Origin of the sequence: Paraburkholderia sp. BR10872 (assembly GCF_040965835.1) — a bacterium.
GTDB lineage: Bacteria > Pseudomonadota > Gammaproteobacteria > Burkholderiales > Burkholderiaceae > Paraburkholderia > Paraburkholderia nodosa_A.
Genome location: NZ_JBFRCN010000008.1, coordinates 1 through 55,873 on the forward strand (window position 1 = coordinate 1; position 55,873 = coordinate 55,873).

Sequence of the window (55,873 nt, forward strand, 5' to 3'; positions counted from 1 at the left end):
GCCCAACTGACGAACCGTCGCGGTGAGGCGCTTTCCAAGCTTCAAGTAGAGTTTGACCGCTCGGATGCGTTCTTCGTATGAATACATGGGCCAGCTCCTAATAGTCCAAGAATTCCGCCGCACCCCCAAAGCGGACACTACAACTTAGCCCGTACAACCACTGAATGCGATCATTTCTTTTATGTAAAATTCGATAGACCGAACAAAGCCGGCCACAAGCGCAAACCCGCCCGCCCGAAACATCCTCCTTCCCAGCCCCGACGTCCGTCAGGTGTGCACACAGCATTTGCGGCACCCCCAACGGAAATTCACGACCCCTCAGGCGCGCTTGCCACTTGTAGTTCGATGTGCAGATCCTTCGCGGCAACACGATCGCCTGCCTGGACATGCACGGTGGCGATCACGCAATCGCGGTCAGCCGCGAAATGCGTCTCCATTTTCATCGCCTCGAGGGCGATCAGCGTGCAACCCGCGGACCCGCGTTGCCCGGTTTGGACCGTCATGGCCACCACCGAGTGGTATCGGCGCGGCGACATGCAGCGGATTTTCCGGATCGGTCACCGCGCGGCCCCTGCGCACCGCCTATGCCAGCGCGGTGCTGCGCTGCTCGACAGTGGCCGTGCGCGATTGGCCGCCGGACACGATCTGATCTACGTCGCGCTAACCGGGAAACAACGCCATAAATCGGCCGGAATCCTTCGGCGTCGCGAACCCTCACGCATCAAATGAGCCGCTCACCACGTCGCCAACGTTTATCGCACCGTATTTCGCAACCAGTATGGGTCACTACCCTTCGACGGGTTCAAGCTAGCATCTTCGACCGGAAACAGATCAGCACGGACCTGCCCATCGGTGACGGCTTGGTTCTCCTGTGAGAACACAGCCACTAGAGCAGTTGCAAACACAACTGCCGCAACAATGGCTGGTATCACAACTCTCATGGTAGCCGTCTCCAGATATGGCACTGTTGCTTTACGAACAGACCTGTCCGAAATCAGCGCCTCAAGTTTATGTATGCATGGAGGTTACGACTAAGGAGAGTTTCAAGAAGTGTCCGTTGCGAAAATGGCAAGCCGTCGTGCAGCATAGCGTCGCCAGAATGGCAGAGCCGCTTCGCAAGCGCTCGCACGTGAATCAGCTGCACTGAAGTTCGACATCCACGCCTGCCAAGACCTTCACATGCGCGGCAGCGCTTCGCGCTAGAGACGACAGTTCATATCCGCCTTCGAGGCACGAAACGACTCGCCCGGCGGCGTGTTGCCGGGCAACTTCGACAATACGTTGCGTGACCCACGCGTAGTCGCGTTCCGTAAGGCACAGGTTTCCCATCTCGTCCTCGCGGTGCCCGTCGAACCCTGCCGAAATGAAGATCATCTCCGGCTTGAACGCGTTCAGCGCGGGCAGCCACTTGTCGACGACGGCCGCCTGAAGCGCTTCACCGCCGGAGCGTGGCGGCAGCGGCACGTTCACCATGTTGCTGCCCCGAGCGACGTGCCCCGAATACGGATAAAGCTGATCCCCGAAGATCGAGCACATGAGGACGCGCTCGTCGGCATAAAAAATCTCTTCGCTGCCGTTCGCGTGGTGGACGTCGAAATCGATCAACGCTACGCGCGAGAGTCCGTGCACATTCAACGCATGGCGTATACCCACAGCAACATTGTTGAAGAAGCAGAACCCTCCGGCCGCGGCGCTCTCAGCGTGGTGCCCCGGGGGCCGCACGTTGCAGAATGCCGAGTCGCACTTACCGCCGATCACCAGATCGGCTGCGAGCACTGCGGCCCCGGCTGCACGCAATGCAGCGATATAGGTGCAGGGATTCATGCTGGTGTCGGGGTCCACGTGCACATACCCTTCGATCGGCGTCATGCCTACCAGGTTACGGATTTACGCGATGGAATGCACCTGGGCGAGTTGCTGCTCGGTGGCGAGCGGCGCATCGTAGCTCCACATGCAGCCCAGGAGCCCTTTCATCAGCAGCATGTCGTGGATGGCGCTAATGCGGTCCGGCGACTCGGGATGCATGGATCCCATTTCGTGCCGCTCGCAATCGGGGTGGGAGATGTAGGCTGCAAACATAACGCTGCTCCGAACGAGAACTTGCTGCGAGACGAATGCGAGACGGTAGACTGACCGGAAGTCTCGGGCTTACCCCAGTGCCTCGAAGATGCGCGCGCGAATGTCTTCGACGGCGCCGAGGCCAGAGACGCGCCGGTACTGCGGCGCCTTCAGACCGTGCTGTGCGTCGCGTCGCGCCCATGCGTTGTAGTAGTCGACCAGCATCTGACATCTCCCGCCTGTCAAGGCAATGCATTGATTGCCATTGAATTTGCAACGCCTCCGCAAGCGCACGCTTGATGTGTATCAATCGAGGTCGGCGCGAAGGCGAATGCGGGGCTTCGAATGGGACTGTCTTGCGTTGCGGCAGCGCCGGATCTTCTGCGCTTTCCGTCGCTTCAGCGCGGCGGCGTGTAGGGGAATCCCTACAGCCTCGCTCGTACGACTACGGCACTTTCAGTCCGCGCTGATTTCACTTCCCTGGCTCGCAAACAATAATGGGTTCACGGACTTGAGGTGTGGCTCTTCGACGCAGTCCGTCCGGAACCAGGAGCAAGCGATGAACGGCAACGAGGTTACCCTTCGATCACTCGTCGACAAGTGGCTTGCACCCACCTTTTCGGCGCCCGCACGTGTCGCGCAGGTGGGACGCCTTTTTGCCACCCATTGCCGTTTTGTGCGGATCGAAGGCGGCACTTCGAGCGGCCCGCTCTCGATAGTCTTCTTCCGGCACGACGACGGCTCCTGGTGTGTGTTTCCGCCCGCACGGACAGCGCCCGCAATGTGCCATCGGCTCATTGCTCATTAACCCGCCGTCGCGAGCGCGAACGCCTGGTTGCCTGGACCACAGCGTCAACATCTCGTCTCGAAGCCCCCCTTCGACGCCGCATCCGTCCCGGACGTAGCGCTGGATTTTGACATTGATCAACAGTTTCAGCGCGCATCCGACGTAGCTTCCGAGTTACTGGCTTGAGAGCCCGCGGTACACCTTGCCAACGGCTCGGAAGCGGAGGTGAACATGTCATCAGACCCCAATCGCTTCGACGCGATCGTGATTGGCTCGGGCATCGGCGGCCTGGCTTGTGCCGCCGCTCTCGCGAAATACGGCAAAGCCGTGCTCGTGCTCGAGCGGCAGCATGTCGCCGGCGGTCTCACGCAGTCGTTCAGCCGCGACGGCTTCCGCTGGGACGTAGGTCTCCACTATCTCGGGGAGATGGGGCCGCAAGGCGAGGCCCGCGGCGTCATCGACTGGCTGACTGGCCGTGCCATCGAGTTCGCGCCGCTGGGCGATGCCTACGATATCGTCCACTTCCCCGGGAACTTCACCGTCCCCTTCAGACGCCCGCGCGCGGCGCTCGAGCAGGAGCTGAAATCGCGCTTCCCCGATTCCGCAGCGCAGATCGATGCGTTTTTCGACGCACTCGGCGAGGCCGTCCACGCAGGCAAGGCGCTGTTCACGCGCAGAGCATTATCGGGATTTCTAGGCGATGTTTATGGCCTTTGGCACAAGCGCGATATTCTCAAGTGGTGGGGCCGCACCACCGTCGACGTACTCGACGCTCTCGTTAGCGACGCGCGACTTCGTGCGGTGCTCCTTGCGCAACAGGGTGACTACGGTGGCATGGAGCCGTCCGTTACGAGCTTCGGATTGCATGCAGTGGTCATGAACCATTACCTGAATGGCGCCTGGTACCCCGTGGGCGGAGCAAAAGTTTTCGCCGAGACCCTCATCCCCGCTATCGAAGAGGCCGGCGGCGCAGTCCGGGTCGATACCCGAGTCCAAGCGTTGGAGATCGAAGACGGAGCGGCAACGGGCGTGCGGATCGAAGATGGAACGGTGCTACAGGCACCGACGATCTTCTCTGATATCGGCGCCCGCAATACCGTCGGCTTACTGCCGGAAGAACTTCGGCGCAGCGCATGGGCGCAAGAAATACTGTCCTTCGAGCCCTCGGTCTGCCACGTAACGCTGTACCTTGGACTCGACGGCGACATCGGCGTGCATGGGGCATCGGCGTCGAACCACTGGTTTCACGAAAGTTGGGAGATCAATCATGGCACGTGGCGCGCGCCGAATGAGCTGACGCCTGCTCCCGCTCTGTTCGTCTCTTTTCCCTCGATGAAGGATCCCGCGCAGGCTCGCAATGACTCCCGCCGGCACACCGCCGAAGTCGTGGTGATAATCGATTGGGAGCCGTTCATGCGCTGGTCTCACTCCACGCTGAAAGAGAGGCCGGAGGAATACACGGCATTCAAGTCAGCCATCGGGCAGCGACTGCTCGCACAGTTCGCACGCCATTTCCCGGAACTGGCGCCGATGGTGGTGTTTCACGAAGTCTCCACACCGTTGACGATGGCGGCATATTCGGGAGCGCACCGTGGCGCGAGCTACGGGCTCGAAGTCAGTCCGCGCAGATTTCTTTCGGAGAGCCTGAATGTCCGGACACCCGTTCCGCGCCTCTTCCTCACAGGTCAAGACGTCACGAGCCCCGGCGTGACAGGAGCGATGATGGGAGGTGTGCTTGCGGCTGCCTCGATTGCACACCAGATCTATACACACCTCCGATAAACACGCCTTCACCAGGAGGAAGGGGCGTCGATTTCTTCATCGCGGACTACAGCATCGCATCGTCGCGGTGCAGCCTCGCCCTATTTCGCCTCGATCAAGACTTCCTTGCATGCCGGCGATCCCACGCGCCTAGGGGACGGAAAGCGCCATTCGCCCAGGCTGCGGCTCAATTGCCGAATTCCCTTGCAACCATTCATTCACCTTTGCCGCCCTGTGTTCTGCTTGCTGAATGCGGGCTTTCAGGGCGACGCAGAGGTTCCCTGTCTGCGCGAGGGGGGAATCCAGAAGGAGCCGCGCCAAGGCCACCTCCTCTGAAAGATCACCCAACAACGCGCCAAGCTTGCTCTCCCTCGATTCCAGTTGTGCGCAAAGAAGCGACTGCGCCGAAAATGCATGCCCTGCCCGACATCTGAAACGAATCACACGCCGGTCACGCAGCATGAAGAGCGCGCTCTGGCAATCGGGACAGTTCAGGCCACCCGGCATAGCCATGGTTTCGAACTTCGACCAGACATCCGGGGCGAGGTTACCCTCCGCCAGGCTGACCTCGGCACCGACAAGCTCATCACGAGAACCCGCAGCGACCATGGCGGGATCATCATTGGCAAGCATGATGAGAAGTGCTCCCATTTCGGCCAGGTTGCAGCGGTGATCAACGGACACACTGGCCAGCGCGCTGTTGGGCATCGACGGTGCAATCGCTTCCAGTGGGTTCTGCACGACAGCAGTCCCGTGCTGGTCCTTAATGGCCATCAACCCCGCTGTGCCGTCATCGAGGTACCCAGTCAATACCACACCGACCACAGCAGGCCCATAGGCCAGAGCTGCAGAGCGAAACAGGGGATCGACAGCCGGACGAAACCGGTTTTCACGAGGGCCGTTGCACAGCGCGACATAGCCTCGATGGACCAGCATATGTCGGTCTGGAGGTGCGACGTAGATCCTGCCTGGCTGAATCAGCTCGCAGTGCTGGGGATGAGCAACCGGCAACGAACTGGCCCGAGCGAGGATGCGCGGCAGAACTCCCGTACTTCCGGCACCGAGATGCTGGACGATAAACACAGGCGCCGGAAAGGTGGGGGGCAGCTGCCCGATCAGCAATGAGAGCGCCTCGATGCCACCATACGATGCACCAATGACAATGATTCGCCCGTTCATGATTGGCTCGTTTCCCTGATGACCCCCAGACAATGGCCTTGGAACTCGCGCTTATATTTGACTTGGGTCAGTTGTTCGTGGTGGCAACGACGACTAATAACCTTGCGGCAATTGAGCCACATCAATTGTCGGGATATCTACAGTGGGAAAATTCGGCGCGTAACCACCCTTCGCTCGAAGTGAGCCGACATGAAAACCGACCGAGATATTCAGCACAGGATCGAACAGGAATTACTCTGGGATACATCCGTCGATGGAAGGTACATAGAGGTAACTGTTAACCAGAACGTTGCGACGCTGCATGGATCGGTCAAAAGCTGCGCGCAAAGGCTTGCTGCGCAGCGAGTGGCGCAGCGTTTGCTGGGCGGTGGGTCGGTAGTCGTGCAGCTTGTCGTTCGGTCGCCTGCGCCGATGCCTGACAACGACGAGGAACTCGCGAGTGCAGTGTCGTTAGCGCTGAACTGGCAGGCTGATCTGCCGCGCGATGCAGTGCGTGCAGTGGTCGAACGCAGCTGCGTAACGCTCGACGGTGAAGTGGAGTGCGCGAGTCAACGCGATGCTGCCGAAGCAACCGTAAGCCAAATGCGCGGCGTGGCTGACGTGATTAACCGTGTGACGGTGCGCAATCATCCGCTGGAGAGCAATGTGCACGCACAGATCGCAGCCGCCCTTTCAAGCCGTGGAGAGTCGACGGCAGCCGCAATCCGCGTCCAGGATCGAGATGGTGTCGTGCGCCTGACTGGCACGGTCAGCGGCATCGCGGAAAAGGAGGAAGCTTGCAACGCCGCGTGGACGACTAGTGGGGTGAGATGGGTGGTCGAACAGCTCGACGTTGCGTGATTGCGGGCGTGGGATTTCGGCTCAGAAGACCGGCAGCATTGACCTGCATCAACTGAAGGGACACAGGTTGGCAGTGTCATACGGGCAAGGGTCAACGTTCATCAAGCGGTAAACCTGCCCGCTTTCGCTACCGAGGTTGCACAGATGACGCTCTTCGCCGCATTCGTCGCGCTCGTCTTCATCTACAGTCTCGCGTCCCGGCGATTCGAGCGCACCGTAATCACCGCACCTATCCTGTTCACGGCGCTTGGCGCGCTCATGTCGTTCTCGCATGAAGCACTGGCCGAACTTGCACTGGACCGGAAAGATCTGCTCCTGATCGCCGAAGTGGGCCTCGTGATGACGTTGTTCACGGACGCTTCCCGCGTGCGGCCGCAAATGCTCAAAGGTGAGGCCAATCTGCCGGTTCGCCTGCTAAGCGGTGGCATGCTCCTGACCATTGCGCTTGGCATTCTGGGCGCGATGGTGGTGGTGCGGTCGCTGACCTGGTGGGAAGCGGGCATTCTCGCCGCCATTTTGGCGCCGACCGACGCCGGGCTCGGTCAGGCCGTCGTCAGCAGCCCGCGCGTGCCGCGGCGCATTCGTCAGGCGCTGAACGTGGAGGCAGGCCTGAACGACGGCCTCTCGGTTCCTTTCCTCATGTTCTTCATCGCGTTGGCCGAGGCTCGCGAGCGTGGCGCGGGCGGGTCGGTGCTGGCGCGTTTCCTGATGGAGCAGCTCGGTTATGGAGCGCTCGTGGGGCTGGGCGTCGGCCTGATTGGCGGCTGGCTGCTCGGTCTTGCACGCCGCAAGGAATGGATGGCCATACCGCTCACGCAGCTTGGTGTCGTCGCTCTTCCCTTCGCCTGCGTTCTCATCTCCGAGGCCACCGGCGCGAGCATGTTCATTGCCGCCTTCGTCGCCGGGCTGGCGACCCAGGCAGGCTTCAGCGAAATCGGCAAACACAGCATCGAATTCACGGAGGATTGGGGGCAACTGTTCAACTACTTCGTCTTCTTCCTCTTCGGACTGCTCATCACGCGCGTCTGGAGGCAGTTCGATTTCGCTATCGCCGCGTATGCGGTTCTGAGTCTCACGCTGATCCGCATGATTCCCGTGGCGCTCGCGTTGAAGGGTACGCACCTCAGTTCGCCCACGGTGTGGTTCATGGGCTGGTTCGGCCCACGGGGGCTCGCGTCGATCGTTCTTGGACTCGTCTATCTGGAGGGCGAAACTACCCTGCCGGGAGAGCAGACCATCAAGCTGGTCGTCATGGCAACGGTGCTGCTGAGCATCTTCGCTCACGGACTCACCGCACTGCCCGCCATCAACCGGTACAGTCGTGCTGTAGCCGCTCTGGGCGAAGATGCGCCCGAACGCGAGACGGTCGGCGCCGAGCGCGCGAGCGCCGCGAATATCGAATAGGCGATGGCCTGGTTCGCCGCGTCAACGCGACAAAGCTAGCCACGCACGAGCAGCACCGGACAGGTCGAGATTCGAAGGAACTCTTCGGCCACGCTGCCCAGCACTGCCCTGCTCACGCCGCGCCTGCCGTGTGTGCCCATCGCCACCAGATCGGCTTCCTGCATTTTTGCGCAGCGTTCCAGACACTGCGCGATCGAGTCGGATTTTCCAGACGTCTCGCAGATTTCGACTGAGCATGGGACTTGCCCGGCGGTCATCGCCCGCCGTACCTCGTCGAGCGCGAGACGACCGTCCTCATGCAGTACCTTGCCTAGCGCTTCCGGGTCGTAATAGCCGGCGTATGGCGCAAGCCCCCATTTGTGCACGACGTACACGGCATGCACGCGTGCGTGAGCAAGCGCCGCAAGCGCCACGGCTTCCCGTGTGGCGCGCCGGGCGCAATCGCTACCGTCCACGGCCAGCAGAATCTTCCGACAAACAGGCTTTGTCATTTGGCGATCTCCCTGCGTCCTTCATGTCATGACGACTCAGTCAACATACGCAGCGGTCCTCAATATCGACTGATCTTCATCAATTGGTTGCGCAGACAAAGCGAGGCAATGCCCGCTTTCGCGTACCCCATATTTTGGTTGATCTGAGTCAATCGTCATCCGATGCCTGGGCATGAGACTGAAGCCGCACGAGACGTGACGTTACGTCGTGACGGCAATCGATTTGCGCATGCGAGGAGACTATGACCCAACCCGAAGCAACGCCCACTGGCACCGCCCCATCTCAGATCCCGCTGTTAAAGGGCGCCGCCATCGACGGCATGGCCGCCTATCGCGCGCTCGTCGAAGAAGCGCGACGCGACCCCGATTCGTACTGGGCCCGTCTCGCGCGCGAGTACCTGGACTGGAAGCGCCCGTTCACACGCGCGCTCGACGCGTCGAACGCACCGTTCTTCAAGTGGTTCGACGACGGACTGATCAACGCCTCGTACAACTGCCTCGACCGCCATCTCGCGAACGGTGGCGGCGAGCGCACCGCGCTGATTTTCGAGGCGGACGACGGCCAGGTCACGACGCTCACGTATGCGCAACTGCATGCGCGCGTGTGCCGCGTCGCGAACGCGCTACGCGCTCGCGGCGTACGGCGTGGCGACCGCGTGATGATCTATCTGCCCATGTCGATTGAGGGCGTGGTCGCCATGCAGGCGTGCGCGCGCATCGGTGCGCCGCATTCGGTCGTGTTCGGCGGGTTCTCCGCCAAGTCGCTGCATGAACGCATGGCCGACGTCGGCGCGTGTGTGCTCATCACCGCCGACGAGCAGGTGCGCGGCGGCCGCCATCTGCCGCTCAAGAGCATTGCGGACGAAGCCCTCGCAATGGGCGGTGCCGAAAACGTCCATACCGTGATCGTCTATCGCCGCACAGGCGGCTCGATTCTGTGGAATTCGCTGCGTGACGTCTGGCTCCATGAACTGGAAGAAGCGCAGCCCGCCGAGTGCGAGCCCGAGTGGGTCGACGCGGAGCATCCGCTCTTCATCCTTTACACATCCGGCTCGACGGGCACTCCCAAGGGCGTGCAGCACAGCACGGGCGGGTATCTGCTGTGGGCGGCCCTCACCATGAAGTGGACGTTCGATATCCGGGCGTCCGACGTATTCTGGTGCACGGCCGACATCGGCTGGATCACGGGGCATAGCTACATCTGCTATGGCCCAACGGCCGCCGGCGCGACGCAGGTGATTTTCGAGGGCATACCGACCTGGCCGGACGCCGGCCGCTTCTGGCAGATGATCGAGCGCCACAAGGTTTCGATCTTCTACACCGCGCCGACTGCCATTCGCTCGCTTATCAAGGCCGCGGACAACGAGCCCGCCGTCCACCCGTCACGGTATGACTTGAGTTCGTTGCGCCTGCTCGGCACCGTGGGCGAGCCGATCAACCCTGAGGCCTGGCGCTGGTTCGCGGCGCAAGTGGGCGGCGGCCACTGCCCCGTTCTCGACACGTTCTGGCAAACCGAAACGGGCGGTCACATGATCGCACCACTTCCGGGCGTCACGCCGCTCGTCGCCGGTTCATGCACGCTGCCGCTACCGGGCATCGAAGCGGCCATCGTCGACGAGTCCGGGCATGACGTGCCGAACGGCAATGGCGGCCTGCTCGTCATCAAGCGGCCCTGGCCCTCCATGCTGCGCACGATCTGGGGCAACCCCGCGCGCTATCGCGCCGGTTACTTCCCGGAAGAACTCGGCGGCAAGCTCTATCTCGCCGGCGACGGCGCGATTCGCGACGCGCAAACTGGTTATTTCACGATCACGGGCCGCGTGGACGATGTGCTCAATGTCTCCGGCCACCGCATGGGCACGATGGAAATCGAATCCGCGCTCGCTGCTCACCCGCAGGTTGCCGAAGCTGCCGTGGTTGGCCGTCCCGACGCAACCACGGGCGAGGCGATTGTTGCCTTCGTTGTGCTCAAAGGCGAACGCCCCATCGGCGAAGAGGCTAAACACATTGCCGAAGCACTGCGCACGTGGATCGGTCACGAAATCGGCCCGATCGCCAAGCCGCGGGAAATCCGCTTCGGCGACGCCATGCCGAAGACGCGTTCCGGCAAGGTCGTGCGCCGCCTGCTGCGCTCGGTCGCAAAGGGCGAGGAGATCACGCAGGATACCTCGACTGTCGAAAACCCCGGCGTCATCACACAGTTCAGCAAGGCTGCTTGATCAGGAGACGTTCATCATGAAAACTTCCGCACCCAACCCCGCATCGCTCGGCCTTGCCGGATTCGCCCTCACCACGTGGCTGCTCAGCATGATCAACGCCGGATGGTTCGGCGGCGACGCGCTAGGGCTCGTGCTCGCCTGCGCCCTGGCGTTCGGCGGCAGCGCGCAGGCGATAGCCGGACTCATCGAAATTCCGCGCGGCAACACATTCGGTGCCACGGCATTCATCGCTTATGGCGCCTTCTGGTGGTCGCTGGCGCTCTATCTCATGTACCTGCACGAGCATGTCGTGCCCGCTTTCGTCGGCTGGTATCTGCTGCTCTGGGGCGTTTTCACGTTTTACATGTGGATCGCCACCTGGCGCGCCTCGCGGGCCCTGCAACTCTTGTTCGTCGCTCTGTGGATCACATTCTTCCTGCTGGCTGCGAGCGAATGGACCGGATCGGCTCTGATCCACCACGCGGGCGGCTACGCCGGGCTGTTCACAGCGCTCGTCGCGTTCTACCTCTCTGCGGCGGAAATCATCAACGAAACCCACGGCCGCAGCGTGCTGCCGACCGGCGCGCCCACCAGCGCGAATGCCGACGATCTTGCCGGTGCCCGCACCGCCTGACCTTGAGTGTCTGGAGAACATCATGACAGAGCTTCAACGTATCGACTACGAACCGGCACCGTTGCTGCCGCTCGCCCCGGCGAGCGCCGAGTCGGCCGAATTCATCGCCCTGCCGCGCGCTCGCTCCGACGCGGGCGCGCCGCTGATGACGGCTCTCGCGCGACGCAAGAGCACACGCATCTATGCGGATACGCCGATCGCGCTCGATACGCTCGGCGAACTGCTCTGGGCTGCCAACGGCGTCAACCGCCCCGAGACCGGCGGCCACACCGCGCCGTCCGCGCATGGCTTTCACGACATCGACATTTACGTCGCGCTTGCCCACGGTGTCTATCGCTACGAGCCGGCGCTTCACCATCTCGTGCTCAAGCATCGCGCCGATGCACGCAACATGACCGGCTACCAGGACTTCGTGAGCAAGGCGCCGCTCGACCTCGTGTACGTGCTGCGCGGATCGCAGGTGCTCGATACACCGCCGCAACAGCGCGAGCTTTTCGCTGCCATTGCCGCCGGGGCGATTTGCCAGAACGTTTCGCTCTACTGCGCATCCGAAGGACTCGCTACCGTCGTGCGAGGCTGGATCAACCACAGGCTGCTCGCCGACGCGCTGCGCCTGAACGAGGACGAGACGCCCCTGCTCGCACAGACAGTCGGCATGCCAGCAGCGCATTGATCCGCCGTCTGGACCAGGTGGTAGCGGCGCAAGCCGGTAAAGGAAGCAACGATGTTCACACGCGTCGATTTGAGCGCCGTGCAAAGCGCTTACCGGCTTTGTTACGTCCGCAAGCCATGGGCGTGGTTCACGCGCATCCCGCTCGATCACCAATGGGGCGAGCACTGGGAACGCGCGCCCTATATGCGCGAGTCCGGCTTGCCCTACTCAGATGAACCCGACCAGATTCTCAAGGTCGGATTCGACGGTCCGCTCCTTGGCCCTGAAGAGGGAGAGCACGGCCATCCGTACAGCGTGCAGGAGATCAATTCGAAGCTGGCGTCGTGGCTACGTACCGAGAGCTACCTTGGCGGCCCCACTATTCACATCATGGCCGGCGTAACGCTGCAGCGGTTCACGGAGCTAGTCGAGCTATCAGGGGGAATGGTCTACGCGCCGCTTGGATGGGGCGAACTGCCCACGCTCCAGCTCGTCTCCAGCGCCGGGCGTTGAACGACTGGCGACGCAAAAAACCCTTGCGTGGCCGGTTGAATCGCAGGCGTTCGCCCCAAGATCGCCATCGCAAGGCGGTCCGTAGCGAAAGGTATTCGTGCAATGAAGCCCGCCGGAATGCGCGGGCAGCCGGTGCTCGCGTTTCACCCATGCGGATGGACCCGCCAGCGCCATGAAGACGAAACGCCATCAGTCACCACCCCGCGCCCGCAAGGGGCGGGGCGAGCCTATGCTCGAAATCGATGCGGGCCCGCAGGATATTCGCGTGGCCGACGACACGCTCGGCCTCTTCCGTGCGCGGATGACGGCGGTGCCGCTATTGTCGCGAGAACAGGAAATCGACCTCGCGCGTGAAATCGAATCAAGCCGCCAGGACTTGCTGCACGTGCTCGAATCCTGCCCTGAGGCTATTGGCGTTCTCGCAACCGGCGAGCGCGCAGAGGCAGCGGCGCTGCAGGAGATCCATGAATGGCCCGCGGGCGCCATCGAGGCTGCCTGCGATGCGTTCGTCGCACACGCCGGCAAGGCAACGGTGGATGTCGAAGCGAGCGAACGCCTTTGCGAAATGAGCGCAGACTTGCGCCGGTTACGGTCGGCAACGCGCAAGATGTTCGAGGCCAATATGCGGCTCGTGTATTCCATCGCGCGCCGCTACGAGAATCGCGGCATGGACCTTGCCGATCTCGTTCAGGAAGGCAGTCTCGGCTTGATGCGCGCAATCGAGAAGTTCGAGTACCGGCGCGGATTCAAATTTTCCACTTATGCGACGTGGTGGATGCGTCAGGCCGTGGCGCGCGCCATAGCCGAGCGCTCGCGCACGATCCGCCTGCCCGTCCACGTGAGCGACGAGTTCGTGCGCGTCTGGCGTACGCGCGAGCGTATCCGCGAACAGACAGGGCGCGACGCCTCCCCAGAAGAAGTGGCTGCCACCCTCGGTATGGCCGAGCCTAAGGTGCGCAGCCTGCTGGCGCTTCCCGTCGAGCCAGCTTCGCTGGATATCGTGCTGCCGGACGGGGAAACCGGACTGATCGATCTCATTCCCGACAACGCGCCGACGCTGATGGAAGCGCTCGCACGCGCGCGTATGTGTGAGTTCGTGAAGACGCTCATCGAAGCGATGCCTCCCGCTGAGGCAAACATCGTGCGTCTGCGTTTCGGCATCGGCGATGGCGAGCCGCAAACGTACGAGGAAATCGCCCAAAGCACAGGCATCTCGCGCGAGCAGGTGCGACGTATTGAAAAGCGGGCGCTAGACGCATTGCGCGCGTCAGAGCGCATGCGCGCCGCGCACGACTATCTCGAAGCCGAACACTGACTCGGATGCGCTTCTCGTGACGGCTTCGCAGCGAGTTCGGTCGCGGCCGATGTGCTGCTGGGTTCAAGCTGCAATTGCGCTGTCGCCGCGGGCTGTACAACCGTCCGCCTCGTGTCCGCAGACTCGGAGTCCGCGATCAGCGCAAGCAGTTCGTCGTGCTCGATCACTTCCCGCTCGAGCAGGCGCTTCGCGATCCGGTCGAGCGCGGCGCGCTGGTCGGCTAGCGTGCGCGTCACGCGCTCATGGGATTGCGCCAGCAGCCTACGCACTTCATCGTCGATGAGCTGAGCCGTGCGCGCGCCCGGATGCGGCCCTTCGGCTGCCAGCCGTGAAGGCGGCATCGAGCCGTCGTCGGCGCAGTTGACGAGGCCGACGCGTTCACTCATGCCATAGCGGGCCACCATGTGCCACGCCATCGTCGTTGCCCGTTCCAGGTCGTTTTCCGCGCCGGTGGAAACGTCACCGAACACGAGTTCCTCCGACACCCTGCCGCCGATCAGCACGTCAAGCCGATCCAGCAGTTCGCTGCGCCTGAGCACATAGCGGTCCTCGGTGGGTACCTGCTGCGTGTAGCCGAGCGCCGCCACCCCACGCGGGATCATCGAGACCTTCTTCACCGGGTCACAATGCGTTCGGCTCTGGGCGACGAGGGCGTGGCCTGCCTCGTGGTACGCAATGGTCACTTTCTCCTGCGCGTTCATGACGCGGCTCTTGCGCTCGGAGCCCGCCAGCGCACGGTCGATGGCTTCCTCAAAGTCCGCCATACCCACGTTCGCACGATCCGCTTCCGCGGCATGGAGCGCCGCTTCGTTCACGATGTTGGTGAGATCGGCGCCCACGCAACCGGGTGTGCGCGCGGCGAGTTCTTCTAGATCGACGTCGGGCGCCAGTGGCACGCCGCGAGCATGGACCGAAAGAATCTGTCGCCGGCCGTTCAGGTCTGGCCGATCGATGGCGATATGGCGATCGAACCGCCCCGGCCGCAGCAACGCGGGATCGAGCGTCTCAGGCCGGTTGGTCGCGGCAAGCAGGATGACGCCCGCATTGGGCTGGAAGCCGTCCATCTCCACGAGCAGTTGATTGAGCGTCTGTTCGCGCTCGTCGTTGCCCGAAACGGGATTCGCACCGCGCACCTTGCCGAGCGCGTCGAGTTCGTCGATGAAGACGATGCACGGCGCCTGCTGCTGCGCCTGCTCGAACAGATCGCGCACGCGCGCCGCGCCCACGCCCACGAACATTTCCACGAACGACGAACCGCTGATCGAAAAGAACGGCACTCCGGCCTCGCCTGCGAGCGCCTTGGCAAGCAAGGTCTTGCCCGTTCCCGGCGCGCCGACGATCAGGATGCCTTTGGGAATCTTTCCCCCCAGGCGGCGATAACGCTCCGGGTGACAAAGGAACGAAACGATCTGCTGAAGTTCCTTCTTGGCTTCGTCGATACCCGCAATGTCGTTGAAGGTCGCGCCAGTTGCCTGCTGCACGTATATCCGCGCGCGGCTTCTGCCGATTCCCATGAAATCCCGCGCGCCGCCGCCGCGCCGCATGAGAAATTGCCACGCGAATACACAGACCACCAGCGGTGCAATCCAGGCGAGCAGCAGGTCACTCCAGTTGCTGTCGAGCGCGCCGCGAAAACGTACGCCCGAGGCAACGAGAAGCGCGGGCAGCGACTCGTCGGCAACGCGTATCGTCGCGAACGGCCAGGGAGGCTTGTCGGCGGTGAAAGCCGCGGCGTCGGAGGCGGGAAGGCTCGCCTTCGCGTGCTCCGAGCGCAATTCGCCGCTAATGCGCGTGGGGGTGACCACGAGGTTGTCGATCTCGTGCGCGGCGAGCAGGCGCTGAAAATCGCTATAGGCGATGGCCGGCGCCGCCGGCGCAAACCAAAGCACTTGCGCGGCGAGCAGCACCAGTACGCCGATGAATATTGCGATGCTGGCAATGTCCGACTTCTTCTCCATGCGCCGGTCGCTCCCGTTTGCTATACGTCGCGCGTCATTCGCCCGTACCCCGAACGAGGAGCACCGGGCATGGCGCCACGCGCACGAACTGCTCCGCCACGCTGCCGAGCAATGCGCGTTTGAAACCGCGCCTGCCGTGCGTGCCGAGCACCACCAACTGCGCGCCGTGGCTCGACGCGCAGCGCTGCAGGCATTGCGCCACGGTGTCGTTGATGTCCCGCACTTCGATCAACTCTGTCTCGCAGCGCACTCCAGCCGCGACCGCTTCGGCGCCGGCCTCGTCGAGCTGCTGGATGGCGGCCTCGCGGTACGTTTCCATGATGTCAGCCGGCACGTAGGCCATGCCCATGCCAATGCCGACGGGCGCCAGGATATCGAGCGCATGCACGATGTGCAGTTGCGCGCCGGCCAGGGCCGCGAGCTTCAACGCCTCGGCGAGCGCCAGTCTGGATGTTTCGCTGCCGTCGTACGCGACCAGGATCTTTTCGTACATAGGGATCTCCTTTTGAGCCAATGCCCTGCGGATCTGATTTGTGCGCCTCTATCTTCGAATCGATCAGCGCTATGCGCTTGATTTGCATCAAGTAACGCGGGCGCGGCGTGCGTCGCCGTCAGTTCGCGGCCGCAGCGTCCTCGCCGCGGGCTGGCTCGTCGTGCCAGCCGCCGCCCAATGCCGCATACAACGCCACGGTGTCCTGCAAACGCTGTGCAGCTGCTTCGAGCCATGCGATCTGCGCCTGATGCAATTGGCCGTCGGCGACCAGAATCTGCAGATAGTCCACCGTCCCGGCGCGATAGTCGGCTCGCAGCAGGCGTAGCGCCTCCTGCGCCGCCGTGAGCGCGCGCGACTGCGCGTCGAGTGCGCCCGCGTCGTATTCGAGCGCGTAGAGGACGTCCGCGACCTGGGCGAAGGCCGACAGCACCGTTTGGCGATACTGCGCGCGCGAGGCGGCATAGGCTTCCTGCGCGGCCTTGCGGCCGTACCACAGCGTCCCTCCCTGAAAAAGCGGTGCCGCGACATCCGCCGCGAGACTCCACGTTTGCCCTGCACGCTCCGCAATCGCCGCGGGCGACGCGCCCGTGAGCCCGCCAGTGGCTGAAAGCGTGATGTTCGGCAACATCGCCGCCGTCGCCACGCCAATCTGCGCGCTGGCCGCATGCAGCAGCGCTTCGGCCTGCAGCACATCGGGCCGCTGACGCACGAGATGCGACGGCACGGTTTGCGGCAGATCCGCGGGTAGCGTGACGTCGCTCAGCGAAAGATCGGGCGCAGTCCATTGGGCCGGCAACGCACCCGTGAGCGAAGCCAGCAGGTCGCCGGCCTGTGCGCGCTTTTGCTCCAGTACCGGCAATGTGGCCTCTAGCGTGGCCTGCTCGTTTTGCAGTGTGAGCACCGCCGCGTAAGCAGCGGTACCGGCTCGCGCGCGTACCTCGGCAATGTGGACCTGCTCGTGGACGAGGCCGATCATTTCCTGCGTGGCGTCGATCTCGTCGCGCCACGCCGCACGCGCGATCATGGCGTTGACCACGTTCGACTCGATGGTCAGCCACGCCGCCTCCAGCGCGTAGCGCTGCGCATCGCGCTCGGCCGCGAGCCCCTCGACGTAGCGGCGGTTGCCGCCCCACAGGTCGATGGCATAGCTGATCGACGCGGAAAACGTGAACAGATTGAAGATGGAGGGCGCCGCCTGCGAACCCATGTGCAGCGGGGAATAGCGCTCGCGTGACGCGCCCGCCTCGGCATTGACCTGAGGATAGAAAACGCCCGCCCCCGCGCGCACCTGATCCTCGGCGCGGCGCAGCGAGGCTTGCGCCTGCACGAGCGTGGCGTTGTCGGTGAGCGCGTCATCCACTGCGCTGTCGATGGCGACACTGCCGAATTGCGTCCACCAGTCGTCGCGCACGCTGACATTCGCGCGAAGCGTCTGCGAGGCTCCAGCAGCGGTGAACGCAGCCGGGCTGCCGCTGGGGAGGAAGGCATCGACTTTCGGCAGAGGCGGCCGGGAGAAGTCCGGCCCCACCGCGCAGCCCGCGAGCAACGCTACGCAAAGCAAGCCGCAGCGGCCGGCCGCGAGGCGCGGGCGGCCACGCAGCTGCGCAGTCGCCGTATCAGCGGGCGGATATGTAGACATCGACGATCTGCCCGGGATAGAGATGGAGCCCCGCGTTCGGTTTGACGCGAAAGATGACCGGCAGCACACGCAGGTCCACGCGCTCGGTGCGCTGGTCGGAGAGTTCGATCTTCGGCGTGACGTACGGCTGAATGCGCTCGAATTCGAGATCGGCATCGATGCTCGCCCCGCGCACCGACATGCGCGCCTTGAGCCGCGCCGGCTCCGGCAGCCGTGCAATCAGGATTTCGTCCACGTAGCAGCGCACCGCCAGGCGCTCCGGCGCGGTGCCGAGCACAATCGCCGGGACCATGCCCTGGGTGTAGGTGTCGTAGACGCCCTGTTGTGAAAGGTACGAGCCCTGCGCCGTGTTCACCGCGAGCACCACGCCGTCGGCCGGCGCGCGCAGCGTATAGTGAGCGAGCAGCGCTTCGGCGGAGACGGCGGCCTTGCGCAGCGCCTCAACCTGCCCCTCCTGGTTGCGCACGTCATAGACCCACGCGCCCGCGCGCGTGAGGCGGTCCTGGCGCGTGACGACACCCAGGTTCGCGCTCGCCACCCGCACGCCGTTTTCCGCGTTGTCGAGCACATCGCGGCTCACGGCCTTCGGGTCGATGTCCCATGCCCGTTTCTGCTTTTCGTAGGTGTCCTCGGCCATCTTCAGGTTCGCCTGCGCCGCGCTCACCTGGGCATCGGCGACGTCGCGCATTTCCGGCCGCGGCTGCGCCTTCAGTTCTTCGAGCAACGCCTGCGCGGCGTCAGCCTGGGCAGCAAGCTGTTGGGCATTGGCGCGCTGCACCGAATCATCGATGGTCAGCAGTACGTCGCCGGCTTTGACACGGTCGCCGTCGTGCACGTCGAGGCGCGTGACAGCCCCTCCCACGTCGGGATAGATATTGACGTTCGCGCCGGCCGGCTGGTCGCTCTCCACGATGCCCGTTGCGTACACGCCGTGCTCGTAAGGGTTGGCCGCCGGCTGGAAAACCGGCGGCTGCGGCGGCTGCTGGATGCCGAACACCCACGCGGCAATCGCGCTGGCAACGAAGCCCGCAATCGCGGCGGCGAACAAAATGCGATGCTTCATCGCGCACCTCCCGCGTCGATGCCTTTGAGCTTGCCGTCCTCCATGTGCAGGATGCGGTCGGCGTATTCGAAGATGCGGGCGTCGTGCGTGACGATCACGATGCAGCGGCGCTCATTGAGCACCTGATGCTTGACGAATTCGATGATGTTGCGCCCCGTGTCGCCGTCGAGCGACGCAGTAGGCTCGTCGAGCACGAGAATGTCGGGCTGACTCACGATCGCGCGCGCGATTGCCACGCGCTGCTGCTCGCCACCGGAGAGCTTCACGGGCGGCAGCGCCGCACGGCCGGCCAGACCCACCACCTCGAGATAGCGTGCGGCTTCGGCCAGCGCGTCTTCCCACGGCCGGCGCTTGAGGATCAGGGGAATCGCCACATTCTCCGCCGTGGTGAGGCGCGGGAACAGGTGATAGTCCTGAAACACGAAGCCGATGCGGTTGAGCCGGAAATCGGCAAGGCTATCGTCCGGTTGCGCCCACAGATCCACGCCGTCGATCGAAACCGTTCCGGCATCGGGCCGCAGAATGCCCGAGATGACGCTGAGCAGCGTGGTCTTGCCGCTGCCCGACGGCCCGACGATCAGAACCATTTCGCCGAAGTGCGCCTGCATCGAAACGCCTTGCAGCGCCTGCGTGCGTGCGGCGCCTTCGCCGAACCATTTGTCGAGTGCGCGTGCTTCGATAGCGATCGAATCCGTCATCGCTTCAGCCCCGGAAGATGTCGAACGGCTCGATGCGCAGCACGCGGCGCACACCGAGATAACTCGAAAGCGCGGCGATCACCACGACCATCGCGAAAGCCAGCGCGAGATTGCCGTACGTGATCATCGCCGCGTAATCGCGGATGCGCAGCCGCGCGAGCGAGATGGAAGCGGCACACAGCCCCACGCCCAGACCATAGCCCGTGAGCGCCGTAAAGGCGGCCTGGAAAAGGATCATCGCCACGAGCTCCCGGCGTTTCGCGCCGATCGCCTTGAGTGCGCCGAATTTTTCGAGGTTTTCGAGAATGAAGGTGTAGAACGTCTGCCCTGAAATCGACAGCCCGACGACGAAGCTGATCGCCGTCATCAGGAGAATGTTGGTGCCGAGACTCGTCTCGTACTTGTAGAAGTTGGCGATCCGGCGCATGAACTCATCTTTCGTGTAGGCGATGTAGCCAAGCGACGCCACCACGGCCTTGATGTGCGGGATGTCGCGCTCCGACTTCGGCTCGACGAGGATGTACGACGTGGTGTAGCGCGTGGACGGGATGTACTGGATGGCGCGGCTGTACGTCGTGTAAAGCGTAGGGGTGCCAAAGAGTCCGCTGCTCGCCACCGTCGCGGTTCCGACAATGACGGCGCGGTGGTCGTTCAGTTCGAAGTCGGTACCGGGCGCGGGGTTGCCGAGCTTGTAGAACTCGGCGTCCTGTACGGCGATGAAGCCGTTCTCCGCGTAGATGTCCTCGATGCGCCCGCGCTTCATGCGCGGCCAGCCATAGAGCGTGGTGTCGTCCAGTCCGATGACCGTCGTAGCCTGGTATGTGCCGTCGCGCAGCTTGACGAGCGCGACGCCTGAGTAAAGCGGCACAGCGTACTTCACGCCGTCGATGCTGCGCACGGCGTCGAGCACGTAGTCGGGCATGCCGATGCTGCTGGCAATCGTCTGCACCGCGGGATCCATGACCCAGATCTTCGCGCCCACGTTGATGACGGTAGACGACGAGCGATTCAGAATGCCGGCGAACATCGACATCATCTCGACCATCAGGAACACGGCGAACGTAGTGCCGATCAGCAGCGCCGTGAATTTGGCGCTGTCGTTCACAAGCAGCTTGAATGCGAGGCGCAGGATACCCGGCAAGACGAGCCGTTTAGCCATGATTGAGCGGTCCTGGGTCGAGAAGGAGGTCAAACCTGCCACGCCGAATGTCAGCATGAGCGTGAGCCGATTCTCGGGCAGCCGGCCCGCATCCTGTTGACGTGCGTCAAATGAACGAGGCCTGCCGGGGGGACTAATAGCCGTATTCGACGGGTTCAAGCCACTCGGAGGAGACGTTGCCATGCCATACAAGACCGTACTCACCAATCTCGACCCGAGCGACCGCGCCCAGCAGCGGCTACGCTTTTCGCTGGACCTCGCAAAGGCGTTCGACGCGCATCTCATCGGGCTCTACACGACCTTCATGCCCGAGGCGCGGGAATACTTTTCGATCGCGGGCTGCGCGCACTATTACGGCGACTGGATCGATGTGCGGCGCGGCCAGCGCGATGCGGCCGAGGAAGCTTTTCGTCAAGCGCTGCGCGGCGCCGGGCTTGGCGGCGAGTGGGTTTCGTTCGACGACTATGCCGAGCAGCCCATGATCCGGCACAGCCGCCGCGCGGACCTCGTGATCGCTGGTCAGACCGGCCCCGACGACGATTCGCGGCCGTTGCGCAAGTGCTTTCTGGAATCCGTGGTGCTCACTTCGGGCAGGCCGGTGCTGGTTCTGCCATACGCCGGTGCTTTGAGGCCAGCAGGCCAATCGGTAGCGATCGCGTGGGACGGCAGCCGCGAGGCGGCCCGCGCCGTGCACGACGCCATGCCTTTTCTGAAGCGCGCCGGGCGTGTGACGGTGCTGCGCATCCGCACCTCCGGCTCGCTGCGGCCCGCTGCACTGGGCGCCCAAGGCAAGGAAATCGACATCATGCTGGCAAGACACGCGGTGAACGTCGATTTTGCGGAAGCTGTGAGCGATTCTGACGAGTCCGCCGGCGACGCCCTGCTCTCGTGGGTTGCCACGAGCGGCTGCGACCTCGTCGTGGCCGGCGCCTACAGTCATCCGCAATGGAAGGAGCAATGGCTCGGCGGCGTGACACGCGCACTGCTCGAGTCGGCGACGGTCCCTGTGCTGTTCTCACATTGACACGCAGCCGCGCCTTCGCAAAAGGCGGCTGATCGCAGCGCTCACGCGGCGCTGCAACGTTGCCGCGTCACGCCACCTCTTGCGTGCCGACGTAGAGCCGCGTCACCTCGTCCGCGTCACACAGCGCCGTGCCGCTCGACAGCAAGGTCGCGGAGGCCGCCGCCTGTGCGAGGCGCGCGGCGTCCCGCAAAGTCTCGCCGCGGCGCAGCGCGACGAGCAGCCCTGCAAGAAAGCTGTCGCCGGCGCCGGTTGCGCTCGATACGGTCACGGACAGCGCTGGCACGCGAATCGTTTCGTCCGATGTGACGAGCAGCGCGCCGCGTTTCCCTAGCGTCAACGCAACGATCTGCGCGCGATGCGCCTCGACGAGTTGCCGCGCAGCGGACAGCCACGCCGCCTCATCGGCCAGCGGTTGCCCCGCCAGTGCTGCCAGTTCGGCAAGGCTAGGCTTCACGAGATAGACGCCCGCTTCGAGTGCGAGCCTGAGCGGCAGGCCCGATGTGTCGAGCACCACGCGCGTGCCGCGCAGCTGCGCCCAGCGAGTCAGGTCGGCGTAGGCTTTGGCGGGCAATCCGGGCGGCAAGCTGCCGCTCAGCACGAGATAGCGCGGCGCGGGCATGAGCGCTTCGAGCACGGCGAGCGTGGCCGACCACTCATCGGCGCTGACTTGCGGCCCGGGGAGGACGAACCGGAATTCGTGGCCGGTCGAGCGCTCTGTGACCGAGAAGTTTTCGCGCGTCTCGCCCGCAATGCGCAGCCGGCGGCCAGGCACGCGCTCGGCCGTGAGCATCTGTTCGAGCAGATTCCCCGACGCGCCACCCGCCAGGTAGAGCGCCAGGCAATTCGCCTCCCGGCCGTCGAGCCGCTGAATCACGCGAGCCACATTGAGGCCGCCGCCGCCCGGATAGCGGCGCGCGGCGTCGCAACGCAGCTTGTGCGTATCGACAACCCGCTCCACTGCCGTCGAGACGTCGACGGCAGGGTTCAGCGTAAGCGTCACGATTTCGACCACCTTCGCCCCCTTTTCGTAGGCATTGGCCTACACGCCAAGAAAAATGCTTACGCCAATTTCAGCGCACGCTCATTGGAACGCGGCCGGCGGCGTCACATACTGAAGACCTACCACCGCACCGCTGTACCCCATCCGATGCAAGGAGCGCTGAGATGTCCACCGTCGAAATCCGCTCGCTGACCGACGCTTCGCTCCTGAACGGCAGCGTCGCCGACGATCCCGAAACCCTGCTCGCGCTCGCCCGTATCGCCGGCTTGCTCGTCACCCTCGACGGTCAGATAGGCCGCGAAAAATATCAGAGCGTGGCGGGCTCGCTGCATGCGTTCCAGCGCTTCGCTGCCGCACTGCGCGACGCCCTTGTCGCAGCCGGCGCGCCCTGAGCGAAGCGGGCACAGCGCGCCGCCTCGCGATTCAGGGAGCGCAGATGGCGCGCGCCTACTCCATGTGCATGCCACCGTTGACGGCAAAATTGGCCCCGGTCACGAATGCGCCATCGTCTGAGCACAGGTACGCAACCAGCGAAGCCACCTCCTCCGGCCGCCCAAGACGCCCAACGGGAATCTGCGGCAGGATGCGCGTATCCATGATGTCCTGCGGCACGGATTCCACCATCGCAGTGGCAAGGTAGCCCGGCGATACCGTATTCACCGTCACGCCACGTTTCGCAACTTCGAGCGCGAGCGACATCGTAAAACCATGAATGCCGGCCTTTGCGGCCGCGTAGTTCGTCTGCCCGAAGGCCCCACGCGAACCGTTCACGGAACCAATGTTGACGATGCGGCCAAACCGACGTTCGTACATGCCCGGCAAGAATGGCTTCGTGAGATTGAACATGCTGTCGAGATCCGTGTGCATCACCGCATCCCACTCGGGCTTCGAGAGCTTCATGAAGCTCGCATCGCGCGTGATGCCGGCGTTGTTGACGAGCACATCGACGCCGCCGAACTCCGCGATCACGCTTCGCGCGCACTCCTCACACGAGTCGTAGCTGGCCACGTCGAGTTCGAACGCATGAAACGTGCGCCCCGCTTCGCGTTCGCCGTGCAGCCATGTCGCCACGTGATCGTTCTGCTCCGAATGGGAAACCACCACAGTCATGCCCGCGTCGTACAGCTTCCGGCTGATGGCGGCGCCGAGCCCCCCCATTCCGCCGCTCACAAAGGCAATCCGTTCCTTGCGCATCATGCTTCTCCTCGCAGATGGGTGATCGGCCGCGGATCGGCGCGATCGAACTGTCGCACCACTATAAAAACGCCCGTTCACCCGCGATTGATATGCATCAATCGGATGCTTTCCCGCCGGAGACCATCGCTATCCGCGAAGGGTTGACTCAAATCAATTGTGACCACTCGCCGGGACGTAGACTCAACGCACGCCACCCTTGTTTTCGCGGTTTTCTCAATCGTGGAGCGCCGATCATGGAGTACCGCAGCATTCTTGTTCATCTGGACGGCAGCGAGCGCGCAAGCGCCTGCCTCGATCTCGCGTTGCTTGTCGCGCGCCAGCATGGCGCCCATCTCAACGCACTATTTGCGCCGGTCACGACAGACCACGAAAGCGCGTGGTCTGTCAGTTTCGACACGGGGTATCGCGAGCGGACCCGGGAAGACACACGCCGCGCGCTCGAGCACCAGTTCCTTAACGGGCTCTCCCAGACGAACCTCAAAGGCACCTGGCGTACTGCCATGAAACATGCCCAGCAAGAGTTGCTTGCCCTCTCGCCGTTTGCGGATCTCATCGTGGTTGGCCAAAGCGATCCACACGATCCGGACGCTTCGCTGAGCAACCGGCTGCAGGTTCAGGTGACGCTGGCGGCGGGACGACCGGTCCTGTGGACACCCTATGTCGGGACGTTTCCCACTGTGGGCGAACGGATCGTCGTTGCGTGGGACGCAGGCCAGTCCGCCACGCGGGCACTGTACGACGCTCTGCCCTTCATGCAGCTTGCCGGGCATACCACGATCGTCACGCTCAATGCCGAGCGGGAAGGCCGCATACCAGGCGCCGACATCGCCCTCGTCCTCGCGCGCCACGGCGTCGACGCGGAAATCACCCAGTTGCACACGCCCCCCACGGTGTCGGTTGCCGATGCGCTGCTCTCGCGCGTGGACAAACTGGGCAGCGACCTGCTTGTGATGGGGGCGTACGGTCACGCGCGCTGGAAAGAACTCGTCCTCGGCGGCGTCACGCAAACCGTTCTCGGGTCGATGCCTGTTCCGGTGTTGATGTCGCATTGAGCGCGCATTTGTCGTACCGTGCGCCTGCGTTGCCCGGCGCGCATGCTCAGGCTTAAGGAAAATCGCCATGTGCTACAAAAGCCTCCTCGTCCACCTCGACGACTCGGAACGATGCGCGGTGCGCCTCGCGCTCGCGCTCGATCTGGCGGAACGCTTCGATGCGCATCTGACCGGACTGTATTGGTCGCATGCGTACCGGGAGACTTCCGACGGCGCGCCAACACCGGAGGCGCGCCTCGCGCGGACGCACGAACACTTTCTCCTCGCTGCGGAGCGGGCAGGCCGCTCTGTCGAGTGGCGCGCCCCGCAGCCTTGCGATAGCGCGATCGCGACAATGCACGCGCGCCATGCCGACCTGCTCATACTGGGCCAGCCAGAAGACGAGGTTTGGGTCGCGCAGAGCGCCGGCGGCTTCGTGACGGATCTGTTGATGACAGCCGGGCGGCCTGCCGTCGTGGTGCCGCATTCCGGCGCCTTGACGGAATTCGCGCAGAACATTCTGGTCGCGTGGAACGGCGGCCGCGAAGCAGCGCGCGCCGTCTCCGACGCGCTTCCCTTATTGCAGCGCGCCCAGTCTGTCTCGATCGAAGTGATCGCCTCGCACCGTGGCGCGCAGCGCACACGCGCCGAAAACGAAACTATCGACGCTGCCGCGTGGCTCGATCTGCACGGCGTGCAGGCATCGTTCCACGAAAGCGCACGCGATCCCGCGGTCCTGACCGGAGCGGCGCTGCTCAGCCGCGCCAGTGACCTGCACGCCGACCTGATCGTGGCAGGCGCTTACGCGCACTCGCGTGTCCATGAATCCGTTCTCGGCGGTGTGACGCGCACGCTGCTGCAAGCGATGACGGTTCCGGTCCTCATGTCGCACTGATTCCACCTGGCGCACCGCGCCTTCGAAGAGGCGGGAAACCACCATGCTCGACAAGCCCCACGACTCTGCCGCCAGCGCCACCCCGCTCGACAAGCTCGACGACTACGCGTTGCGTTACGCCGTGCGCCACGCCACGCTTGCCCCGTCGAGCCACAACAGCCAGCCGTGGCGCTTCGTGCCCGCCCACGACCGGATCCTGCTGTGCGCCGACCGTCTGCGGGCGCTGCCCGTCGTCGATCCGTTCGATCGGGAACTGATCATCAGTTGCGGCGCGGCGCTCTTCAATCTGCGCGTGGCGCTCGCGAGCCTCGGCATCGGCTACGCCATCACGCTCTTTCCAACGAGCCTCGATCCCGATCTGCTCGCCGATGTGCGTCTGCTTCGCGACCGGCCCGTCGGCGCGGAACTGGTGCCGCTGCTCAATGCCATTTCGCTCCGGGTCACCACACGCCACCCGTTCTCTCCGGCGCCGGTCGCAGCGGCCGTCGAACACGAGCTGATCGAAGCGGCCCGCACCGAGGGGGTTGACGTTGCATGTGCAACCGAAGCCGGAAAGCGCGAGGCGATCGCCAACGTCATCGCCGAAGCCGACCGGCGGCAGTTCGCCGATCCCAGGTTCCGCCGCGAACTCGCGAAATGGATCCATCCGCGCCGCACCGGCGACGGCATGCCGGCCTATGCGGCCGGACTCCATTCTCTGCTCGACTTCGCAACGCCGCTCGTTGCCTCCGCGATCCGCACATTCGACGTGGGGGGCGGCGTGGCGGCGACCCACCGGGAGCTCGCGGCAGGATCGCCTCTGCTGCTGTGCATCGCGACGAGCGTCGACGATGCGCAGGCGTGGCTTGCCGCGGGCGAGGCGCTCGAACGGGTGCTGCTCGTGCTGACCTTGCACGGACTGTGCGCCTCCTATCTGAACCAGCCCATCGAGGTGGCCGAACTACGCGCGCAGCTGGGTACGCTGCTCGGCATGCCGAAATCCGCTTGCCCGCAGCTCTTGCTGCGCATCGGACACGGCACGCCGGACGCGCCGTCGCCGCGCCGCCCGCTAAGCGATGTCGTAGCATAAGTACTCGTCGCAAGCCAATCATCAAGATCCTTCGGCCTGCAATAGATCTGAACGCGGCGAGGAATTTGCCCTACCATGCGGCATATCGGTGCGACATGCCTGGTGCGCCAGGCCGCGTCCGATACCCGCTGACTCGGCAAATCATCCGGAGCGTTTCATGCAAACGGCTGGGCCTACGAACTGGGTCGGACGCAACGACAGCAATATTGCAATCGCAGACCCGTATCGTCTTCTCATTGACGCGGTGCGCGACTACGCCATTTTCATGATCGAACCTGGCGGGCGCGTTTCGAACTGGAATGCCGGCGCGCAGCGCAACAAAGGCTATTCTTCGGATGAAATCGTCGGCCGGCATTTCTCCGTGCTCTATACGCCGGACGATATCGCCTCAGGCAAGCCCACGTACCTGCTGGAGACTGCCGCGCTGCACGGGCACATCGAAGACGAGGGCTGGCGCGTGCGCGAGGACGGCAGCCGCTTCTGGGCGAACGTTGTCATCACCGCCGTGCGCGACGACCAAGGCGCGCGCTTTGGCTTCGCAAAGATCACGCGCGATTTGACCGAGCGGCGCAGGCTCGAAGAACTCGAGCGCGCTAATGCCGCGTCGGCGCTCGACCAGCAGGCGCGCGAAAACGAGCAAAAGCGCATTGCCCGGGAGTTGCACGACAATCTCGGGCAACGCATCGCTGCACTGAAAATGGCGCTCAGCATCCACTGGTCCGAACTCGAGATTGCATTGCCGACGCAATTGCATGCCGAACTGGAAGCCATCGCGCAAATCGGCGCACAGATCGACGCGCTTGCTGTGGCAGTACGGCGCATTGCCGCCGATCTGCGTCCCACCATGCTTGACGATCTCGGACTGCAGGCTGCGCTGGAATGGCTGGCAGAGGACTTTCAGAGCCGCTACGGCGTGACTGTCCAGTGCAGGCTGAAGGTTTCGGAACCTGACCTCGGCGACTTCGCTACGCCCCCCCTCTTTCGCGTCGTCCAGGAAGCGCTGACCAATGTGGCACGCCATGCTCACGCGCACCGTGTGACTATCGAGCTCGAGAACGACGCGAAACATCGCCGGCTTCGCATCAGCGACGACGGCGTGGGCTTCGACCCGCGCTCGGCGTCGCGTCCCGAAGCGTTCGGGCTCATCGGCATGCGCGAGCGCATTTTGCAGCTCGGCGGCTTGCTAACGGTCGAGGGGCGTCCCGGCGCGGGCGTCACGATTTCGGCGGACATTCGTTTACCGGTGGACATTCATCCGGCGCTCGCGCGCACTAGACGGTAGCAAACATCCACGCCACATTATCTGACGCTACCCATTTCGCGCACGAATGCGAGCTGTGCCTGCAGGAGCTGCTCTGCGCAACGCGCATAGAGCCAGCCAGGTCCGTTGTCAGTGCTATACATGCCGCGGCACAAGCCCTTGAGCCGTATCGTCGTCGTTCCATCTTCGGCCAGCTGGCGCACCGCCCAGAAGTAGGCGATGCCGAATTCATGCGGCATGCGTGTCTCGATCGTGTCGTCAGTCGCACGTTCGACAGGCGTGGGCGAGTGCCGTTGGACGAAGGCTCTGGCGCGAGCCCAGGCTTGCGCGCAGTCGTCGGGCGTTGCGCATTTGATCGCACTCTGCTCGCGTCGCGCTTCCAGCTCGATTTCGGACCGACGGAAGGCGACGTTTTCGTCGCGGCCGGTATCGCGGTATGTCGTACACGCCAAAAGCGATGCAATCAACAGCATCAGCCCCAGCGCCGCGCCGAAGGACAACCTGCTCGACATCTCCGCCCCCCCGCCCGTGTTTCGGCCCGCGACCGCGGCCCACCGATTCCAATGTATGAATCGAATGACGCATTTCGATTGATCTACCTCAAGTCGAGACGGGTCCGGGTCAATGCCCCTTCGTCTGATTCAAGTCAAAGCCGACGCGCAGGCGCGCGCTCCAATCGATGTCGGACGCGCACGTCGCGCGTGACGCGAGGAGAGCATCATGAAGCTGACGTTTCTGGGCGCGGCGCAAACGGTCACCGGGTCGCGCTACCTGCTGGAGGCTGGGAGCAAGCGGGTACTGATCGACTGCGGGCTGTTCCAGGGCACCAAGAACTTGCGCCTGCGCAACTGGGAGCCGTTGCCCTTTCCCGCCGACTCGCTCGATGCCGTCATCCTCACGCACGCCCATATCGACCACTGCGGCTATCTGCCAGTCCTTGCGCGCAACGGTTTTCGCGGTCCGGTTTATTGCACGCCGGGAACTGCGGATCTGTGCGGCATCATGCTGCGCGACAGCGCCCGGTTGCAGGAGGAGGACGCGGCGTTTGCGAACCGTCACGACTTCTCCAAACACCATCCCGCGCTGCCGCTTTACACGCTGGAAGACGCCGAACAGGCACTGCGGCTCGTCGCGCCGCGTCCGTTCTATGAGCCCGTCACGCTCGGCGAACACCTGACTTTACGGCTGCTGCCGGCCGGCCATATCCTTGGGGCGGCTAGCGTTGTGCTGTCTAACGGGCATACGGTCGTTGCGTTTTCGGGCGACCTCGGGCGCCCCGACGATCCGATCGTGCGTGCGCCAACCCCGCCGGTGCATGCGGACTACCTGGTGGTCGAATCGACCTACGGCGACCGGCTGCACGACGCATCCAACCCCGAGGACGAGCTCGCGGAGATGTTCTCGCGCACGTTTGCGCGTGGCGGGATCGTGGTGATGCCCTGCTTCGCCGTGGGACGCGCACAGGAGGTCCTTTACTACATCGCGCGATTGAAACAGTCGGGCCGTATGGCGAATGTTCCGGTCTACCTGGACAGTCCGATGGCGATCAGCGTGACCGACCTCTACCGGCGTCACATGAGCGATCATCGGCTAACGCTCTCGCAGGTCCACGCCATCGATCATGCGGCGTTCATGGCCCGAACGGTGGACGAGTCGAAGGCCATTGCCGGACGCAACGGCCCCATGGTCATCATCGCCGGCAGCGGCATGGCCACCGGCGGCCGGATTTTGCATCACCTGAGCCTGTATGCTTCAGACCCGCGTAACACGATTGCGCTCGTCGGCTACCAGGCGCCCGGCACGCGCGGCGCAGCGCTCGAGGCTCACGCGCCAGCCATCAAGCTGCACGGCGACTATGTGCGCGTGCGCGCCGAGGTGTCCTCGATCACGTCTCTGTCTGCGCATAGCGATTACCGGGAAACCCTGCGCTGGCTCGCCGGCATGACGTGCCCGCCTGTTCATACGTTCGTCACACACGGCGAGCCCGCAGCGGCGGATGCCTTGCGGCGGCGCATTGTGGAGACGCTGCACTGGGATTGCTGCGTGCCGGAATACGGGCAGTCCTTCGAACTCGCCGAGGAAGCCGTGCGGCCCGATCCCTGCGCACCGTGCGCTGCGGATGAGCTGGCGCCCGCGCCGTCGGCAGGCGCGGAGCCCTGAAAGGCTGCCTGAACGCGAAACGGGAGGCGGCGCCTCCCGCGCGAGCCTGGCGGACGCGCGCCAAATTTTTTTGGGACACCGTTTCGAGTGGCTCATAAAATGGGCATGCATCCCTCACACGGGATAACGTCGTCCCTCCCATTGAAGTCGACACTTCATATGCGAACGGCCTACGCATCGATCTCGCGCAAGTATTGCGCCCCGGATAAACGTCATGAGCGCGGGCGCTGACCGGCACATGCGCGCTGGACAAGGCGCGGGGCCCCCAATTGTCGCGCGCCTGCGCGATCCCGTCGTCTCGGCCGTGCTGGCATTCGTCGTGGCCTTCGCGCTGGCCGGCGTCGTTGCAACGTTTGTTACGCGACAGTGGCAAGCGGCGGCGGAACAGCGGTTCACACGGCGCGCGGCGGCGCTACACGAAACACTGACGCAGGCGCTGGTCGCCAACGAGGCTATCTTGCGCGGCGCACGCGCCGTGCTCGAGCAATCGCCTGGCCCCGATCCGGCAGCCTGGAAGCACTTCGTGTCAGCGATCGATCTGAACAACTCCCGTTCGGCGATCACCGCGCTCGGTTATGTGACTCCCCACGCCGGCCCGTTGGCGGGCGCAGCCGAAAGCGGCGACGTCACGACGCAGTGGGCAGGGCTGAGCGCCACTGTCCCCGCAAACGCATTCGCGGAGACCGTCGCGACACGTGCCGCGCGCCGCTACGCTGCCGAAACCGGCAACGCAGCGCTCGCGGCGGTGCCGGAAATTGCCAATGCGCCACCGCTTCTCACGCTCTGGCTGCCCGTGTACGAGACGGCACCCGATACACAAGGCAATGCGCAGAAGGTCATCGGCTTTGCGGTTGCCGTGCTGGACGCACAGCGACTCTTCGCACCGCTCGTTGCCGCCGATCCTGGGCTTGCGATCAGCGCACGGATCGGTACTCCTGCCTTGCACCTCTACACGAGTGGGCGCGGCGAAGAAGACGAGGTGTTGCCCGGTCAGCGGTTCCGGCGTAGCGATTCGCTCGTGTTTGGCGGGGCAACGCTCGCGCTCGACGTCAGTGCCGACGCAAGTCCGCTGCTTACGGGCGCAGCCGCCTGCGCCACGGCCATTCTGCTCGCGGGGCTGCTCGGGGCCGCCGTGATCGCGTTTCTCGCGCAACGCCTCATGCGCGCAAACCTGGCGCCACCGAAGGTCGCAGGCGACGCGCGGCTCAACGAAGCCCGCATGATGGGGATCATCCGCTCGTCGATGGAAGCGATCGTCACCGTCGACGAGACCCAGCGCGTGGTGATCTTCAATCCAGCCGCCGAACAAGTGTTCGGCCTGTCCGCCATGGAGGCGATCGGCTCGCCGCTCTCGCGTTTCATTCCCGAGCGATTCCGGGCCGCACACGCGCAACATGTCGAACAGTTTGGCGAGACCGGCGTCACCGAGCGCCAGATGGGACGCCCGCAACGGGTGCTCCACGGGTTGCGAACCAATGGCGAGGAGTTTCCCATCGAGGCATCGATTTCGCAGATCCGTGACGACTCGGGCAAGCTTTTCACGGTCATGCTACGCGACATCACTGAACGCGTCCGCGCGGAAGAGGCGCTCAAGCGTTCGCGCGAAGAACTGCGGGAACTGTCGGCCAATTTGCAGAATGTGCGTGAGGCCGAAAAAACACGCATCGCGCGCGAGCTTCACGACGACCTCGGCCAGCAGCTCACCGCGCTCAAGATCGATCTTTCCGCCCTCGAGCACCGGCTCGGTGAGGACGATGCCGCCGACGTCCCAGCGCGCCTCGCAGGCATGCGCAACCTGATCGATTCGACGGTCGGGTCCTTGCGGCGCATCGCGGCTGACCTGCGGCCGGTCATGCTGGACGACCTCGGCCTCGTGCCGGCCATCGAGTGGCTGGCGAACGACTTCACGAACCGCTACGGTATCGCCGTCGAGAGTGATCTGGACGCGGACGCCACGAACTTCTCGAACGACGCCTCCTCTGCACTCTTTCGCATCGTTCAGGAAGCGCTGACCAATGTCGCCCGTCATGCCGACGCGAATCTCGTCGAGATTACGCTGAAGGTGGACGGGCCACTCTGTGTCCTGCGCATTGCCGACGACGGCCTCGGCGCGACCGGCGACCCTGCCGACAGACAGCGCGACGCCTTGCGGGACAAATCGTTTGGCCTCATCGGCATTCGCGAGCGCGCCCGCATGCTGGACGGCACCGTTTCAATCGATACCGCGCCTGGCAAGGGTTTTGCCATGACGATCACGTTCGCACTTCATGCTCTCCTCCCCGAAGAGGCCGCATCATGACCAAAGTGATCATTGCCGACGACCATGCGCTCATGCGTGACGGACTGCGCCGCATTCTCGAAAGTGCGCGCGATATCCACTTCGAAATCGTCGGCGAAGGCTGTGACAGCACGACCACGCTCGCGCTCGTGCGTGAACACCCCGCCCAGGTCCTGGTGCTGGACCTCTCGATGCCAGGGCGCAGCGGCGTGGACCTCGTCAAGCAGATCAAGGACGAGAAGCCCGAGTTGCGAATTCTTGTGCTGACCATGCACGCCGAGCAGCAATACGCGGTGCGTGCCTTCAAGGCGGGCGCTTCGGGTTACCTCACCAAGGAGTGTGCGAGCACGGAACTGGTCAGCGCCGTGACGAAAGTCGCCGCCGGCGGCGTCTACGTCAGCATGGCGATGGCCGAGCGCTTCGCCCAGAGCCTGAACGAGCCCGCCGACACGCTCCCCCACCAAAGACTGTCAGATCGGGAGTTTGAGGTATTCCGGCGTATCGCGGCCGGTCAGACCATTACCGAAATCGCGCAGGAACTCTGCGTGAGCGCGAAGACTATCAGCACCTACAAGGTGCGCATTCTCGAAAAGATGCAGATGCCGCACGAAGCCGCGCTCGTGCGCTACGCGATGCGGCACAAGCTCATCGACGATCCAGACGAGGCGTGAGCCTCGAGTGTCGCGGCCGATTGCCGCATGACTGTAGGAATCGCCCTACACGTCTTCCGTTCCGCGTACGTCACTTTCCATCGCCGCCGATATTTTTTTGAGACGGCGTTGCCGATACTGGCTACATGAAAGCTAGTCCTGTCCACCAGCGCCTGCACGTCTTCCTCGTCGAGGACGCGACCGCGGTGCGTAGGAAAATCGCCGAAGCGCTGTCGGCCATTCCTGATGTGACCGTGATTGGCGAAGCCGAGGATGCGGCTAGCGCCCTGACCGGCATCGCGCAAAGCGGTGCGGACGTCGCGGTGGTCGACCTAAGGCTCGCGAGCGGCAGCGGCATCGAATTACTCACCCTGCTTGGACGCGAGCAACCCTTGGTCGTGACGGTGGTGCTGACGAATCACTCCGGCGCACCGTTTCGCGCAGCATGCCAAAGAGCGGGAGCCGATTACTTCTTCGACAAGACGTCCGAGTTCGAAGCCGCCTGCGAAGCCATTGAAGCGTTAGCGAGACAGCGCGTCACCCCCGCGCGCTGAACTGGAGACGATCATGTATGCCGAGCCTGTCTGCGATCCCTCACTGTCCAAGCCGCCGGCCCCTCGCTGGCCCGTCGTGCCGCTGCAGCCACCTACGCGCTGCTCCACCTGTTCGCTGCGGGCGGTTTGCATGCCGCCAGACCTAACATCGAGCGAACTTCAGCAGCTCGACAACGTGGTCCTCACGACGCGCAACGTCCACAAAGGCGAAACGCTGTTTCGTGCGCGCGATGCATTTCAGAGTCTTTACGCCGTTCGCACGGGCTCGTTCAAGACAGTGGTCCTGCATCGCGACGGGCGCGAACAGGTCACGGGCTTCCAGATTCCGGGCGAGCCACTCGGTCTCGACGGCGTCTGCTCGGGCACGCACAGCTGCGACGCCATTGCGCTTGAAGACAGCACGGTTTGCATCATGCCGTTCGGTCAGCTCGAAATGTTCTGCCGCGAGAGCCGGCGCATGCAACGGCATCTCTATCAGCTCATGAGCGGTGAAATCGTGCGCGAATCCAGCCTGATGATGCTGCTCGGTACGATGACCGCCGAACAGCGCCTCGCTGCGTTCCTGATCGATCTAGCGGCGCGCTTCCAGAGGCGCGGCTACTCGGGCGCGCAATTCAACCTGAAGATGAGCCGCGAAGAAATTGGCTGCTTTCTTGGCATGAAACTCGAAACCGTCAGCCGGATGTTTTCGCGCTTTCAGCGTGACGGCCTCGTCGAGGCGAACGGCAAGCAGATCCGGATCGTCGATCTGGAGGGGCTGGAGCGTGTGTGACGCGACAGATGCACGCGCCGGAGTCGCTTGATTCATATCAACGGGACGGCGAGCGCCGATGACATCATGAATCTGGCCAGCCGCCTTCCGTGTGCCGGCCGCATTCGAGGAGACTATCGATGCCACGTATAGCCAATCTGCTCGCTCGTTTCCCGAGAGGTCCGGTCTTCCACGGGGGCTCAGCCAAAGTCGCGTTTCGCGCGCTAGCCGTAAGCGCTGTCGCGTTGCACGCCTTGGCTGCCCACGCACAGCTTGCCGAGCCCACCGAACTCGTCGATCAGCAGCACTGCATGTTCTGTCATACGTCGGACGCACCTTTTCTCGCCCCCTCGTTTCACCAGATCGCCGAGCGCTATCGCGACAAGCCCAACGCCAACATCCTGCTCGAAGACAAGCTCAGGCACGGCGGCAAGGCGCACTGGGGCGATATGTCGATGCCTCTGCCAGAAGATCGCGGCGGACCGTTATCGGCCCAGGATGCGCAGACGCTCGTTCAGTGGGTCCTGCGCCAGTAATCGCAACATCGTTCTCCGTAACCTAGCGAAGGGGCATCGCCATGCGCGTCACCGTTCATCTCGACAATTTCGACCGGCTCGATCCCAGTGCATACGCGATCGTCTGGATCGACACCGAATCGCAGAAATGGTCGCGCGAGGGGCACGCAGGCGTGAGCGTGCCGGAGTGGGGGCGATACCGCTGCACGCCGGGCGGCACCGTCCTGCTCGCGGGCGAAAATCTGCGCGACGTTTGCCTGCTCGAAGGGCTTTACCTGGCGGCGGCGGACGGCCCATTCGAAGGCGAAGGCGCGCGTGCGCAATGGCTGTCCTCGGTCAACGCCGAACCACTCGAAGGGCGTTGGCAGGTGCAATGCATCGATGAGAGCTTGCCGCACCCTGAGGATGGACTCTTCGCCGACGAGGCTTGACGGGCTTTGCCCGTCGTCGCTCGAACTAGTGATCGCGCTGCGTGGCGGCGCGCTGGTAGTGGGCGTTCGAGGCCGCGTCGGAACCCAGACGGCGTTCTGCCGCGTCGAATGCCGCACGCATGGCCGCTATGGGATCGTCGCCCTCGCAGTGCCCAAGCGGCGCCAGCTCCCGCGAGGTCGAAACGAGATCGAGACGAACGTCGTAGGCCGGCGGCCGATTGCCGGGCGGCAAAGGGTGCAGTTGCTCGATCGCGAGATGACAGCCCGACAGCACGCTGCTGAACCGTTCGAGGCGTAACAACTGGACTCCGGCTTCCGCCTCGAGGGCGGACGAACCGGGGAAGCCCAGATAGACAATTTGCATCCCGAGTCCCATCACTATGCCCCTTCAAAAAACGGCATCGTTGCGGGCCGAAGGCACGTTATCGCCGTCGACCACGCTTGACTACTACACTTCGAACGCGTTCTGGATTTTCAGGTTGATCCACACCATGCCTTCTCGCAGCCCATCCAGCACCGCCTCCCTTTCGCTCTCGAAGACGCGGTGATGCGCGAAGGCGTGGCTGAAACCCTTCGCTTGCGAGCCGTGCGAAACGCTAACCTCGCAACTGAACCCACCGTGCGGCGCCGGCGACGTGACAGCCTGGACGCTCCAGGCGTCCGAATCGATATGGCCATTGAGTGGCATGAGTCCAATCTCCTTGAAGCGTCGTGGACGCAGGCGTAACCGTGAGTGGTGCAGCGAGCGGTCTGCAGTTCAATTCAGCATAAGGTCCGGCGCCCGGTGCCAATTGATACACATCAACCTAGCTTGTGCCGCTCACCGTGGCGCGAACTGATGGTGCTGTCGCGGCTGCCTTGTCCGTCAAAGACTTCGATGGTACGGCAACGAGAACAGGACAGAGGGCGTCGCGCAGGACGTGCGACGCAACGCTGCCGGGCAGCGTCGCTTGGGCGCGGCGGCGCCGTCCCCACAAGCCGATAACGAGGAGATCGGCGGCCCAGCCACGCGCTTCGCGCAGCATCGCACTGGCAACGTCGTCGAGTTGCTCGTGCGTCGCGATTGCCTCCAGCGAGACCCGCGCGCTGGCGGCCCCGATGAGCGCCTCGGCGCGTTCCAGCGCAGCGGCGCAGTCGGCGTCGAGCAGCTGCCGCAGCCGCGGCTCTCGCACAGGCATCGCACGGTCGACGACGTAAATCACCTTCAACTCCACTTCCTCCGGCAGGCAGCCAATCGCGAGTTCCAGCGCAGCGTACGCGCCCGCGCTTCCATCGACAGCAATCAGCGCGCGGGCAAGCGGGGGATCGTCCACAGCGAGCAGCTGCGTGGGCACATAGAGCAACGTGCGGTGCGTCGCGCATGCGATCTCCTCCGGGTCGAGCCGGCAAGCCCAGTGTTGCCCCGGATGGTGCGCAGCGAGTGCCACGAGATCGGCGCCGAAAGATTCGGTTGCGCGCGCAAGAGCGGACGGCGCGCGCGTGTGCAAAGCCGCGAGATCGAGCAGTTGCAGGTCCGGTTCGCGCCTCGCGGCCGCCAATGTGCTCGCGGCGACGCGTAAATTGAGTTCCGCCCGGCGGCGCATCGCCGCGTGCGTGTCCGCGCGCTCAGGCAACCCAAACTTGAGCGCAGGGAACAGAGTGCCAGGATCTGGGATGAGTTCGACGAGCCGCATCGGCGCATTGCGGCTTGCGAAGCGCGAGGCGAACGCCGCCAGCGAAACGAGGCCGCTTCCGCCTTCGGCAGTGACAACGACTCGCCGGAATGGTTTGGACGGGAGTTTCATGTGCGTATCCGGTTCATCTGCGCGAAGGCCACTTGGGCGCAACGCAATTAGCTCAGCATCGCCGCTCTGGACGACTGCGGCACGAGGAGCAGCGGCAGCACCGTATGCCGCGCGACATCGGCGGCAACGCTTGCGTAGCGCCATCTGCCTCCTTCATGGCCGCCGCGCGTGCCGACCACCAGCAAATCGGCCCGCCAGAGCAACGCCGCCTGGATGATCGCGCGAGCAGTCGATTCACCATCGTGCTGGGGCTCGAGGATGGCCGCATCGAAATCTTCGGGATGCTGAGCATCCGCGGGATCACATGCGAGATACCCCACTCTCACCGCCGTGGCCGCCGTTGCCAGCCTTGCCGCTTCCCTTACGGCGCAAGCCGAGGCCGCGCTCGCGTCGCTCGCTACGAAAATACGCCGCGGCGGCGCGGTGCAGTAGCGCGCGGTCGGCGTGGGCAGCAAAAGCACCGGGCAGTCCGTTTTCCCGACTAGCTCGACCGGGTTCGCCGGCGCACCGATCGCGAGGTCTGGCTTCCAGTCGCGTACGGCGCGCACAAGTGCCTCGCTGCGCGCCGTGCTGTCCGGGCCGGCGGCGAGAAATTCACAGTGCGCTTCGATGCCGCGCAGCGCCAGTATTTCTCGGGACGCATCTAGTGTTGCGGCCAGCGTGATCCGGTTGGAAAAGTGCTGCGCGGCCCGCAGGTCCGTATCGGCAAGCGCAGCCGCCGGAGCAAGCCCGGCGAGCCGCACCTGTGCGCCACGTGCGGCCCAGCCCGCCACGTAGTCGAGTAGCGCAGCCACGCGCTCCATCCCGGTAAAGACGACGAAGAGACGCGAATAAGGCGCAACGTGCTGCATCGCGGCGGCAGCGGCAGTCAGTCGTATCATTTTTCGGCTCCCTCCGTTGCTGCGTCTGCGCTGTCGCGCGCCTGGCGCACCAAAAAAGACGGCGCGGAGCCAATGCCCCTGCGCCGAAACGGCGCGCGCCGGGTTTTCGCACGCGGTTCCGACGCGCCATCTCCCCCTCCTGAAGACTCAGGCGCTCACTCGATCTGCAGCCGCTTCTGTTCGGCGGGCGCCTTTTTCGGCAGCGTGAGCGAAAGCACGCCGTCCTGATACTGCGCATTGGCGCTGCTCTCGTCGATATCGCTCGTGAGCGAGAACGTGCGCGCGAAAGAGCCGCTATAACGTTCGCGACGAATCACGCGCTCGCCGTCTTTCTGCTCTGTCTTGCGGTCGACCTTCGCGTGAATCGAAACCACATTCCCGTCGATTTTTACGTCGATGTCCTTCTTGTCCACGCCCGGCAACTCAGCCTTCACCGTGTAGGCCTTCTCGGTCTCCGTGACGTCGAGCTTCATGCTCGAAAGTTCGGTTTCCTCGGCGGCGAGCATGCCGCGCATCGGCCGGAACAGCCCCTGGAAGAGGTCCGAAACAGGCTCCATGGAAAACGGGTCATAACGTGTCAGATTGCTCATTGCATTGCCTCCTTTAGGCCATCGCGGCGCACGAACCCTGCGTTGAGTCGCGCCATATCCAATCTAGGCAGCGACGGCGTTTTCCGGTTGATCTGCCTCAATACCTCCTCGTTCCGACAGCCGCGCGCGCCCTGTTCGCCTCAATAAAATGATTGATTCAAATCAAGCGCGAGAAGTCCTGCGTTCTTAGACTCGAATCACTTTCTCCGCCCCGCAGGGCGGTGTGACCAACCCGTTCGCTGGAGAACGCGATGAGCTACAAGACTGTCATGGTGCACATGGATACGAGCGCGCGCGCCAGTGCGCGACTCTCGCTGGCGCTGAGGCTGGCGCGCACCTTTGGTGCGCATGTGGATGGACTGTTCGCGATGTTCGAGCCGCGCCCGCGCGAGTTTTACGTGATGGCCGGCACCGCCGACTACTACGACACACACCGCAGACTGCGCCATGAACAGCGCGGCGCGATCGAACGGCTCTTTCGCGCGGAACTGGCGCGCGCGCAGGTCGAAGGCGCCTGGATTGCGCCGGAAGGCGACCCGGTCGCAGCGGTCATGCAGCGCAGCCGGACCGCCGACCTGACGATACTCGGGCAAACCAGTCTGGACGATCCGGAATCCTATATTGCGGAACATTTCCCGGAAACTGTCGTGCTGGGAGCGGGCGGCCCCGTGCTGATTTTGCCGTACACCGGCACTTTCGAGTCCATCGGCGAGCGCGTGCTCGTGGCCTGGAACGGCAGCCGCGAGGCCACGCGCGCGGTTCACGACGCGATGCCGTTCATCACGCGAGCGGCCCGCGTGACTATCGTCGCCGCCTCCACGAGCTTTACGCCGGCCGAATCACAGGCGGCGTGCGCCGACCTCGCGGCCATGCTCGCGCGCCACGGCGCGACGACAGTCGACATCACCCGCTTTGACCGTCTTGCGGCTGAATCCACAGGCGACGCGCTGCTCAGTTACGCGGCCGACGGTGACTACGACCTGCTCGTCATGGGCGCGTACGGCCACGCACGGCTCCAGGAGCTGGTCCTCGGCGGCGCCACGCGTTCGGTCCTTGCCACGATGACGCTGCCGGTGCTCATGTCTCACTGACGAACGCAGTCTGCAACCGTGCCGCCACGTCTTTCCCACGTCAGCTTCAACACAGGAGATCCGCCATGTACTCGCGCATTATGATCGCCCTTGACGGCAGCACGACTGCCTCGCACGCCTTCGACGCCGCGATCAGACTCGCGCACGATACGGGTGCCGAGTTGCAGGCGGTTTATGTGATCGACCTGCCGGTCATCGCCTACGACGTGCCGGGCTACGACCCCTCGATCGTGCGAGACGCGTACCTGGAGGAAGGCCGCGTGATTTGCGCGGAAGCCGGGACGCGTATGGCGCATCAAGGCGTGAAAGGCACGACACGTACAGTCGAAGTCGAACTGCCTGCGGAAGACGTCGCGGATTGCATTGAACACGCCGCCGCCGACTGGCATGCCGATCTCATCGTCATGGGCACGCACGGGCGCCGCGGCGTGCGCCGCCTCGTGCTAGGCAGCGTTGCGGAGCGCGTGCTCCGATGCGCGCGCTGCCCTGTGTTACTCGTGCCTGCACGTGCGGTTTCGTCTGGACAGAAAACACCGGCGCAGCACGAGGCACACGTACCCGCGTGACGGAGAACACGAGGGCGAACACAAGAGCAAACCAAATAGCAAACAAGAGGCTGGGCTCCTTTTCCGAACCCAGCCTTCGCCAGCATCGACCACACTTCCACTTCTTACATCGGCGTGAAGACCACCGGGTAGCCGAGATGGTCTTCAATACCTCTCACGCCAGGCACGCGCTGCGCCGAAACGAGAATCGCCTTGCGCTCCTCCTCTGAGTTCACCGTGCCCCAGAAGTGAACGATCCCTTCCTTGACCACGACGCTCTCCGCTTCCATCGCCCAGCGATGGCCGTCCAGCGCGCGCAGCACGTTGCGATGGATGGCCTCGTCCGAAGCAACCGCGGCCGGATCGTGTTCAATGGAGCTCGCCAGCGCACGCACCAGATTCGCTCGACTCACGATGCCTACGAGTTTGCCTTGTGTCAGTACCGGAACCCGTTTGATATGGTGGCGTTCGAGCAGGTCGGCAACCTCGCCCAGGGTCGCCGATGGTGCAACCGAAACGACATTGCACGTCATGACGTCGCTGACCTCGGCGGCGTTTTCCTTGAGGTACTCGCCCGCGAGCTTGCGCGTCGAATGAAGGAACTCACTCAACCAGCTACGCTGCGGCTTGCCGGTTCCCGTTTCCACGCGATGCAGAAGATCGTTTTCGCTGAGAATGCCGACCAAGGCTCCGTTATCGTCGACGACCGGGATGCCGCTAATATGGTGCTCGGCGAGCAGCGTCGCCGCCTCGAGAATTGACGCGTTGGGCCGCACAGTGATGACGTCCCTCGTCATGATGTCCGATGCTTGCATGTGTTCCTCCGTTAAGGGCTAATGCCCCGATGTGAATCAATCTAGAGCTTGCAGCGACGCACGCAGTGACTTGTGTCACACGCGCGTTCACCGTGCACGGCCCGTCCCTACTTCGTTTGAATCTGCGTACATGCGGAAATAGCCGCTGTGAAGCATGACCGCCTCGGAGTGGGTCGCTTCGATCAGGCGAGCGGCGGCCTTTTCGATCGCGGCCCGATGTGCAAGGAACGCGCCGCGCAAATCCGTTTCGCGCAGGGAGGCCGCGCCGAAGTGATCTTCGAGCGCCTCGGCCGTAATCGCGCATTGGATGGGCGTGTCCCCCGCGGTGGCCGGAAAGGTCAGCGCGAGCCGGTTTGCGTCATAGTCAGGCGACCGGTCAGAAAAGGTGATGTTCACGCTGTTCGACTCCTTCGCAGGACCTTTAGTGAATGAGCTAGATCGTCACGTAGCCCTGGAAGGACCAGGGCAACGCCATGTGCAAGACATCCGAGGTAGCGGGCGTGTGGGCTATGCTGCTGCCGTAAAAGCCAGGCGCCCCATCGGCCGAAAAAACCGGCACGAACGAGAGCGAATCGTTGATCGTGATAAGGAAGTCGGGGTTGTAGCATGACGGCGCAAAAATCCTCACCGATTCGAAGAAGTCAGCGCCATCCGCATTGCGCGCCCATCCTATCGTTTGCGAAGACGTAGGAATGCGCATCTCGTAGTACGCCGGCAACTCGACGGTCTGCTCGCCGCGGGTAATCCGGCTTGCCGGCCGGAAAATCAATGTCGCCCCCGGATACGGCAGGCAGCGCGGCAATTGCGGTATCGGCCCCTCGGGCCCGAGCCGCAGAGGCGGCCACGCCGCGAGCGAAAGGTACAGCTCGGGCGTGTGTTGAGCGAAGTAATCAGCGAGCCAGTTCATTGCTATCTCCTTGCGTCGGACTGTTTGACGTGTCGCCTCAGTCCCCATCTCCATACCAGTTGCGAATTGCGGCCCAGACTTCCTCGGCCGATTCGCAGAAGCGAAAGAGCGCGAGATCGTCAGGGTCGATCATGCCGGCCTCGGCCATTGCGGCGAAGTCGATTATGCTGCGCCACCACGTTTCACCTACGAGGAGCACGGGAAATGGCGCGATCTTGCCCGTTTGCAGAAGTGTGAGGACTTCGAATAATTCGTCGCAGGTACCGTATCCGCCGGGAAAGAACACCGCCGCCTTGGCGCGCTCCAGCAGGTGAAGTTTGCGGATGGCGAAGTAGTGAAAGCGGAAGCACAGGTCCGGTGTCAAATACGGGTTTGGATACTGCTCTCTCGGCAACGTGATGTTCATGCCCACCGTGGGCGCGCCCGCATCGAATGCGCCACGGTTGGCCGCCTCCATGATGCCCGGACCGCCACCCGTCACGACCGTGAGCCTGGGGAGCTTGCCTGTGCCTCGCGCGTGGCCGATCAGCGCGCCCAGCTTGCGCGCCACGTCATAGTAGATGCTGCGCTGAAGCAGTGCTTGCGCCACAAGCAGTTCGCGCTGCGCTTGAGCGCCGGTGTCGACCTGCGCGAGACGGCGCGTGGCTGCGAGACGCCTGCGCGCCCGCGCCGGGCTCGTGACGCGCGTGCTTCCGTAGACGACCACCGTATGAGCGATGCCGAGGTGCTGCAAGCGCTCTTCGGTTTTCCAGTAGTCGAGCTGAAGCCGCACGCCGCACATTTCGGGCCGCCGCAGAAACGCCGCGTCCTCGTCGGCCTGGACGTAACTCTGGCTTTCGATCAGTTGCCGCACACGCGGCGCTAGCCGCAACGCTTGCTCGCCTGCCTGGTGCCGCTCGCGTTGCGACGGCCGCGCTCCGGCATGGTCGACGCGCACGGTGGTGGAAAGCCCCCGGATGTCCATGGCCCGTTACATCTCGATGATGACTTTCAGCGCTTGCGTACTCGCCGCGTGCGAAAACGTCTCGTAGGCCTTGAGCACATCGTCGAACACAAAACGATGCGTAATCAGCCGGCTCGGATCGATCCGCCCGGCGCACACGGTCTTGAGCAGCATGGGTGTGCTGACGGTATCGACGAGACGCGTCGTGATCGCCACGTTGCGGTCCCACAACTTGTCGAGAAAGATCGACGCCGGCACGCCATGCACGCCGATGTTCGCAATCACGCCGCCCGGTGCGACGAGTTGCTCGCACAGTTCGAACGTCGCGGGCACGCCGACGGCCTCCACGGCGCAGTCCACGCCGACACCGTCAGTGAGCTTCATCACTGCTTCGACAGCGTCGGTGGCGCGCGAGTCGATGCACGCCGTAGCGCCGAATTTCTTCGCACATTCCAGGCGGTTGGCGTCCAGGTCGATCATGATGATCTGCGCGGGCGAATAGAACTGGGCGGTCAGCAGCGCCGCGAGTCCGATCGGTCCCGAGCCGACGATGGCGACCGTGCTGCCGGGCTCGACCTTGCCGTTGAGCACTCCGCATTCGAAGCCGGTGGGCAGGATGTCCGAGAGCATCACGAGCGCGGCCTCGTCGAGGCCGGCGGGAATCTTGTAGAGGCTCGTCTGCGCGTGCGGAGTCCGCACATATTCGGCCTGGGTGCCGTCGATGCGGTTGCCGAGGATCCAGCCGCCCGTCTTGCAGTGCGAGTACATGCCGCGGCGGCAGTATGCGCACTGCCCGCAGCTCGAAATGCACGACACGAGCACGTGATCGCCAGCTTTTAGATCCGATACGCCGCTACCCGTTTCGTGCACGATGCCCACGCCTTCGTGGCCGAGAATACGGCCCGGCTCGCAGCTCGGCACGTCGCCCTTGAGAATATGCAGATCGGTCCCGCAGATCGTGGTTTTCGACATCTTGACGATGGCGTCGCCGGGACCCTGCAATGCGGGCATCGGCCGCGTTTCCACCGCAAACTTGCCCGGACCGTTGTAGACCAGTGCTTTCATGTTCTCTCCATAAAGGTTCAGAAACACGCGTGCGCCGTCGCGACCGCCTGCACTTGCAGCGCGAACGCGGCACCGGTTTCATGATGAGCGGCGCCAAGCGTGCGCATTTGACATCGATCAAGCACTTGCCAGCCCCGCAGGCTCAATCGCCAAACGTGCGCGTGTGGTCGTCGTAACTGAACAATCCCGCGTACCGGCCCCAGTCGATCGCGGTCCGCAAGGTCGTTTCGGCGTCGGCGCGATGCAGGTGGTCCTCCAGTTCGAGCTCGAAGCGCGCACGCGGCGCGCGGTGCCCTTCCCGTTCGTCGAGGACCTCGCGAATATGGGCAATGAACGGCACGAACTGCACCACATGCTCGCGAAAAAGCCGTTTGCGCTCGGCGTCGTCTGCGTGCACGAACATGCGCCCCGCCGCCGTGAGCTTGATCGTGTGCTCCTTCAACTCGGCGAACGCCAGCAGATGCAGCGCCGCTGCTACGGGAAAGAGTTCGTCGGGCTTGAGCATCAGCGCCGCGCCCAGCGCCGCCAGCTCCGCGTGGCCATCTTGCGCCGCCGCCGCGAGCGTGTCGACGATACCGACGAGGCGGTGGCTCGAGACAGCCGGCAGCCGCAGCCCAAATGCACCATGAACGGCGCCCTCGCCATTGGCGGATTCGGCAAGGCGAGCCGTCAGGATTCCATACAGCGCGTCCAGGATGGCGCGAAAGGCCGGGTCGAGGCGGTTGCGCGGACGCGGCAACGACACGTTCAGCGTCGCCACGACATGTCCCGGATGGCCGCCCAGCACGTGAATGCGATCGCACATCAGCACCGCCTCCTCGATGTTGTGCGTGACCATGAGCACCGCCTCGATCGGCGTTTGCCGCTGCGTCCAAAGGTCGAGAAAGTCGCTGCGCAGCGTTTCGGCGGTCAGTACGTCGAGCGCAGAAAACGGTTCATCCATGAGCAGTAGCTTCGGCTCGCTCACCAGCGCGCGTGCAAATCCCACACGCTGACGCATGCCGCCCGAGAGTTCGCGCGGAAAAGCGGATTCGAAGCCATCGAGCCCGATCATCTCGATAGCGGACATCGCGCGCTCTCGCACCACGGCGGGCGTGAGCGCCGATGCGTCGAGCCCCAACTCGACGTTGGCGAGCACCGTGAGCCACGGATACAGCGCGAAGGTCTGGAACACGACGGCGATGCCTTCGGCTGGACCCTCGAGCGTCGCGCCCCGGTACAGCACACGGCCGGCCGACGGTCGCGCGAGGCCGGCGGCCACGCGCAAGAGCGTTGACTTGCCCGATCCCGAGCGCCCGAGGAGGCCGAGGATTTCGCCTTCGCGCAGCGTGACGTCGATATCCACGAGTACCGGCAACGGTTCGCCGGAGGGCCGCGCGAACGACATACCCATCTGGGCGAGTTCCAGCACCGGTGCAGCGAGGTCTCGCTGAGACTTGCCGTCGAGCGTCGTTTCGGGGTGTGCGAGAGCGGGCATTGGTGCGTTTTCCATGGCGATGCGTTCAGGCGAGCCGCGTGCGGCGTTCGGCGAAGGCGTAGAGGGGGCGCCATACGAGTCGGTTGGCGGCGACGACCATGATCGACATGACGGCAATGCCGAGGGCGATGCGCGGGTAGTCGCCCCTTGCCGTCATTTCGGCGATATAGGCGCCGAGGCCGCCCGCACTCAGGTTGGTTGTTCCCCAACTGATCGTTTCCGAGACGATGCTGGCGTTCCACGCACCGCCGCTCGCCGTGATGGCTCCGGTCACGTAATACGGAAAGATGCCGGGCAGCAGCACCTGCAACCACCGCGCTCGCCGCCGCAGGCGCAGGCTCGTGGCCGCCTCGCGTAGATCGGTGGGCAAGGCCGTGGCGCCCGCTATCACGTTGAAGAGGATGTACCACTGCGTGCCGAGGATCATCAGCGGGCACAGCCAGATGTCCGGGGCGAGCCTGAAGCGCACGATGCAGAACGCGACCACGGGAAACAGCAAATTCGCTGGGAAGGCGGCGAGAAATTGCGCGGTCGGCTGTATCCAGGCGGCCAGCCGCGGGCGCAACCCCACCGCCACGCCCACCGGCACCCAGATCACGGAGGCAAGTGCAATCAGCACCGCGACTCGCAGCAGCGTGAGCAAACCGTTGCGCGTCGCGTCCACCACGTCGGCCCATGCAAGAGCCGGCGCGGCGAAGCGCAGCACGGACACGGCTGCGGCGGCAACCGCCGCGGCGCACAGCGCGAACCAGAGCACGTCGCCCGCACGCCGCGAAAGCCGTCCGTTTGCCCACGCGAAGCCGCGCCAATGCGCGTCCGGCGACAGCCGCAGGTGTGCGGCGCGCCCGAGCGCTGCGCCCGCCGGCCGGCATGCGTGCTGCATCCACGGCGAACGATGAAACAGGTCGAGCAGCCAGCTGCGCGGGCACGCCTGAGCCGCGGTGTCACCATAGCGAAAGCGGTCGGACCAGGCCACCAGCGGGCGAAACAGCAACTGGTCGTAAAGCACGATCGCGAGGCTCATGGCGAGTATTGCCCAGCCCACCGCAGCCAGATCGCGCTTCATGATTGCCAGCCCCACCCACGACCCTACGCCTGGCAGCGCCACCTGCACGTCGCCAACCGAGATGGCCTCCGAGGCGACCACGAAGAACCAGCCGCCCGACATCGACATCATCGCGTTCCAGATGAGTCCCGGCATCGCGAACGGCACTTCCAGACGCCAGAAGCGCTGCCAGCCCGAGAGGCGAAAGCTGCGGCTCGCTTCGTCCAGATCGGTCGGCACGGTGCGCAGCGCCTGATAGAAGCTGAACGCCATGTTCCACGCCTGGCTCGTGAAGATCGCGAAGATCGAGGCAAGCTCGGCGCCCAGTACGTTGCCCGGAAAGAGTGACATGAAGAACACCACGGTGAACGACAGATAGCCGAGGATGGGCACCGACTGCAGCACGTCGAGCAGCGGAATGAGAATGCGCTCTGCCCGGCGGCTCCGCGCCGCGAGCGTCGCATACGTGAACGTGAAGACGAACGAGGCGACGAGCGCGATCAGCATGCGCATGACGGTGCGCAGCGTGTAACCGGGCAGTGCCGCAGGCGAAAGCGAGATGGCCGGACCATGGCCGCCCGCGAGTGGCCCCGTCATCTGGCGCGCGCCCTCGCCCAGTACGACAATCGTGCCGAGCACCAGAACCACGGCCGCAACGTCGCGCCAGCCCGGCATGCGCGGATACCAGCGTAGTCCTCTCAGTACTTCGGCATGGTGTTCCACTTCGTTCCTCTGTTCACTTGAGCGCGCTTGATCTCGATCCGTTGGTTCGGCGGCACGTCCCGCCCGCTCATGTTTCGAGCACGTATTCGCCCGGAGCCTGGCCGAGCCCGGCCTGCGGCATGCGCGCCGGCACTTCGCCCGTGGAGTGCTCGCGCAGCCAGTCGCGCCAGCAGGTCCACCACGACCCTTCGGTCACGGGCGTATCGCTCATGTACTCATGGCGGCTGCGGTACGGCGCGTCGGGCTCGCGCGTGGCGCACCGGAAGTGACGCCCTGGATGACCCGGCTCGGACACGATGCCGGCGTTGTGCCCGCCCGCCGTGAGCACGAACGTCAGCGCGTTATGCGTGAGCAGATGCAGCTTGTAGACCGAGCGCCACGGCGATACGTGATCGCGCTCGGTACCGACGACGAACATCGGCGCTTCGACGTCCGACAGCGCGATCGGTCGGCCGTCGACGCAATAGCGGCCGGCAGCGAGATCGTTGTCGAGAAAGAGGTGTGTCAGGTATTCGATATGCATGCGGTACGGCATGCGCGTCGTGTCGGCGTTCCACGACATCAGATCGGTGGGCTTCGTGCGCTGGCCAAGCAGGTACTCGCTCATCATGCGCGACCAGATCAGGTCGCGCGCATTCAGCAACTGGAACGCTGCGGACATTTGCGCGCCATCTAGATACCCCTGCCGCCACATCAGCGCATCGAGCGCGGAGAGTTCGCTTGCGTCGATGAACAGTCCGAGTTCGCCGGGCTCGCTGAAGTCGGTGAGCGCGGCAAACAACGTGACGGAGCGCAGCAGGTCCTGCCGGCCGTCGCGCGCCAGCGCGGCCGCACCGATTGCGAGCAGTGTTCCGCCGAGACAATATCCGGCCGCGTGGACCGCCTCGCCGCACCGCGAGCGAACGGCGTCGAGCGCGGCGAAGAAGCCGTCGCGCAGGTAGTCCTCAAGGCCGAGATCGCGCGCCTCGGGGCCGGGGTTGCGCCACGATATCGTGAAAGCCGTGTAGCCCTGCTCCACCAGAAAGCGGATGAGCGAGTCGTGCGGTTGCAGGTCCAGGATGTAGTACTTCATGATCCACGACGGCACGACCAGGATCGGCTCGCGAGCGACGTCGGGCGTCATGGGCGCGTACTGCAGCAGCTCGCACAGAGCGTTGCGCCAGACGACCCGGCCCGGCGTCACCGCAACGTCGCGCCCAGGGAGCCAGGACTGTGCCACGTGCTCACGCGTGCCACGCATCGTGTCGGCCATTGCGGTCGCGTCGTCGAGCCAGTTGCGCATGCCCGCAACAAGGTTGGCACCGCAGTTGCGCAACGTGGCCTGCTGCACGACCGGATTGGTCGCGATGAAGTTGCCGGGCGAACACGCGTCGAGCCACTGGCGCGCCGCGAAGGCGGCGAGTTCCGCGTGGTGCCGCTCGACGCCCGGAACGCCGCTGGTAGCGTCGCGCCACCAGCGCTCGACCGCCAGAAACGCGTCGCGATACATCCGGAATGGCCAGTTCGACCACGCGGCGGCCGTAAAACGAGGGTCGGCATGCCCCGCGTACACCGACGTCTCACCCTCATCCGCATCGTCGCCGGCGCAGCGCGACGCGGCAGGAAACACACCCGCCGCATGCCATGCACGCGTCGCAAGCTCGAAGCATTTTCCGGGCGAGACCGCGAGGTGCCCGGCCCAATCGAGTGTCGCTAGCGCGAGCGCCATCGGCGAAAGGCCGAATGTCGCGGCGGCCAAAGCGGCATGGGCTGCCCGGTTCCACTGATCGGCGGGCGTGAGGTCGGGTCGCCTGTGCTCCGCGGCGCGTTCAGGCGCTTCACGGACTGTGAGGCTCGCATGCAGAGGTTCAGCATCGCTAACGACGGAATCGGTCATGATGAGGGAGCCCTTCGTTCGATACGCCCGCCGTGTGCGGTATGGCCGGCGGCGCAGTCAACCGCATCACTGTGCGTTGGCGGCCCAGGGTGACCATTGATCTGAATCAAGTACACGGAGCGCTGCCCGCCCGTTCAACGAGTCCTCAGTTGCTGCGTTGTGTCGTTGCTTGCGCCTTGCGAACCGCCGTGCCGGGGAGCGAACGCATCACGAAGCCCCTCGAGTTCGCGATGGAGCGCGATGATTTCCGCATGCAGCGCCTTGATATCCCGATGCATCTCGCGCCTGAGCCGCCGCTCTTCCTTGCCGATGAGCCACGCGGCAATGCCGGCGAACGCCAGCGAGAACATGCCGTAGCCGAGCAGCACGACGAACACCGCAAAGATGCGCGACGCGGGTGTGGTCGGCGCGAAATCGCCGTAGCCGACCGTGGCACTGCTTTCGAATGCGAGCCACAACCCTTCGGCGTAGCTATGCACTCGCGGCTCCAGAGCGTAGAACCCGGCGCCGCCAAGCAGCAGAACGATCAAGCCCGCGAGCGGGAGCAGCGCGAGCCGGTTCAGCTCGAAATACGCACTCAGCGCAACGACGATGCGCAGCGCGATCATCGCCATGAATGCGAGCCTGAGCACCCATTCGAGCACAGACCATGGATTCGCTCCGCCGGTCATGCTGACGAGCGCGCCACAGGCAAGCGCCACGTCAAACGCATTGCGATCCAGAAATCGCGCGGGTTTGTGAGTCGACATGGCGGTCCGCGCGATAGCGCCCGCGCAAGCCACGGCCATGCCGCCGTACAGGACCCGCGCGGTCAGCAGCATCCAGCTCGATGTCGAGAGCAGTTCGAGATAGAACGCCGGAATCGCAATCAGGCAGCCCGCAAGCAAAAACCAGCGGGCACGTGACCATGCATGCAGTGCAGCGGCTCCGTCATGTGTATCGACCCCGCCGAGTCCTGCCATGTGCCAGCCGATGCTCAAAACCGCTCCTCAACGAAGCGAAATGGACGATCCGGCTCTTTATAGTCACGCGCTTTATCCCGTTTGGGCAGCTTGACCGGATCACGCGACACCGGTTTGTACGGAATCCTGTGCAGCAGATCGCTGATGATGTTGAGCCGCGCACGCTTCTTGTTGTTCGAGTTCACGACAAACCACGGTGAGAACTCGGTGTCGGTGGCGGCAAACATGTCATCGCGCGCTTTCGAGTAGTCGTACCAGCGCCGGTAGGACTCCAGATCCATCGGCGAAAGCTTCCATATCTTGCGTTCGTCGTGGATGCGCGACTCCAGACGCCGCGTCTGCTCCTCCTGACTCACTTCGAGCCAGTACTTAAGCAGGATCACGCCAGAGTCGATGATGGCCTTTTCGACGAGCGGCACGTCTTTCAGGAACGCACTGACCTGCTCCTGCGTGCAAAATCCCATGACCCGCTCGACGCCGGCGCGGTTGTACCAGCTGCGATCGAATATCACCACCTCGCCCGCGGCCGGCAGGTGTGGCAGATAACGCTGCACGTACATCTGCGATTTTTCGCGCTCCGTAGGCGCCGGCAATGCGACCACGCGGAAGATTCGCGGACTCACACGTTCGGTGATCGCCTTGATGGCACCGCCCTTGCCCGCTCCGTCCCGGCCCTCGAAGACAATACAGATCTTCGCGCCCTCATGCACGACCCACTCCTGCAGCTTCACCAGTTCCACATGCAGTCGCGCGAGCTCCTTCAGGTAGGTACTGTTGCTCAGCTTGCCGCTGTCCTCGTGTTGCTGGCCGGCGGCATGGTCTGCTTTGCGTGAATCTCTCATGACATTTCCCTCCCTTTCGGCTTGAGCGCTATTCTCGATACTCGGGCGTTGCTCCCATGAAGCTCAAATGAGCGGGCGCCTTGCCTCATCGATCATGCTCGGCATGGACAGCAGGTCACGGCGCGCAAACCGGACGAGATCGAAGGCCCGCAGTTGCCCAGGCAGGGCGGGAACGCGCGCCACGCGCAGGTCGAGCGCTTGCGCCCGCGCCGACGACGTTGCGTCGACCACGACGTTCATGGCGTCGAGCCGCACATGCCTGAGCGTCACGTCCATGTGCGCTGCCGGATCGTCCAGCACCTCGCAGACCTGTTCGAGGTCCTGTTGCAGTGCGTCGCTACGCAGGCCCAGCTTCGCGAGATTCTGTGCGTTCTCCACGATCTGCGCCTGCAGCCTGGCCAGCTCCCCGGGATCGGCCGACGCCGCGCCACCCACCACCTGCCCCATACCGACGCCCTGCCGCTCGAGCAGTTGCAGACGGGTTTTCAGAAGCGCGCGTTCCTGCTCGAGCACGTCGCGCTGCGCGACGGTGGCCGCGACGCGCGCAAGGCCCGCCATCGCAAGCTGTTCGAGCATGCGCAGCACGATTTCACGCCTGAGTTCAAGGTCCGTTCGCCCGCATATGCGCACCTGATGATCAGTAAAGCTAATCGTGGTGCGTACAGCGTCCGTGCGCACGATTTCGCCCTCCTGCTTCGCGCCCAGCGTGCGGCGCTCGATCATCTCCATGCCCAGCACCGCGAAGGCTTCGTCGGCGCCAGGCTGGTCATCGAAGAAACGCCGCAATTCCTCCGATCGGCTCAATATCTGGGCCACATCGGCGGGTGCGGCGAAGTACGCGTGAATACAGGCATCCGTCGGCCAGACCGCGCCGCTTGCGTGGCGCGCCGGGGGCAGCGTGCCGATCAGTCCATCGAGATGACACAGCGATATGCGCACGGCGCGCGTAAGCCGCCGCTCGTAACCGGACGCAAGGCGCAACTGCGGATTGAGCTTGACGACACGGTCGAACCCTTCGCGCACGAGCGTGTCGTCGAGCGCGTCGTCCGCAACGCGCGCTTCCTTGCGGCGTGTCAGCCAGCTCAGTATGCCCATGACTATGGCCCCTCAAGTTCCGGTGCGTGACTTTGCGTGTCGTTCCCGGCTCAGTCCTCCATCATCGCCTCGATCCGGCCTTCACGGATTGCGTGGATGTACTCTCGATAATCGCGCCGGTTCTGCGCGCTGTATTCCGTTGCGAACTCGGTGATGGCGTCGTCGAAAGCCCCGCCCGAACCCATGTACCCGGCAATCATCGCGGCGTCACCGGAGCGCGCATGGGCCCGGGCAAGCGCGTGCGCGCACATGCGTCCGTATTGCCGGAGCATTCCCGCATCGAGTGCTTCGATCACGACAGACATTTTCATGTCGCGCAGTTGCCTGATATAGAAGTCGCGCCCGTTCTTTCCCCGAGTCCAGCCGAGAAACACATCACTTGCGGACTGCATGATGCGCTGGCCCGCAATCACCCGCTGACCATGGTTGGCATGCAGACTCTTTCCCGCATACGGCTCCAGGACCGAAGCTCTCGCCTCCTTGACCTGTAGAAATAACGGGTCGTTGTCGGAAGCCAGGAAGAGTGCCACACAGCACATCGTGCCGACGCTGCCGACGCCCACGACCTTGGCCGCAAGATCGACCATCTGGAACCGGTCGAACAGTGTGCGCACGTGTTCGGCAAGGCTCTCGCGGTACGACGCGATCGCCTCTGCATATCCCGACTCGAGGCCGGGTGCGAGCTCTGCGTCAGGATGAAAGATGAGCGGCGGCTCGTCCTTGATACGCGGGCGGCCACCCTCTTCGGTCACGAACTTCGGATAGAGAAAATCGGGGGCAGTCTTCTGGCGCTCTGTTTCGATACGCTGCGCAATGCGCTTGCGCGCAGCGTCGATGACCTCGGGGTCGCCTGACTTGTCCTGATACTTTTGCAGATCGATGCGGTCGTACCAGACATCCAGCACGCGCATATAGGCGTAGTCGTGCATGCGCTCGCGATATTGGCGCACGAGATCGGTCGTGAGACGCACAGTATCGCTATAAGGCAGTTCGAGATGCTGCGCCGCAATCACGACGCTCGCGGCAAGCCGTTTCAGGTCCCACTCGAAGGGAGCCGGCAGTGTCTCGTCGAGATCGTTGATATCGAAGATCACGTTGCGCTCGGGAGTCGCAAACCCGCCGAAGTTCATCAGATGCGCGTCGCCGCACGCCTGTACGCGCAATCCGCTCGTCGGCGTCGTGGCAAGGTCCGCAGCCATGATGGCGGCCGCGCCTCGATAGAACGCAAACGGCGAGGCGGACATTCGACCGAAGCGGATGGGGATCAGGCGCGGCAAACGGCCGGCGTTGGACTCCTCGAGCAGTTCGATCACATTGCGGCGCTGGTCTGGCAGCTTCCATCCCGCCTGGGACGACCGGGGTACCTCGTCGCGAACGACCCGGCCCTGGGCCGCCCGCTCGTCCGGCGTACGGTAGGGCAGCGGCACTCCCTCTGTAGCGGGCGCCGCCTTGCGCGAAACAGCTTTATCCATGACGTCTGCTCCTTTCGTGCTTCAGATTTGTGCGTTCATGCTTTCGGCCTGCGCCGGAAGGTCGACATGGAAAGTCATGCCCCGATCGGGATTGCGCTCGGCCCACAGTTGACCACCGTGCGCCACGACGATGGTGCGGCTGATCGAAAGACCGAGCCCGAGCCCGCCGGGCTTCGATGTCACGAATGGCTTGAACAGCGTGGCGAACTGGCTGACGTCGACACCGCACCCGTGATCGCGGATGGCAATGCACACCTTGTCCCGATTCGCGGTGGTCGTCACGCAAACGCAAATCCGGCGGTCTTCACAGGCACTGTCGTGCACGGCGTCCAACGCATTCAGCAAAAGATTCACGAGGACCTGCTGCAGTTGCAAGGCATCCCCGCGCAATCGGGGAAGGGCGGCCTCGATGCGAGTGGCCATGGCCGCGTCGAGCGCCTGCGTCTCGCGGCGCAGCAGGCGCGTTACTTCGCGCACGAGGCTGCCCACATCGATCACGCTTGTTTCGGGTGGCTCGCATCGCGCCGCTTGACGCATCTTCCGGATGATTGCGTGCGCGCGCGCTATCTGCAACGACCTCGGCGAGCAACTCCTGCAGGTCGCCCAGTGCGGGCGGAGTCTGGGCGAGAAAGCGCTGCGCGGCCTGGGCGTTGCTGAAAATGGCCGTGAGCGGCTGGTCGACTTCGTGGGCCAGCGCGGCGGCCATGTCGCCGAGTTCCGATGCCCTTTCCCTATGCAATCGCCGCGGCTCGTTCTCAGCTACCGCCGGCACGACTTCGGGAATCCTCGCGTTGCCGTCGATGATGTTCTCCTGAACATCGCGGCATTGCGGCGGCGTGAGTGCATCAGCGAACCGCGCTTCATGCGCCGTCATCCTCCTGAACCACGAGAAAGCGCTAGCCAATGCCTGCGTTGCCATGGAGCGGTCGAGATTTAGCTTGCCGTTGCCCTCGTTTGCCTTGATCACCGTTTCTTCCTCCACTTCGGTTGCCCCGCACCAGCCTGAGCCTGTTCCGAGCTCTCCCTCACGCAGGCGAGCCTCCCGTTGCGTTGACAGTAACGAAGGAAAATCGTTAGTGATTGACCTGGATCACACCCACCCCATTACGCGATTTCTGTGTGCGCTTCACGAATCGACTCTGAACGGTTGAGTATTCGGGCGACCTGTCGGCTGGGCCCGATTGACTTATGTCAATCTGATCTTCGCCACCCAACCTAGCCTTCACACAGGCCCAGCGCGTTTAGCGCTGGATACAACGCGCGCCACTTCGGCGGCGAGGCATGGCACGGTGGTGCGAGCAGGAGAATCACCATGGCGGATCAGCCCAAAAAGATGAACGTCACGCAACTGACATTCATCGTCACCGTGAACATGATGGGATCGGGCATCATCATGTTGCCCGCCAACATGGCGCAAGTCGGCGCAATTGCGCTGCTGTCCTGGCTCGTCACGGCAATCGGCTCGCTCGCGATTGCCTACGGTTTTGCTCAAGCCGGCCTGCTCAACCAGCGTGCCGGCGGCATGGCCGCCTACGCCGAGGATGCCTACGGCAAGGACGGGTATTTCCAGGTCTTCTTTCTGTACTTCTTGTCCATCGCCATCGCGAACGTGGCGGTCGCGAGTTCGGCGCTCGGCTATCTCGCGGCATTCTTTCCCATGCTGACCTCTTCTCCACTGGCGACCTGTCTAGGTGTGATCACTCTTCTCTGGCTGACCACAGTGGCGAATTTCGGCGGACCGAAAATAACAGGTCGGATTGGCGCGGTCACGGTTTGGGGCGTCATCCTGCCCGTGGGTTTCATCTCGATTGCAGGCTGGTTCTGGTTTCACGCCGGTACGTTTGCGGCGGCGTGGAACCCCAAGGGCCTGCGCCTCGTGGAGGGCATGGGTTCCAGCATCTCGCTCACGCTTTGGGCATTCCTCGGCATGGAATCGGCGGTGCAGAATTCGTCCGCTGTCGAGAACCCCAAGCGCGACGTGCCTTTGGCCTGCATGTTCGGCACCCTGGGCGCAGCGGTCATCTATATTCTCTCCACGGCCGTGATCCAGGGCATCGTGCCGAATGCCGAACTCGCCAGATCGACCGGACCGTTCGGCCTCG

General features: G+C 64.0%; 56 protein-coding genes and 2 pseudogenes (1 of these 58 cut by a window edge). 26 read left to right on the top strand and 32 right to left on the bottom strand.

Annotation, left to right across the window (positions count from 1 at the left end; genetic code table 11):
• Positions 1-308: 308 nt before the first annotated feature.
• The 3 genes and pseudogenes from AB4Y43_RS08650 to AB4Y43_RS08660 all read right to left on the bottom strand — a co-directional run.
• Positions 309-633: pseudogene (locus AB4Y43_RS08650) on the bottom strand (biotin/lipoyl-containing protein); the annotation flags it as partial.
• Positions 634-1,134: 501 nt separating this feature from the next.
• Positions 1,135-2,079: pseudogene (locus AB4Y43_RS08655) on the bottom strand (histone deacetylase family protein).
• A gap of 69 nt (positions 2,080-2,148) precedes the next feature.
• A complete protein-coding gene (locus AB4Y43_RS08660; protein ID WP_368727514.1) occupies positions 2,149-2,283 on the bottom strand; it encodes a hypothetical protein in 135 nt (44 codons plus the stop codon).
• A gap of 334 nt (positions 2,284-2,617) precedes the next feature.
• On the opposite strand from AB4Y43_RS08660, the gene AB4Y43_RS08665 reads away from it, so the two are divergent.
• Together AB4Y43_RS08665 and AB4Y43_RS08670 are read left to right on the top strand one after the other, a co-directional pair.
• Positions 2,618-2,866, top strand: a complete 249-nt coding sequence (locus tag AB4Y43_RS08665; protein ID WP_368727515.1) for a hypothetical protein — start codon at positions 2,618-2,620, stop codon at positions 2,864-2,866.
• 210 nt (positions 2,867-3,076) lie between these two features.
• Positions 3,077-4,627 (top strand): phytoene desaturase family protein, encoded by a 1,551-nt coding sequence (locus AB4Y43_RS08670; RefSeq protein ID WP_368727516.1) that lies wholly within the window; start codon positions 3,077-3,079, stop codon positions 4,625-4,627.
• 129 nt (positions 4,628-4,756) lie between these two features.
• On the opposite strand, the gene AB4Y43_RS08675 is transcribed toward AB4Y43_RS08670, so the two are convergent.
• Positions 4,757-5,785 (bottom strand): chemotaxis protein CheB, encoded by a 1,029-nt coding sequence (locus AB4Y43_RS08675; protein WP_368727517.1) that lies wholly within the window; start codon positions 5,783-5,785, stop codon positions 4,757-4,759.
• 189 nt (positions 5,786-5,974) lie between these two features.
• On the opposite strand from AB4Y43_RS08675, the gene AB4Y43_RS08680 reads away from it, so the two are divergent.
• Together AB4Y43_RS08680 and AB4Y43_RS08685 are read left to right on the top strand one after the other, a co-directional pair.
• Positions 5,975-6,625: a BON domain-containing protein gene (locus tag AB4Y43_RS08680; RefSeq protein WP_368727518.1), complete on the top strand. Its 651-nt coding sequence runs from the start codon at positions 5,975-5,977 to the stop codon at positions 6,623-6,625.
• A 144-nt stretch (positions 6,626-6,769) separates the two neighbouring features.
• Positions 6,770-8,029 (top strand): cation:proton antiporter, encoded by a 1,260-nt coding sequence (locus AB4Y43_RS08685; protein WP_368727519.1) that lies wholly within the window; start codon positions 6,770-6,772, stop codon positions 8,027-8,029.
• Between the two features lie 35 nt (positions 8,030-8,064).
• Here AB4Y43_RS08685 and AB4Y43_RS08690 read toward each other — a convergent pair whose 3' ends face one another.
• Complete coding sequence (locus AB4Y43_RS08690; RefSeq protein WP_368727520.1) at positions 8,065-8,520, bottom strand: universal stress protein; 456 nt, start codon at positions 8,518-8,520, stop codon at positions 8,065-8,067.
• Between the two features lie 242 nt (positions 8,521-8,762).
• Between AB4Y43_RS08690 and acs the strand changes: the two genes are divergently transcribed.
• The 5 genes from acs (at position 8,763) to AB4Y43_RS08715 (ending at position 13,832) form a co-directional block, all read left to right on the top strand.
• Positions 8,763-10,739: an acetate--CoA ligase gene (acs, locus tag AB4Y43_RS08695; RefSeq protein ID WP_368727521.1), complete on the top strand. Its 1,977-nt coding sequence runs from the start codon at positions 8,763-8,765 to the stop codon at positions 10,737-10,739.
• Positions 10,740-10,755: 16 nt separating this feature from the next.
• Positions 10,756-11,352 (top strand): acetate uptake transporter, encoded by a 597-nt coding sequence (locus AB4Y43_RS08700; RefSeq protein WP_368727522.1) that lies wholly within the window; start codon positions 10,756-10,758, stop codon positions 11,350-11,352.
• A gap of 22 nt (positions 11,353-11,374) precedes the next feature.
• Positions 11,375-12,025 carry a nitroreductase family protein gene (locus AB4Y43_RS08705; protein WP_368727523.1) on the top strand — a complete coding sequence of 217 codons (651 nt, stop codon included), beginning with the start codon at positions 11,375-11,377 and terminating at the stop codon, positions 12,023-12,025.
• A gap of 51 nt (positions 12,026-12,076) precedes the next feature.
• Positions 12,077-12,517, top strand: a complete 441-nt coding sequence (locus AB4Y43_RS08710; RefSeq protein WP_368727524.1) for a hypothetical protein — start codon at positions 12,077-12,079, stop codon at positions 12,515-12,517.
• 229 nt (positions 12,518-12,746) lie between these two features.
• Positions 12,747-13,832 (top strand): RNA polymerase sigma factor RpoD/SigA, encoded by a 1,086-nt coding sequence (locus AB4Y43_RS08715; RefSeq protein ID WP_368727525.1) that lies wholly within the window; start codon positions 12,747-12,749, stop codon positions 13,830-13,832.
• On the opposite strand, the gene ftsH is transcribed toward AB4Y43_RS08715, so the two are convergent.
• The 6 genes from ftsH to AB4Y43_RS08745 all read right to left on the bottom strand — a co-directional run bounded on the left by ftsH (position 13,811) and on the right by AB4Y43_RS08745 (position 20,824).
• Entirely contained in the window at positions 13,811-15,790 is a 1,980-nt protein-coding gene (ftsH, locus tag AB4Y43_RS08720) for an ATP-dependent zinc metalloprotease FtsH (protein ID WP_368727526.1), read from the bottom strand. The genes AB4Y43_RS08715 and ftsH overlap by 22 nt on opposite strands.
• Before the next feature lie 34 nt (positions 15,791-15,824).
• Entirely contained in the window at positions 15,825-16,283 is a 459-nt protein-coding gene (locus tag AB4Y43_RS08725; RefSeq protein WP_321924725.1) for a universal stress protein, read from the bottom strand.
• A gap of 118 nt (positions 16,284-16,401) precedes the next feature.
• Entirely contained in the window at positions 16,402-17,922 is a 1,521-nt protein-coding gene (locus AB4Y43_RS08730) for an efflux transporter outer membrane subunit (protein WP_368727527.1), read from the bottom strand.
• Positions 17,900-18,985 carry an HlyD family secretion protein gene (locus AB4Y43_RS08735; protein WP_368727528.1) on the bottom strand — a complete coding sequence of 362 codons (1,086 nt, stop codon included), beginning with the start codon at positions 18,983-18,985 and terminating at the stop codon, positions 17,900-17,902. The genes AB4Y43_RS08730 and AB4Y43_RS08735 overlap by 23 nt, the downstream gene beginning before the upstream one ends.
• Entirely contained in the window at positions 18,982-19,683 is a 702-nt protein-coding gene (locus AB4Y43_RS08740; protein ID WP_321924723.1) for an ABC transporter ATP-binding protein, read from the bottom strand. The genes AB4Y43_RS08735 and AB4Y43_RS08740 overlap by 4 nt, the downstream gene beginning before the upstream one ends.
• A gap of 4 nt (positions 19,684-19,687) precedes the next feature.
• Positions 19,688-20,824 (bottom strand): ABC transporter permease, encoded by a 1,137-nt coding sequence (locus AB4Y43_RS08745; RefSeq protein ID WP_368727688.1) that lies wholly within the window; start codon positions 20,822-20,824, stop codon positions 19,688-19,690.
• A gap of 199 nt (positions 20,825-21,023) precedes the next feature.
• Between AB4Y43_RS08745 and AB4Y43_RS08750 the strand changes: the two genes are divergently transcribed.
• A complete protein-coding gene (locus AB4Y43_RS08750; RefSeq protein ID WP_368727529.1) occupies positions 21,024-21,866 on the top strand; it encodes a universal stress protein in 843 nt (280 codons plus the stop codon).
• 67 nt (positions 21,867-21,933) lie between these two features.
• Here AB4Y43_RS08750 and AB4Y43_RS08755 read toward each other — a convergent pair whose 3' ends face one another.
• The gene (locus AB4Y43_RS08755) at positions 21,934-22,878 is read right to left on the bottom strand and encodes a 1-phosphofructokinase family hexose kinase (RefSeq protein ID WP_368727530.1); all 945 of its coding nucleotides are present in this window, start codon (positions 22,876-22,878) and stop codon (positions 21,934-21,936) included.
• A 152-nt stretch (positions 22,879-23,030) separates the two neighbouring features.
• Here AB4Y43_RS08755 and AB4Y43_RS08760 point away from each other — a divergent pair, with 152 nt between their 5' ends.
• Complete coding sequence (locus AB4Y43_RS08760) at positions 23,031-23,258, top strand: hypothetical protein (RefSeq protein ID WP_368727531.1); 228 nt, start codon at positions 23,031-23,033, stop codon at positions 23,256-23,258.
• Between the two features lie 55 nt (positions 23,259-23,313).
• Here the strand turns inward: AB4Y43_RS08760 and AB4Y43_RS08765 are convergent, their stop codons facing one another.
• Positions 23,314-24,060, bottom strand: coding sequence for a beta-ketoacyl-ACP reductase (locus AB4Y43_RS08765; protein ID WP_368727689.1), 747 nt, complete (start codon positions 24,058-24,060; stop codon positions 23,314-23,316).
• A 17-nt stretch (positions 24,061-24,077) separates the two neighbouring features.
• On the opposite strand from AB4Y43_RS08765, the gene AB4Y43_RS08770 reads away from it, so the two are divergent.
• The 4 genes from AB4Y43_RS08770 (at position 24,078) to AB4Y43_RS08785 (ending at position 28,340) form a co-directional block, all read left to right on the top strand.
• Positions 24,078-25,115: a universal stress protein gene (locus AB4Y43_RS08770; protein WP_368727532.1), complete on the top strand. Its 1,038-nt coding sequence runs from the start codon at positions 24,078-24,080 to the stop codon at positions 25,113-25,115.
• A gap of 67 nt (positions 25,116-25,182) precedes the next feature.
• Positions 25,183-25,989, top strand: a complete 807-nt coding sequence (locus AB4Y43_RS08775) for a universal stress protein (protein WP_368727533.1) — start codon at positions 25,183-25,185, stop codon at positions 25,987-25,989.
• A 43-nt stretch (positions 25,990-26,032) separates the two neighbouring features.
• Positions 26,033-27,058, top strand: a complete 1,026-nt coding sequence (locus AB4Y43_RS08780; RefSeq protein WP_368727534.1) for a nitroreductase family protein — start codon at positions 26,033-26,035, stop codon at positions 27,056-27,058.
• A gap of 157 nt (positions 27,059-27,215) precedes the next feature.
• Positions 27,216-28,340 carry a PAS domain S-box protein gene (locus AB4Y43_RS08785; protein WP_368727535.1) on the top strand — a complete coding sequence of 375 codons (1,125 nt, stop codon included), beginning with the start codon at positions 27,216-27,218 and terminating at the stop codon, positions 28,338-28,340.
• Between the two features lie 17 nt (positions 28,341-28,357).
• Here the strand turns inward: AB4Y43_RS08785 and AB4Y43_RS08790 are convergent, their stop codons facing one another.
• A complete protein-coding gene (locus tag AB4Y43_RS08790) occupies positions 28,358-28,558 on the bottom strand; it encodes a hypothetical protein (RefSeq protein ID WP_368727536.1) in 201 nt (66 codons plus the stop codon).
• 481 nt (positions 28,559-29,039) lie between these two features.
• Between AB4Y43_RS08790 and AB4Y43_RS08795 the strand changes: the two genes are divergently transcribed.
• From AB4Y43_RS08795 to AB4Y43_RS08825, 7 genes are all read left to right on the top strand, one after another.
• Positions 29,040-30,479 (top strand): MBL fold metallo-hydrolase RNA specificity domain-containing protein, encoded by a 1,440-nt coding sequence (locus AB4Y43_RS08795; RefSeq protein ID WP_368727537.1) that lies wholly within the window; start codon positions 29,040-29,042, stop codon positions 30,477-30,479.
• Between the two features lie 214 nt (positions 30,480-30,693).
• Positions 30,694-32,778, top strand: a complete 2,085-nt coding sequence (locus AB4Y43_RS08800; RefSeq protein WP_368727538.1) for a PAS domain S-box protein — start codon at positions 30,694-30,696, stop codon at positions 32,776-32,778.
• A complete protein-coding gene (locus AB4Y43_RS08805) occupies positions 32,775-33,428 on the top strand; it encodes a response regulator (RefSeq protein WP_368727539.1) in 654 nt (217 codons plus the stop codon). The genes AB4Y43_RS08800 and AB4Y43_RS08805 overlap by 4 nt, the downstream gene beginning before the upstream one ends.
• A gap of 125 nt (positions 33,429-33,553) precedes the next feature.
• Positions 33,554-33,961, top strand: coding sequence for a response regulator transcription factor (locus AB4Y43_RS08810; protein ID WP_368727540.1), 408 nt, complete (start codon positions 33,554-33,556; stop codon positions 33,959-33,961).
• 13 nt (positions 33,962-33,974) lie between these two features.
• A complete protein-coding gene (locus tag AB4Y43_RS08815; RefSeq protein ID WP_368727541.1) occupies positions 33,975-34,733 on the top strand; it encodes a helix-turn-helix domain-containing protein in 759 nt (252 codons plus the stop codon).
• Between the two features lie 119 nt (positions 34,734-34,852).
• A complete protein-coding gene (locus AB4Y43_RS08820) occupies positions 34,853-35,248 on the top strand; it encodes a c-type cytochrome (protein ID WP_368727542.1) in 396 nt (131 codons plus the stop codon).
• A 41-nt stretch (positions 35,249-35,289) separates the two neighbouring features.
• Positions 35,290-35,658, top strand: coding sequence for a DUF3564 family protein (locus tag AB4Y43_RS08825; RefSeq protein WP_368727543.1), 369 nt, complete (start codon positions 35,290-35,292; stop codon positions 35,656-35,658).
• A gap of 25 nt (positions 35,659-35,683) precedes the next feature.
• Here AB4Y43_RS08825 and AB4Y43_RS08830 read toward each other — a convergent pair whose 3' ends face one another.
• The 5 genes from AB4Y43_RS08830 to AB4Y43_RS08850 form a co-directional block, all read right to left on the bottom strand.
• Positions 35,684-36,034, bottom strand: a complete 351-nt coding sequence (locus AB4Y43_RS08830; protein WP_368727544.1) for a hypothetical protein — start codon at positions 36,032-36,034, stop codon at positions 35,684-35,686.
• Positions 36,035-36,106: 72 nt separating this feature from the next.
• Positions 36,107-36,346, bottom strand: coding sequence for a UDP-glucose 4-epimerase (locus AB4Y43_RS08835; RefSeq protein WP_368727545.1), 240 nt, complete (start codon positions 36,344-36,346; stop codon positions 36,107-36,109).
• A gap of 118 nt (positions 36,347-36,464) precedes the next feature.
• On the bottom strand, positions 36,465-37,442 hold the full coding sequence (locus AB4Y43_RS08840; protein WP_368727546.1) for a universal stress protein: 978 nt from the start codon (positions 37,440-37,442) through the stop codon (positions 36,465-36,467).
• A 47-nt stretch (positions 37,443-37,489) separates the two neighbouring features.
• Complete coding sequence (locus AB4Y43_RS08845) at positions 37,490-38,323, bottom strand: universal stress protein (protein ID WP_368727547.1); 834 nt, start codon at positions 38,321-38,323, stop codon at positions 37,490-37,492.
• 155 nt (positions 38,324-38,478) lie between these two features.
• Complete coding sequence (locus AB4Y43_RS08850; protein ID WP_368727548.1) at positions 38,479-38,913, bottom strand: Hsp20/alpha crystallin family protein; 435 nt, start codon at positions 38,911-38,913, stop codon at positions 38,479-38,481.
• Between the two features lie 251 nt (positions 38,914-39,164).
• Between AB4Y43_RS08850 and AB4Y43_RS08855 the strand changes: the two genes are divergently transcribed.
• Positions 39,165-40,004 (top strand): universal stress protein, encoded by an 840-nt coding sequence (locus AB4Y43_RS08855; RefSeq protein WP_368727549.1) that lies wholly within the window; start codon positions 39,165-39,167, stop codon positions 40,002-40,004.
• A gap of 65 nt (positions 40,005-40,069) precedes the next feature.
• Complete coding sequence (locus AB4Y43_RS08860; RefSeq protein WP_368727550.1) at positions 40,070-40,570, top strand: universal stress protein; 501 nt, start codon at positions 40,070-40,072, stop codon at positions 40,568-40,570.
• Positions 40,571-40,674: 104 nt separating this feature from the next.
• Here AB4Y43_RS08860 and AB4Y43_RS08865 read toward each other — a convergent pair whose 3' ends face one another.
• From AB4Y43_RS08865 to AB4Y43_RS08925, 13 genes are all read right to left on the bottom strand, one after another.
• A complete protein-coding gene (locus tag AB4Y43_RS08865) occupies positions 40,675-41,364 on the bottom strand; it encodes a CBS domain-containing protein (protein ID WP_368727551.1) in 690 nt (229 codons plus the stop codon).
• A gap of 87 nt (positions 41,365-41,451) precedes the next feature.
• Positions 41,452-41,760 (bottom strand): DUF1488 domain-containing protein, encoded by a 309-nt coding sequence (locus tag AB4Y43_RS08870; protein WP_368727552.1) that lies wholly within the window; start codon positions 41,758-41,760, stop codon positions 41,452-41,454.
• Between the two features lie 37 nt (positions 41,761-41,797).
• Positions 41,798-42,271: a hypothetical protein gene (locus tag AB4Y43_RS08875; protein ID WP_368727553.1), complete on the bottom strand. Its 474-nt coding sequence runs from the start codon at positions 42,269-42,271 to the stop codon at positions 41,798-41,800.
• A 37-nt stretch (positions 42,272-42,308) separates the two neighbouring features.
• On the bottom strand, positions 42,309-43,235 hold the full coding sequence (locus AB4Y43_RS08880) for a TIGR00730 family Rossman fold protein (RefSeq protein WP_368727554.1): 927 nt from the start codon (positions 43,233-43,235) through the stop codon (positions 42,309-42,311).
• A 6-nt stretch (positions 43,236-43,241) separates the two neighbouring features.
• Entirely contained in the window at positions 43,242-44,279 is a 1,038-nt protein-coding gene (locus tag AB4Y43_RS08885; RefSeq protein WP_368727555.1) for a zinc-dependent alcohol dehydrogenase family protein, read from the bottom strand.
• Positions 44,280-44,421: 142 nt separating this feature from the next.
• Positions 44,422-45,756, bottom strand: coding sequence for a nitrate/sulfonate/bicarbonate ABC transporter ATP-binding protein (locus AB4Y43_RS08890; RefSeq protein ID WP_368727556.1), 1,335 nt, complete (start codon positions 45,754-45,756; stop codon positions 44,422-44,424).
• 25 nt (positions 45,757-45,781) lie between these two features.
• Positions 45,782-47,524, bottom strand: coding sequence for an ABC transporter permease (locus AB4Y43_RS08895; RefSeq protein ID WP_368727557.1), 1,743 nt, complete (start codon positions 47,522-47,524; stop codon positions 45,782-45,784).
• Between the two features lie 67 nt (positions 47,525-47,591).
• Positions 47,592-49,400: a PHA/PHB synthase family protein gene (locus AB4Y43_RS08900; protein ID WP_368727558.1), complete on the bottom strand. Its 1,809-nt coding sequence runs from the start codon at positions 49,398-49,400 to the stop codon at positions 47,592-47,594.
• Positions 49,401-49,534: 134 nt separating this feature from the next.
• Positions 49,535-50,380, bottom strand: a complete 846-nt coding sequence (locus AB4Y43_RS08905; protein WP_368727559.1) for a potassium channel family protein — start codon at positions 50,378-50,380, stop codon at positions 49,535-49,537.
• The gene (ppk2, locus tag AB4Y43_RS08910) at positions 50,377-51,204 is read right to left on the bottom strand and encodes a polyphosphate kinase 2 (protein ID WP_368727560.1); all 828 of its coding nucleotides are present in this window, start codon (positions 51,202-51,204) and stop codon (positions 50,377-50,379) included. Before ppk2 ends, AB4Y43_RS08905 begins: the two co-directional genes overlap by 4 nt.
• 63 nt (positions 51,205-51,267) lie before the next feature.
• Positions 51,268-52,299, bottom strand: coding sequence for a hypothetical protein (locus AB4Y43_RS08915; RefSeq protein ID WP_368727561.1), 1,032 nt, complete (start codon positions 52,297-52,299; stop codon positions 51,268-51,270).
• Positions 52,300-52,349: 50 nt separating this feature from the next.
• Positions 52,350-53,771, bottom strand: coding sequence for a DUF2252 domain-containing protein (locus AB4Y43_RS08920; protein WP_368727562.1), 1,422 nt, complete (start codon positions 53,769-53,771; stop codon positions 52,350-52,352).
• A gap of 21 nt (positions 53,772-53,792) precedes the next feature.
• Positions 53,793-54,269 carry a sensor histidine kinase gene (locus tag AB4Y43_RS08925; RefSeq protein WP_368727563.1) on the bottom strand — a complete coding sequence of 159 codons (477 nt, stop codon included), beginning with the start codon at positions 54,267-54,269 and terminating at the stop codon, positions 53,793-53,795.
• A 46-nt stretch (positions 54,270-54,315) separates the two neighbouring features.
• Between AB4Y43_RS08925 and AB4Y43_RS08930 the strand changes: the two genes are divergently transcribed.
• Together AB4Y43_RS08930 and potE are read left to right on the top strand one after the other, a co-directional pair.
• Complete coding sequence (locus AB4Y43_RS08930) at positions 54,316-54,708, top strand: hypothetical protein (RefSeq protein WP_368727564.1); 393 nt, start codon at positions 54,316-54,318, stop codon at positions 54,706-54,708.
• Between the two features lie 375 nt (positions 54,709-55,083).
• Positions 55,084-55,873, top strand: the start of a protein-coding gene (potE, locus tag AB4Y43_RS08935) for a putrescine-ornithine antiporter (protein WP_368727565.1). 1,256 nt of this gene lie beyond the right edge of the window; the window shows 790 of its 2,046 coding nt (coding positions 1-790); it begins with the start codon at positions 55,084-55,086; its stop codon lies beyond the right edge, outside the window.

Excerpts from the sequence above, each read along its gene's own strand:
- AB4Y43_RS08660 (WP_368727514.1), bottom strand. The coding sequence starts at position 2,283 with ATGCTGGTCGACTACTACAACGCATGGGCGCGACGCGACGCACAGCAC.
- AB4Y43_RS08665 (WP_368727515.1), top strand. The coding sequence starts at position 2,618 with ATGAACGGCAACGAGGTTACCCTTCGATCACTCGTCGACAAGTGGCTT.
- AB4Y43_RS08670 (WP_368727516.1), top strand. The coding sequence starts at position 3,077 with ATGTCATCAGACCCCAATCGCTTCGACGCGATCGTGATTGGCTCGGGC.
- AB4Y43_RS08675 (WP_368727517.1), bottom strand. The coding sequence starts at position 5,785 with ATGAACGGGCGAATCATTGTCATTGGTGCATCGTATGGTGGCATCGAG.
- AB4Y43_RS08680 (WP_368727518.1), top strand. The coding sequence starts at position 5,975 with ATGAAAACCGACCGAGATATTCAGCACAGGATCGAACAGGAATTACTC.
- AB4Y43_RS08685 (WP_368727519.1), top strand. The coding sequence starts at position 6,770 with ATGACGCTCTTCGCCGCATTCGTCGCGCTCGTCTTCATCTACAGTCTC.
- AB4Y43_RS08690 (WP_368727520.1), bottom strand. The coding sequence starts at position 8,520 with ATGACAAAGCCTGTTTGTCGGAAGATTCTGCTGGCCGTGGACGGTAGC.
- acs (WP_368727521.1), top strand. The coding sequence starts at position 8,763 with ATGACCCAACCCGAAGCAACGCCCACTGGCACCGCCCCATCTCAGATC.
- AB4Y43_RS08700 (WP_368727522.1), top strand. The coding sequence starts at position 10,756 with ATGAAAACTTCCGCACCCAACCCCGCATCGCTCGGCCTTGCCGGATTC.
- AB4Y43_RS08705 (WP_368727523.1), top strand. The coding sequence starts at position 11,375 with ATGACAGAGCTTCAACGTATCGACTACGAACCGGCACCGTTGCTGCCG.
- AB4Y43_RS08710 (WP_368727524.1), top strand. The coding sequence starts at position 12,077 with ATGTTCACACGCGTCGATTTGAGCGCCGTGCAAAGCGCTTACCGGCTT.
- AB4Y43_RS08715 (WP_368727525.1), top strand. The coding sequence starts at position 12,747 with ATGCTCGAAATCGATGCGGGCCCGCAGGATATTCGCGTGGCCGACGAC.
- ftsH (WP_368727526.1), bottom strand. The coding sequence starts at position 15,790 with ATGGAGAAGAAGTCGGACATTGCCAGCATCGCAATATTCATCGGCGTA.
- AB4Y43_RS08725 (WP_321924725.1), bottom strand. The coding sequence starts at position 16,283 with ATGTACGAAAAGATCCTGGTCGCGTACGACGGCAGCGAAACATCCAGA.
- AB4Y43_RS08730 (WP_368727527.1), bottom strand. The coding sequence starts at position 17,922 with ATGTCTACATATCCGCCCGCTGATACGGCGACTGCGCAGCTGCGTGGC.
- AB4Y43_RS08735 (WP_368727528.1), bottom strand. The coding sequence starts at position 18,985 with ATGAAGCATCGCATTTTGTTCGCCGCCGCGATTGCGGGCTTCGTTGCC.
- AB4Y43_RS08740 (WP_321924723.1), bottom strand. The coding sequence starts at position 19,683 with ATGACGGATTCGATCGCTATCGAAGCACGCGCACTCGACAAATGGTTC.
- AB4Y43_RS08750 (WP_368727529.1), top strand. The coding sequence starts at position 21,024 with ATGCCATACAAGACCGTACTCACCAATCTCGACCCGAGCGACCGCGCC.
- AB4Y43_RS08760 (WP_368727531.1), top strand. The coding sequence starts at position 23,031 with ATGTCCACCGTCGAAATCCGCTCGCTGACCGACGCTTCGCTCCTGAAC.
- AB4Y43_RS08765 (WP_368727689.1), bottom strand. The coding sequence starts at position 24,060 with ATGCGCAAGGAACGGATTGCCTTTGTGAGCGGCGGAATGGGGGGGCTC.
- AB4Y43_RS08770 (WP_368727532.1), top strand. The coding sequence starts at position 24,078 with ATGGGTGATCGGCCGCGGATCGGCGCGATCGAACTGTCGCACCACTAT.
- AB4Y43_RS08775 (WP_368727533.1), top strand. The coding sequence starts at position 25,183 with ATGTGCTACAAAAGCCTCCTCGTCCACCTCGACGACTCGGAACGATGC.
- AB4Y43_RS08780 (WP_368727534.1), top strand. The coding sequence starts at position 26,033 with ATGCTCGACAAGCCCCACGACTCTGCCGCCAGCGCCACCCCGCTCGAC.
- AB4Y43_RS08785 (WP_368727535.1), top strand. The coding sequence starts at position 27,216 with ATGCAAACGGCTGGGCCTACGAACTGGGTCGGACGCAACGACAGCAAT.
- AB4Y43_RS08790 (WP_368727536.1), bottom strand. The coding sequence starts at position 28,558 with ATGCCGCATGAATTCGGCATCGCCTACTTCTGGGCGGTGCGCCAGCTG.
- AB4Y43_RS08795 (WP_368727537.1), top strand. The coding sequence starts at position 29,040 with ATGAAGCTGACGTTTCTGGGCGCGGCGCAAACGGTCACCGGGTCGCGC.
- AB4Y43_RS08800 (WP_368727538.1), top strand. The coding sequence starts at position 30,694 with ATGAGCGCGGGCGCTGACCGGCACATGCGCGCTGGACAAGGCGCGGGG.
- AB4Y43_RS08805 (WP_368727539.1), top strand. The coding sequence starts at position 32,775 with ATGACCAAAGTGATCATTGCCGACGACCATGCGCTCATGCGTGACGGA.
- AB4Y43_RS08810 (WP_368727540.1), top strand. The coding sequence starts at position 33,554 with ATGAAAGCTAGTCCTGTCCACCAGCGCCTGCACGTCTTCCTCGTCGAG.
- AB4Y43_RS08815 (WP_368727541.1), top strand. The coding sequence starts at position 33,975 with ATGTATGCCGAGCCTGTCTGCGATCCCTCACTGTCCAAGCCGCCGGCC.
- AB4Y43_RS08820 (WP_368727542.1), top strand. The coding sequence starts at position 34,853 with ATGCCACGTATAGCCAATCTGCTCGCTCGTTTCCCGAGAGGTCCGGTC.
- AB4Y43_RS08825 (WP_368727543.1), top strand. The coding sequence starts at position 35,290 with ATGCGCGTCACCGTTCATCTCGACAATTTCGACCGGCTCGATCCCAGT.
- AB4Y43_RS08830 (WP_368727544.1), bottom strand. The coding sequence starts at position 36,034 with ATGGGACTCGGGATGCAAATTGTCTATCTGGGCTTCCCCGGTTCGTCC.
- AB4Y43_RS08835 (WP_368727545.1), bottom strand. The coding sequence starts at position 36,346 with ATGCCACTCAATGGCCATATCGATTCGGACGCCTGGAGCGTCCAGGCT.
- AB4Y43_RS08840 (WP_368727546.1), bottom strand. The coding sequence starts at position 37,442 with ATGAAACTCCCGTCCAAACCATTCCGGCGAGTCGTTGTCACTGCCGAA.
- AB4Y43_RS08845 (WP_368727547.1), bottom strand. The coding sequence starts at position 38,323 with ATGATACGACTGACTGCCGCTGCCGCCGCGATGCAGCACGTTGCGCCT.
- AB4Y43_RS08850 (WP_368727548.1), bottom strand. The coding sequence starts at position 38,913 with ATGAGCAATCTGACACGTTATGACCCGTTTTCCATGGAGCCTGTTTCG.
- AB4Y43_RS08855 (WP_368727549.1), top strand. The coding sequence starts at position 39,165 with ATGAGCTACAAGACTGTCATGGTGCACATGGATACGAGCGCGCGCGCC.
- AB4Y43_RS08860 (WP_368727550.1), top strand. The coding sequence starts at position 40,070 with ATGTACTCGCGCATTATGATCGCCCTTGACGGCAGCACGACTGCCTCG.
- AB4Y43_RS08865 (WP_368727551.1), bottom strand. The coding sequence starts at position 41,364 with ATGCAAGCATCGGACATCATGACGAGGGACGTCATCACTGTGCGGCCC.
- AB4Y43_RS08875 (WP_368727553.1), bottom strand. The coding sequence starts at position 42,271 with ATGAACTGGCTCGCTGATTACTTCGCTCAACACACGCCCGAGCTGTAC.
- AB4Y43_RS08880 (WP_368727554.1), bottom strand. The coding sequence starts at position 43,235 with ATGGACATCCGGGGGCTTTCCACCACCGTGCGCGTCGACCATGCCGGA.
- AB4Y43_RS08885 (WP_368727555.1), bottom strand. The coding sequence starts at position 44,279 with ATGAAAGCACTGGTCTACAACGGTCCGGGCAAGTTTGCGGTGGAAACG.
- AB4Y43_RS08890 (WP_368727556.1), bottom strand. The coding sequence starts at position 45,756 with ATGCCCGCTCTCGCACACCCCGAAACGACGCTCGACGGCAAGTCTCAG.
- AB4Y43_RS08900 (WP_368727558.1), bottom strand. The coding sequence starts at position 49,400 with ATGACCGATTCCGTCGTTAGCGATGCTGAACCTCTGCATGCGAGCCTC.
- ppk2 (WP_368727560.1), bottom strand. The coding sequence starts at position 51,204 with ATGAGAGATTCACGCAAAGCAGACCATGCCGCCGGCCAGCAACACGAG.
- AB4Y43_RS08915 (WP_368727561.1), bottom strand. The coding sequence starts at position 52,299 with ATGGGCATACTGAGCTGGCTGACACGCCGCAAGGAAGCGCGCGTTGCG.
- AB4Y43_RS08920 (WP_368727562.1), bottom strand. The coding sequence starts at position 53,771 with ATGGATAAAGCTGTTTCGCGCAAGGCGGCGCCCGCTACAGAGGGAGTG.
- AB4Y43_RS08930 (WP_368727564.1), top strand. The coding sequence starts at position 54,316 with ATGATTGCGTGCGCGCGCGCTATCTGCAACGACCTCGGCGAGCAACTC.